The following is a 57,201-nucleotide window of genomic DNA, read 5'->3' as shown; positions in this document are numbered from 1 at the left end:
CCGTCATACAAATTTTATATGTATTGGTATCATTAAAGGAGGCCCGCTCTCATAAGAGAACGGGCCTCCTTTTGAAATTAGGGATTACTTAATCACATTAACGTTTGCCTTTGGATTCGAAAGATCACTTGAATCATCAGAGACTAAAGGAGCTGGATCCAATTTGGCTTCTTCGCGAAGTAGGTAACCGAAAAATAAGATGTAGTAAGACACGATGATGAAGAAGACTCCTGCGGTCAGGGGATCTTTGGTAAATTGAGCTGGATCTACTGGATTCATGTTTGCTGAGTTGGTTGAAAGATTGATAAAGGCCAAGCGATAGACGATCCGGCCAAGAAATAGCACCAGAACCGTAATTTCGACCCATAAGTGAGTGCGATAGTACCATCCGTCTGTACGATGTTCGAAAAGGGTGTGGCGAATCGCGGTGAGTCCGAGTGCAATACCTGCCGCTAGACCGATGATGTAACCAATGAAATGGATGGGGTGGACAAAGCCTAGCAGGAAGATGACGGCTCCGAGGATACTAAAAAGAGTGAGTCGGAATTTAAGTCTGCCTCGGGATAACTTTTGAAAACCAATGGTTCGCTTCGTTCTTCGATAAATAAAAAAGCCGATGAGTAGGAAAGGAATGGCATAGTGCATCCAGGTTTGCATTAGATTTCCTCCAGAGAAACGTAGTTTTTCCTTATTGTAACAAATTTAGGCAGTTTGTCAGAGAAAAAAATATTTCGTTTACAAAAAACTGTCATACACTTAATGATAGGACGATAAACTTACTATTACACACAAAAAGCGCCGCAAGGAGTTGACAGTCAATGGCTCTAATCACCCATGTTAATGTATGTAATACAGAGAATGAAATTTACTGCTGTCTTCGTAATAAAATTGTGAAGCTTGACCAACAACAGAAAGAGCAATTTTGCAAAGGATGTAAAATGTTTGCCGGTGATGCCGATGAACATGGAATTGGTGTATCCTGTGTATGGGAAGATGTGCGCGTCGTTAGTAATCCGCATATCGCAGTGGACCCGCTTGAGGAGTTTATTCATAATCAAATCCGCCAAGTGCCGCCCGAGGGCCCGGCCTTATTTCTATATACAACAGAATGGTAAAACACATCCTCTTTGATTTTGATGGGACACTGGTCGATTCTAGAGCATTGCTTGTTAAGCTTTATAATGAAATGGCCGTGCAGTATCAATTTCGCAGGATTCGAGATCAAGACCTTGCGCTTTTGAGATCACTTTCGATCTCTGAGCGGGTGGATCGCTTAGGTGTTCCGGTACTTCAAATTCCAAAGCTAGTAACGGCCGGAAGACAGCTCTATCAGGAAAATATTCGTACGCTTCACATTGTACCTGGGATGAAGGAGGTTCTTGCCAGAGTGTCCTCACAAGGGATGAGAAGCTCCATACTCTCTTCCAATTCCGAGGTGAATATTCGTCAGATACTTAAAAATAACAAGCTGGATGGCGCGTTCAAGGAAATCATTTCGGCTAAGCATATTTTTGGTAAGCATCATTCGATTCGCAAAGTAATGAAACAATGGGGGACTTCCCCCTCGCGGATGATCTATGTTGGAGATGAATTAAGGGATATTGAGGCATGCAGGAAACTAGGCGTTCCCATAGTTGCCGTTACATGGGGCTATGATTCTCAGCATTTATTGCTCAGTGGAAAGCCAGATTACTTAGTAAACTCTCCCGGAGAGCTGCTAAAAACACTTCTGTCCTTAACCTGATAGGACGGTACAAGATGAAGCAAATAGCTATCACAGACAGTGTCTGAGGTAGTTATTTGTGTTTGCTTTTATAAGAGCTATTGGCAGCATTCGCAGTCGAGTGGTGTCATCATGTAAAATAGAAGCTATGAGGTGATATTTGTGGGAGGAGGCGTCTAATGTTATTTTATCTCATCATATTTGTAGTGACAGCCGTGGATCAAATTTCGAAGGTGTGGATTCGGTCTATCCTAAAAGTAGGTGAATCTATGCCGTTTTATAAAGACATCATTTCGTTTTCGCATTATCAAAATAGTGGAGCAGCAGGCAGTTCGCTGCAGGGCTCAGCGCGTTATTTAGGAATTCTTGCTGTTGTGATTATCGTAGTTATTTTGTACTACCGAAAAAAAGGAAGCATTCAAGGATTCTTCAAAGAGTGTGGTGCCGCACTATTCGTAGGTGGGGCTATTGGTAATGGAATCGAACGATTATTATTTGGCAAAGTGACCGACTTCATTGTTTTTCGATCTGGCAATGGTGTGATGAATTTGGCTGACTTAGCTATTAATTTGGGTGTAGTGTTTTTTGTACTGGATATGTTTCTCTCTTACAGGCATAAGCTGTTACCAAAAGAGAAAAAATTTCAATAAACGTAGGTATATTAAACTATATAGGTAGATCAAAAGTACTATTTGTGATATCCTTCAAATAGACGGGTTTTGAGCGAGAAGACGTTAAACTGGAGGATGGTCACATGAGGCCGGATAAACAGATATTGATCGATGAATTTTTTGCAATGATTCGAAAATTGACGCGTACGGGTGCTGATATTATGTTAGTGAGGGATTTTTTCTGGAAAGCTTCCGAAATCCGTTCATTTATCCCTCCAACGGTAGAATTCATGACGGTTCTTAAAACGTACAACGTAGTCTTGTTTCATGAATTCCGAAAATCACTTGTACCCAATACGAGTATGCATATGCTAGCGAATGTCCCCATGGAAGCGGGAGAAGCGCTCATTAGTTTGGGGATTACGAGTTTGGAGCAGCTTCAACTAGCGGTAAAAGGAACAGTAGCTGTGAGTAGTTAAGAAAGTTAAACCAAGCGATGACGCCAGTCTCGCTTGGTTTTTTCATCGAATAGCGCTCTCACGTTCCGCTAAGAACAATTCTGCACCAAAAGGACCTCCCCGTATTGGCGGAAGTCCTTATGGGCAGCAGCAGGGAGCTTTACGGAATTCATTGCACTGCTTCCCATAAACTATCTGCACAACAGACAGTTGGTTGCACGCTACTCGTCTTTCTTCTGCTGCAGCGCAGCCATCAATTTGTCAGCGAGCGAGTTGCCCAGCTGGGTTTGATCGGAAAACTTCTCAATCAACTGACGGTTAGCTTTGGCAGAAGCGCGCCGGCCGCCGCCGGTCGATTCGTTGTCTATTTTCTCGACAACATTGCAAGGACGGCATTGGAAATACTTGCCGGATTTGCCGGTGTGGATTTCCATTTTTTTGTGACACTGCGGGCAGCGGTGGTTGGTCAGTTGTCCGTCAGCTTCGCGTTTATAGGAGCATTCGCGGCTGGAACAAACGAGGTAACGGCCTCGTTTCCCCTTTACTTCTTGAAGAAACTCCCCGCAATCCGGGCATTTGCTGCCCGTTAAATTATGCGGCTTATAGGCCGCAGAGCTTTTCTTGACCTCATCGACCAGCTCAGCTGCTTTTTTGCGAATGCCGCTTAGGAATTGCTCCATGCTTCCTTTGCCTTTGGAAATACGTTCAAGTTCCAGTTCCCAGCGAGCTGTAAGTTCAGGAGAACGCAGCTCCTCCGAAGCGAGCTCTATGAGCTGCGTACCTTTGCCAGTCGGAATGAGTAAGGAGCCTTGACGTTCAATGGTGTCGGAAGACACAAGCTTCTCAAAAATGTCAGCGCGTGTTGCAGGTGTACCGAGGCCCCATTTTTCCATTTGAGAAAGCAAGGAGGCCTCGTTGTATCTAGCAGGCGGTTTCGTCTGGCGGCTTAATTGACGGGCGTTACGGACGGTTACGGCGTCTTTTTCGGCAGCTTGGGGCAGCAGCTGAGCAGAGTCTTCATCAGACTCGGTTTCTTCCCGTTCTGGATCAGTGAAATCAGTGGCTCCGTACACGTCTTTCCAACCTGCTTGTTTAACCACTTTACCCGATGCATACAGCTTCTCTCCAGCTATTTCCACAGTCAGCTTGGTTTCATCATAGCGGCAAGGACCGCAGAACAAGGCCAGGAATCTCCGCAAAATGAGATCATAAAGTCGGCGTTCGTCAGCGCTTAAGGTGGCGAGCGAAATGGCTTCTCCGGTTGGAATAATCGCATGGTGGTCGCTTACCTTGGTATCGTCGACTATGCGTTTCGTAATCGTTAATGGTTTGCGTATAAAAGGAGCCGCTAACGCTGCGTAGGGGCCAATGGCTGCGCCCTTAAGTCTGCCAAGCAGGGTCGGCACCATGTCCGAGGTCAAGTAACGTGAATCCGTACGCGGATAGGTGACCAACTTGTACTGCTCATACAATCTTTGCAGCACATTCGACGTCTGCTTAGCTGAAAAACCAAATTTGCGGTTGGCATCGCGCTGCAATTCGGTTAGGTCATAAGCAAGAGGATGTGGAATCTGCTTCTCGGTTTTTTGCACGTGCAGGATTTTGCCGCTCTGGCCCTGCAGCTTCGCTTTTAGGGCATCTGCGCGCTCGCGGTCAAAAATGCGCGTATCGCCTGTTTTGGGGTCTCGCCACACCGCGCGGAAAGAGCCCAGATCAGCTTCGATCAACCAATAGTCGACGGACCGGAAATCCCGGATTTCCGCCTCGCGGTTAATCATCATGGCCAGCGTGGGCGTCTGTACACGCCCAGCAGACAAGGACGCGCCGAACTTGCTGGTCAGCGCGCGGGTCACATTCAGGCCGATCAGCCAATCGGCCTCGGAACGGCAGACGGCTGCTTGATACAGCCGGTTGTAGTCCGTGCCCGGCTTCAGCTGCGCGAAGCCTTCGCGAATCGCCTGATCCGTCTGCGACGAGATCCAAAGCCGTTTGAACGGCTTCTTCCAGCGGATCAGCTCCATAATCCAGCGCGCGACGAGCTCGCCTTCGCGCCCCGCATCCGTCGCAATGACCAGCTCTGCAAGGTCACCCCGACGGCTGAGCTGTTCGATCGCACGGTACTGCTGCGATGTTTCTTTCATCACCTTAAGCTTCATGCGCTCAGGAATGATAGGGAGATCTTCCAAGTTCCAGGTTTTGTACTTGGGATCGTAATCATCGGGCTCGGCAAGGGTAACGAGATGGCCAAGTGCCCAAGTGACGACATATTTGGCACCTTCATAATGGTGTTTTTGCTTTTGGTTGCATCCAAGGACACGGGCAATTTCTTTGGCGACGCTTGGTTTTTCGGTGAGTACAAGAATTTTCATAGGGAAAATGACCTCATTTCTGCTTATAAATTAGCATAAGCGAAAAAAGCACGCTTTTCAATGCGCTGCAGCTCGAAACTGAAGCTCAAATCTATTCGGATGAGAGCTTTTTTGTGTTGAAAAAAAAGGAGAAAAATGTCTGTTCTTGTCCTAATATAAGGGTATAATGAGGAAATAAGGGATGAAGAGGAGCCAAAATCTTAATGAGACCCATGTTTTCTTATTTTACTAATCAAACGATAAAAATGAGGTTTCAATTATGGATCGTTGTTGTCATTGTGACATTAGCCTTTTCAATAATTGTCCCTTTTTATTATATAGAGAAGAAAGATCATTTAGATGAAGCAGAAGATCAGTTAAAGCAAGTAATCACCTTGCAAAGTCTGTATATTGAAAGATGGAATCAGGAGAAACTGGATGCGATTAAACGCTTCGCCATATCCGACCATGCAAAATTTCATCAAATAGGCGATTTGAAAAGAGAATTTCAAGATTATTCACGAGTGAACTCTGAATTCTTGTCGATTACTTACGTAGAAAAAGATGGGGTTATTCGTTCGGATGCAGATCCAGCTATTTCGTATTATGTTGGAGATAGGCAGTATTTTAAACAAGCGCTTGAGAAGAAAAGTTTTATCTCCGGCGTTATCATATCCAAAGATTCAGGAAAACCCGTCATAACGTTCTCTGCCCCCGTGCTTGGCGACCATAATGATTTCAAAGGTGCTGTGCTGGGAATAGTAACACTGGAAATGCTGAATAGTTTAATGAAGCAGCTAAGTTTTGGTGAAACTGGGGAAGTTTATGTGTTGGATTCGGAAGGGAATATTGTCACAGCCTCAAATGATACAAGCAAAAGCGAAGAGTTCGTCAATGTCCAGATGAAAACTGAAATTATGCAAAGAGCCAAGACAGGGAGTACTTCGAATGATTCCTACATCGGATTTCACGGTGAAAGGGTATATGGTCAGTATAAATGGTCTACGGGAAAAAGCTGGGTTGTCGTTGGTGAGATTACGCAGAGAGAAGTATTTCAAAAATTAAATCAATTAAGTATAGCGATTATTATCATTTCTCTTATTGCACTTATTTTCAGTATCGGTGCTGCTGTTACGATTGCATCTAGAATTGAGAGACCGATTCGATACTTGCTTCGCGGAACCAAAATCATTCAGAACGGGAACTACGACTACCAGATTGATGCGGATAAAATTCGAATGGCTCCGATTGAATTGCGTATGTTGGTCAATACATTCAACCTAATGTCTGATAAGCTCAAGGCGAATATTTCTCTACTGGAGCATTCTGCATTGGTGGATCAACTGACTGAGATTCCTAATCGCCGTTATATGATGCAAGAAGGAAATAAACAGCTTCAAGCTTGTATTGCTGCTGGGCACATGTGCTCGGTTATGATGTTCGATATTGACCATTTTAAGAAAATCAATGATACCTATGGGCATTTGGTGGGTGATCGCGTTCTTCATCACGTTGCTTCTATACTACAGCGGCTTTCGGGAACAGATACGATTGTTGCACGCTATGGAGGCGAAGAGTTTATACTGCTTGCGATGCGTAAAAATGCACAAGAAAGTGTATCCTTAGCAGAGGATCTGAGACGACATATCATGGAAGAACCATACTCGGATGAGCAGGTTACCGTACAACTGACAGCGAGTATAGGCATAGCTGAATATTCTCCTACACTGGAGTTCGGTACGATGGTGCTTGAAGATATGGTTTCTAGAGCAGACCATGCCCTCTATCGCGCGAAATCCGGTGGACGAAACAGAGTAGAACTAGATCGATGATGGGTATTGATCTAGTTTTTTTGTGTAGAATTTGATGGTCAGAAATTGGAGGGTTTGGTGTATAATAGTCAGAGAGTATTTGAATTACCAACATTTAGGGGGTTTACCATGCAAAACGCATCATTAAGACCAATGGGAATTGGAAGAATATTAGATCGCAGTTTCCAGTTGTACCGTAAGCATTTTGTGACATTGACAATTATCATGCTGATCTTGTATGGTCCATTTTACTTGCTGCAGCATTTGCTTACCTATCAAGAGACGGCAAGTACGTCATCATCCATTCTTGAACAGATCCGCAGTGGAGCATCTATGCAAGATTTATTAGGATCTGGTTCTTTCATGCGAAATAACCCGACGCCGCAAGACATAGGGAAGACACTCATCTTCGTGTTGGTATTATTACCAATCATGATTCTTGGCCTTATGCCAGCTTCGGTGGCTTCTGTCTTACATCTGGTTAAAGCAAGCCTCTTCGGCGAAGAAACACCGGGAGTCGGGGAGCTATTGCGCAAATCGTTCCGTCGATTTTGGCCGTTAGCAGGAAGCACGTTCTTGGATGCTCTTATCATGTTCGGCATATACATAGGTCTCGCTATTATTATTGTCATTTTTGCTGCCGTCTTTGCTATAGGTGGAAACTTATCCAGTTCGGTAGGAGGATTTGGTGGAGGTGCGGTGGCACTAACCATTATCTTCTTCATCATCCTTGGTCTTGGAGCCATCTTCACATTTTTCTATTTTTTCATTCGCTGGTGCTATTATTTGCCATTTGTTGCAATGGGTGAAGAGTCTGTTGGACTAGGCCGCAGTTGGAAGTTGACCCGTAAGAGCTTCTGGCGTTTATTTTTGATGTACTTCGTACTTACGCTCATTTTGTATCTTTTCCTACTCGTCATTCAGTTGATTATTGCTGCAGTCTTGGGTTTAGGACTAGGCGCTCAGTTATTACAAAGTTTAATTTCAATCTTAGTCATGTCTCTATGGTTTCTGCCTTATGCGGTTAGCTTCTTCGATCTCAAGGTTCGTAATGAGGGTCTTGGACTTGAATCGTTGATTGAAAGAACCATACAAACTTCTCCAACGGAACCAGAGGAAGAACTGGAGCCGTTTGATACTTTTGAAGATCTTCGTCCGATAGACTTGGATAAAAAGAATGATTAATGCAGCTTTAGCGACTTCTTTGCAAGAGGATAAAGAGCAATTAAAACAAATCTTAAATCAAAGCGAATATACGGCTTATGAGGTCAAAGAGAGCGACTCGTTCTGGGCATGGTTGAAGCCGCTTTTTCGCAAAATACGGAGCTTGCTGCCAGATTTTCAAGTTTCTGATTCGGTAACGGACTGGCTGACCATTGGTGTTGTCGTTACACTACTTGGTCTTGCTGCATTCGCGATTTATTGGTTCTTGAAACAAATGATTTGGCAAAAGAGGATCCGCTCTGACGCTTACTTGCCTGTAGGAGAAATAAGCCGTTCTTATCGCTTCTATTGGCAGCAAGCAGCGGAGCTGAGGGGAACTGGGTACTTACGAGAGGGTGTACGCGCTGTTTTTCTGTCGCTTCTGTTCTTTATGGAAGCTAAACGTATGATCCGTGTGGAGAAATGGAAGACGAACTGGGAGTATGCGGAGGAGCTAGGAAGTTCAGCTTCTTCCCTAGTCCCTTTGTTCCATGATAGCTCGCTTTTATTTGAGCGTATATGGTATGGCAAAGAAGTTGTAACAGAGGAGCAGTTCACTTCCATGTATGAACAGGTTGCCCGTGTTATCGGCAGGGAGGAGGGCTTTGCACATGAAAGGGCTGAATAAGCTGCATGTGGGACTAGCACTCAGCATCTTGCTTTTTCTCGCATTAGGCTACTGGCTAGTGAAGCCAAAGCTCCCAGACCAACCTCCCTATTTGTCTTTCTCAGCGGATATAGACGGTACGAAAGCTTGGAAAGAGTTGCTGAGTACGAAGCAGAAGGCTGTAAAGGAATGGCGTCTCGACTGGAAAAACCTACCTAATGGTGAAGCAATGATGTTGGTTGCCTTACAGCCGTCTGGCGTGACCAAGGCGGATCGCAAGGAGCTTCTGGACTGGGTTAGGAAGGGTAACGATGTTGTTCTGTTTGATCGGAATCCCGAGGGGTGGGAGCTTTGGGGGACTGAGTTGGCGGGGGGAATTGGGAAGGGAAGTACGGAAAAGGAGACGAAGGACAGTACTGAGGACAGTACAAAGGACAATACGAAGGACAGTACAAAGGACAGTACGAAGGACAGTACAAAGGACAGTACAAAGGACAGTACAAAAGACAGTACAAAGGACAGTACGAATAGTACAAAAGAAAGTGCATCTGTCTCGACGATTAGGGTCTCGCCGGACTATACATCAGCTGAGGGGCTGCTGACGGGACGGGTGGATACACCATACCGGATTAAGCCCGGTGGAAACGGGCGGGTGCTGTTCGAAGATGAACACGGCGTGCTCGCCAGCCGTGTAGAAGAAGGGGCGGGCAGCATTACCGTGGTGCTGACCCCGAACTGGATGCAGAATGGGACGATTGATCAGGAGTCCCATTTCGAATTGATCTGGCCGCTGTTCGCGAAGTCCTGGGATGTCGTATGGGTCGATGAGACCCATCACGGCTTCGGGACGAAGCCCGGACTGCTCGCCGTCTACCCCGCGTGGCTCGTGCTCGCGAGCGTGCAGCTTGGTCTCGCGCTGCTGCTGTGGCTCTGGCTGCGCGGCAAGCGCTTTGGCCCCGTCCACACGCCGCGGGCGTGGACGGTTCGCCGCGGCGACGAAGGCGTGCACGCCGTCGCCGCTTGGTACGAGCGCCTCGGCTACCAGCACGAGGCGCTTGCGCACCAGCAGCTGTTCCTGCGGCAGCTGCTGCATCAGCGCTGGGGGCTCAGCCCCAGCGCAAGTGCTTTCCAGGCCGCGGAAGCTGCGCGCGGCCGTATGTCTGAGGCGCAGGCGGCGCAGCTCGCGCGCCTGCTGGATGAGCCGCCTGCTAGCGGCGGCTCGGAAGGGCCCCGCGCTGCGAAGCAGCGGGGCGTGAGCACCCAAGCGTTCGTGCAGCGAACGCGGGAGATGGGCGAGATGATCGCCTACTTGGAGAAGGAGTGAGCGCAATGAATGAATTAATCCAATCGATGGAGCAGCGCTTGTTCGGCCAAAAGCTGAACATAAGGCTGCTCGTCACCGCCCTATTGGCTGGCGGTCATGTACTGCTTGAAGGTGTGCCGGGTCTCGGAAAGACCAAGATGGCGCGCACCCTTGCGGAATTATCAGGCGGCGACTACCGCCGTATTCAATTTACACCAGACCTGATGCCCGGAGATATTACGGGCAGCGTCATATACCATATGAAGGATCATTCATTTACTACGATTCAAGGTCCTATTTTCACGAATGTTCTATTGGCTGATGAAATTAACCGTTCCGGACCGAAGACACAAGCGGCTCTGCTAGAAGCAATGGAAGAGCGCCAAGTAACGATTCAGGGGAACACATACAAGCTGCCAAATCCTTTTTTTGTCGTAGCTACCCAAAATCCTGTCGAGTACGAAGGTACCTATCCACTTCCGGAAGCACAGCTAGATCGCTTTTTGTTCAAGCTGGTGCTTGATTATCCTAGCGAAGAAGCAGAAGTAGAAATTCTTCGCCGTCATGTATCGTTCGGGCAGCATCAAGAGGAGTCACTCGCGGCCATACTGACCCCAGAACGCATCACGGAGCTGCAGCGCAGGCTTTCCGATGTGGTTGTGGAGGAATCCTTATATTCTTATATTGCCACAATTATTCGCAAAACCCGCGAGTCCAAACGCGTACAGCTGGGAGCCAGTCCTCGGGCGGGAATTGCCGTGCTAATGGCAAGTAAAGCTTGGGCCTTACTGGATGGCCGAACGTATGTGACACCTGACGATATTAAGCTTGTAGCGCGACCTGCACTGCGGCACAGACTGCTGTTAACACCGCAAGCGGAATTGGAGGGCGGAACAAGTGACCACATCATCCAAGAGACGCTCGGCTCTATTCCGGTTCCTCGATAAATTCCTGTTTCAGGATTTTATCTTGCCAACGAACCGATTCATTGTACTCGTAATCGTAGGTGCAGTAGTCACGTTAATAGCCTCTATATTTGGTGCCTCCCTACCTGTATTCTGTAGCTGGAATGCGCTACTCTGCGTGCTAAGTGGCGTTGATCTTTTACTGCTTCCTAAACGCAGCAGTTGGGGAATCCGGCGCAAACTTCCGGAGCAGATGGATGTCAGAAGCAGCTTTGAGGTGGGTCTTGAGCTTGAATCCGAGCAGCAGTCGTCTGTTCACGTTGAGTTAATGGATCATTTGCCCCAAACATTCAGTATGGTCCGCAACCAGATGAGCGGTGTGTTCCGAGGAACCTCAGCTTCTTTCTTTTATACAACGATGGCTCTCGAAAGAGGGGAATACGTCTTCGAACACGTATATTTGCGCTACTCCGGAGGCATGGGTCTTTGGAAGAAGCAAGTGCGATTGAATCAAGTAGATAAGATTGATATTTATCCTGATCTATCTCAGGTACGAGGTGTACTAGGCGCTGTACAGGATGCATTAATATTAGAAGGCCAGCGACTATTCAAAAAACAGCGCAGCGGCTCCGAATTCCACTATATCCGTGATTATGTGCAAGGCGACGATATTAGGCATATCAATTGGAAAGCGTCTGCTCGCACGACGAAGCTGATGACGAATCTTTTTCAGCCGGAAAAAGGGAAGATTGTGACCTTAGTGTTAGACTGTGGTCGGCAAATGGCTATCGAGCTTGAGGGACAAGTGAAGCTTGATCGGACACTGGAAGCTGCATTAACACTTGCTGCCGTAGCACTTAAGCAAGGGGATCAAGTAGCGTTAATTGCTTACGCGAGCCAAGTGAAAGTCTATGTGCCAGCTGGAAAAGGGCTTCCCCATCTTCAGGTGTTAACTAGGGCCGTTTATGATCTGCGTACGGATTTCGTGGAGTCGAACACACAGATCGCCTTCTCTCATGTGCTGCGTTTTCTGAAAAAACGCTCGCTTGTCGTGCTATTTTCCGATATGGAAAGTTATCTGTATGATCAAGAGTTGCTGCCTTATGTGCAGCGATTACGCAGAAGTCACCATATGCTGCTCTTGTCCTTGCAGGATCCGCTTCTTCATCAATGGGTACGTATTCGCGCTGAGGATAGCCGCCAAGCTTATCGGCAAAGTATTGCCCACCAATTTACGACGGATCGTTACGCTTACGTAACCAAAATGGCCGGCCGAGGCATCCCGGTGATGGATGTCCCTGCCGACCAACTGACGCTTAGCGCTGTTAATGCGTATTTGGATTTGAAATCGCGAGATCGTTTATAGCGTTAATTGTTTTTGTTTAGATGATTTGCTAATGCCGTATCCGTAATAGAGTGCGAGTAACAATAAAGTCACTCCAGCTATGAGATATTTAACCTCAAGCGACATCGTAGACGGTGTAATGTAACCTTCAATAATCCCTGCGATGATGAATAAAGGAATTGTGCCGATCAGGAGCTGGGCGGATTCCTTGGCCGACTCCAGAAAGCGCAGCTTACGCGGATAGGGTCCTGGAACGAAGAATCTATACCCCATATATAAGCCGGCGCCGCCTGCAATGAAAATAGCAGTAAGCTCAATAATGCCATGCGGCAATATGTAGGCCCAGAATACATAGCTTTTCCCAGATTGCATGAAGACGGCAGCTAATGCTCCTACAATAAGTCCGTTGCTTATCATTAAATAGATGGTCCCGATCCCAAGCGTTACACCGCTTATGAAGGCGAGAACGGCGACCCGAATGTTATTCGTCATGATGGCTGTGGATACGAGTGGGGAGTGTAGATCTCCGCGTGGATCGGCAGTTTTGGAAGGGTCAATACTATCGGCCATAGCCCCGGGCATGATCATGGATAGATTCAATGGATCGTTCCATACGGACAGGAAGCCGAGCAGTCCACCAAGCAAAAATAAGAAAAGAGCAAAGCCCACAAAAAGACTTCTCACTCGTATAAGTGATGGAAAGTAGTGGAGGAAAAACTCCTTCATTTGCTTACTGCTTTTGTTATTTTCTTTATACATCGCATTATGGGCTTGGGATACGAGATGATTCAAATATAGGGTTGTTTCATCCGTAGGCATGTGAGTTTGTAAGGTAGCAAGATGAGCGGATGCCACTTTGTAAAGCTCAGTGAATCGATTCACATGGCTGGCCTGCAAACTGTTCTTCCGTTTACTAAGCTGAATCAGCAGCTGCTCAAGCTCTGTCCATTGTGATTTATGTTCTCGAATAAAGCGCGAGATATTCATTGGTGGGACCTCCTAAGAGTTTTGCTTTAGCAAAACTTGCATCGTAAGCATGAGCTAAGAGTTTTCGTAGAAAACTTGCAACGTAAGCACAATCTCTGAGTTTTGCTTGTTCATTTTAGCATATCAATGACATTCGTTACCATAATTTTGAAATCATAAGGAGATGCTATGAACGAGTCTCTGGATAAAGAACTAACCATCGTTACACCTGAGCAGGTGCAATTGCAATTTCAAACCGCTGGCATTGGCAGCAGGGCGATAGCGCATCTACTTGATTGTTTGATTTTGCTTGTGATGAATGGCCTTTTATTCCTATTCGCTATTTTGGTGAGCAGATTATATTCGGGTGATTGGCTGCCTGCCCTTGCTGATTATTTGATCGCGATTGCCATCATTCTTTGGATTGTAGTGAACTTAGGCTATTTCGTTTGCACGGAAGCTTTCATGGGAGGGCAAACACCAGGGAAAAGAATCCTAGGACTTCGCGTGCTCCAAAATAATGGGCAGTCTGCAACCTTATTATCAATCTTGATTCGTAACTTGTTTCGTCTGCTGGATATGATGCCAACTTTCTACTTCATAGGTGCAATCAGTATCATCTTTAGTTCAAAAGATAAGCGCATCGGTGATATGGTAGCGGGAACCATTGTTGTGATTGAGGCTCGTTTTGAGCGAATGAAACGTCGTAAACATATCGATAAGGCAATCTCCAAAAAGAATTTCCCCATCCTCACCGTGGAGATAGAGGTAGCCAAAAGACAAGAGATCACTGCTATAGACTGGCAGCTTTTACAAGCCTGGGTCGAGCGAATACCGACTATGCATCATGTAAGATTGCAGGAGTTAGCCGTACCAATTGCTCAACATTTTACTAAGAAGTTAGAACATGACCAAGGGTTTACTCAGGATCCTGCTGCATATTTAGCCCAGCTGTATGAGAAGCTGAGAAACGATTGGGAAGTTTAATTAGGAGGGTTCCTATGGGAATGACGGCCATTGTAGCAGGAGGTTCCGGATTAGTTGGTCGTGAGCTGATTAAGCTGCTTCTAGAAGATCAGGCATACACGAAAGTGATTGCACTGGTTCGTAAAAATATACAAATTAGTCATCTCCGCGGAAATGAGAAATTGGTTCAAATCGTAACTGATTTTAACAATTTAGAGGTAGTTATTGAACAGTCTGACATGGAACATGCTCATGTATTTTGCACACTAGGTACGACGATTAAGAAGGCAGGGTCCCAAGAACAGTTTCGTAAAGTAGACTTGGCGTACCCTATGAAATTGGGGCAATTAGCCAGTAAGGGTAAGGCAGATGCATTTGCCATTGTAACGGCGATGGGGGCAAATCGAAAATCCTCGATTTTCTACAATCAGGTTAAGGGAGAGGTGGAAGAAGGTCTTAAGAAGCTTAAGCTCCTTGCGCTTTACATGCTTCGTCCTTCACTTATTCTAGGTGATCGAGATGAGTTTCGATGGGGTGAGAAAATCGGAAGTGTGGTGTCACGAGCCATTTCTCCACTAATGATCGGTGGACTTCGGACTTATCGGCCCATCCATGCGAAAACGATCGCCACGGGATTAATTAAATCCGCAAAGTCAGGCCAGATAGGCACACATGTGCTGCTGTCAGCTCAGATTGCTGACCTTGCTTCGAAGTAGAGGCTCCATATCGACGTGTACACGTCTACCTGATATGATTAAAGACGTTAATCTTTAAGCAGCACGGAAGCGCGGGAAGGTCTGCTGAGAAGCTGTTTTCCGGCTTCTCAGACTCTACCACGAGCTTCGGCTCGCCGAGCTCTCGCTGAAAGCGCGTTTTCTGCGCCTATTTGTTCGGGGGCGCCCGATTAAGCGCGTTTTCCGCGCTTAATCAGCACGCACGCGCGGGAAGGTCTGCTGAGAAGCTGTTTTCCGGCTTCTCAGACTCTACCGACGAGCTTCGGCTCGCTGAGCTCTCGCTGTAAGCGCGTTTTTCGCGCCTAATTGTTCGTGGGCGCCCGAATAAGCGCGTTTTCCGCGCTTATTCAGCACGCATGCGCGGGAAGGTCTGCTGATAAGCTGTTTTCCGGCTTCTCAGACTCTACCGACGAGCTTCGGCTCGCCAAGCCCTCGCTGAAAGCGCGTTTTCTGCGCCTATTTGCTCGTGGTCGCCCGAATAAGCGCGATTTCCGAGCTTATTTGAACGTTAATCATAAACGTACTAAAACATTTTAGGGAAAGTAGGTTTTATTTCATGATCGATCATATTGTACTTGTTAAATTCGGTGAAACAACGACGCAGGAGCAGCTCCAAGAAGTCGTTGATAGATTTAAAGCGTTAAAAGAGCATCTAACAGGCATCGTAGATATTCAAGCGGGCATTAACTTTTCAGAGAAGAACAAAGGTTATCAGATTGTTTTATCCGTGCGTTTTGATGATAGAGCAGCGCTGGAGGCTTACGGTCCAAATCCGGAGCACCAAGCGGTTGCTGCATATATTAGAGAAGTAGGTAGAGAAGATAGTTTGATTGTTGATATTGAAATTTAATATACGAAAAAACTGCTGATAGGGACCATCCTTATCAGCAGTTTTTTTATGCGGATTTTGTCCAATCTATAAATCTATCCTCTTCATACAAGAAGACCAATTAGACTTTCTGTTCTTTACGATAAACCGAAGGTGCTGATCCACTCCATTTGCGAAATTGTTTGGAAAAATAGAGGGCATCATTGAATCCGACAGAAGCCGCTACTTGGTCAATGGTCATGGACGTCTCTAACAACTGTTTCGCCCGTTCCATGCGAACTTTTAATAGATACTGCATAGGGGCTAAGCCCGTAGATTGTTTGAACATTTTACATAAATACGTACGGTGATAGCCTAGTGTGTGTGCGAGTTCCTCGATAGATACCGGCTGTGTGTATTGTAGTTCTAAATATCGGATGGCTTGTCCGACTTGACGCTCAATATCGGTTTCGGTTGTTGGTATAAAGGCAATCTGGTGGCTGTTCATGCGTCCGAGTTCCCGGATTAAGAGGCGAAGCCAAGCAGCGGATTCCATATCCTCAAGCACAGGAGTGTCAGAATGCTGGAAACTAGAGCGAATATGGCGGTAATAATGACGTATGGAGCGAGGGTTACTCCCCGAAATGACGGCCTGATGGGGGGAAACGCCAATTTGCGAAAGCAAGGTTCCTGCTGCGCGACCTGAAAAGGCAACCCACGTATAGTGCCAGGGATGATGGTTGTCTGCGATATAGCTGAACAGCTCTCCGGGATAAATAACGAAAGTGTCTCCTGCGGAGCATCGGTAAGTGCGGTTATGCATCTCGAAGGTGCCTTCTCCTGCATGCACGGTATGGATAAGGTAATAATCATGCACAGCCGGTCCCGTTTTATGTAAAGGAATAGGCTTGCCTTCTCCACTGAAAAGTACAGATAATTCATTGGTACTATGGAGCGGATTGATCTGAACGGTGTAATAGGAATGGTCCTGACTCATAGAAGCCTCTTTTTAGTTTTTGTATCTAGGGTACATGAATAAACTACAAATGTCCATATAGGAGTTCATTCGATCCATGTTTTTGGGAGTTGTCCTGCGCTATAGTGAAGATAAGAAATAAGACCACACATTGGAGGAGATTCACACATGTCCAAGATTACTTTTCTAGGTGCCGGAAGTACGGTTTTTGCGAAAAATGTACTTGGTGATTGTTTGCTCACACCTGCGCTGCAAGGCTTTGAAATCGCTCTCTTTGATATTGATCACGAACGCCTGCAGGATTCAGCTAACATGCTGAATAACATCAAAAAAACTAGCGGAAGTACGTCAGTTATAAAAGCATATACGGACCGTAAAGAAGCTCTGAGCGGAGCTAAATATGTGGTGAACGCTATCCAAGTAGGTGGCTATGATCCATGTACAATAACGGATTTTGAAATCCCTAAAAAGTATGGCTTGCGTCAAACGATTGCGGACACAGTCGGTATCGGAGGTATTTTCCGAAATCTGCGTACGATCCCTGTGATGCTGGATTTCGCTGCGGATATTCGCGAGGTATGTCCGGATGCCCTGTTCCTCAACTATACGAATCCGATGGCAGTATTAACCAATGTGATGAATACGTATGGCGGTGTTCGTACAGTTGGCTTATGTCACAGTGTACAAGCGTGTATTCCGGAGCTTTTCAAAAGTCTTGGCTTGGAAAAGGAAGGCGTTAAAGCCAAAATCGCCGGTATCAACCATATGGCGTGGCTGCTGGAAGTAACCAAAGATGGCGTTGACCTCTATCCAGAGATTAAGAAGCGGGCTGTCGAGAAGCAAAAGGAAAAGCATAAAGATATGGTTCGTTTTGAAATGATGCTGAAATTCGGTCATTATATCACGGAGTCGTCCGAGCATAACGCGGAGTACCATCCGTATTTCATCAAACGTAATTATCCAGAACTGGTTGACCGCTTTAATATTCCGCTCGACGAGTATCCACGCCGCTGTATCGAGCAAATTAGCAAGTGGAAAAAAATGCGCGAGGATTTGGTGAATGATGCGAATTTGACGCATGTGCGTTCACATGAGTATGCTTCGTACATTTTCGAAGCGATTGAGACAGATGTTCCGTTCAAAATCGGCGGTAACGTGATGAATACCGGTTTAATTACGAACTTGCCACGCGAAGCATGTGTTGAAGTTCCTTGTTTAGTGGACCGTAACGGTGTTACGCCAACCTACGTGGGAGATCTGCCTCCACAGCTAGCGGCGCTTAACCGTACGAATATCAATACGCAGCTGCTGACGATTGAAGCAGCTATCACACGTAAACGCGAGCATATTTATCACGCGGCTATGCTGGATCCACATACATCAGCAGAGCTGTCGATGGACGATATCGTTGCGATGTGTGATGAGTTGATTGAAGCACACGGCAAATGGCTGCCTGAATATCACTAGAATGTTCATATGAAAAAGAAGGTCGTGGCGTATGTCTAACATACCCATGGCCTTCTTTGCTTTAACCACCGAATGCGTCACGAAACGCACGGTTTAATGCTTCAAGCTCCACATTCCAAAGCGGGGCAATTTCTGGCCCTACATTTTCGTCGAACCAGTCGGAAAGCGCTTTGCGGTTGCTGCCGTTCTCCATGATGAATGGAAGATTCAACATCACCTTTTTCACATAGAGCTCCTCAGCAGCCTTAATCTGCTCGGGGGAAATCCATACTTTCAAGCGCTTAACTGTTCGGTATAATTCCTTGCTGCAAGCTCTTCGAATCCCGCGTGCACTGGGGAACTGCTGCTTATGTTTTTCACTCGGCTTGTTATTGATCATGACGGTATCCACACTCCCTCTATGCTATTTGTATGCATGGAGAGGGCGCAGAGCCACTGTGGACAGGAACCTAAGCCGCCCATTTGGGTAGTGGATTAATGTTTTAGAGCCGTATTTTGTTGGAGCTTGGTGTCTGATCCTTTTGGTCCCAGGTATGTCATCAGCGCTGGAAGCAGCATGCCGCGAACGAGGAAGGTGTCGATTAATATCCCGGCCGCCATGGCGAACCCGAACAGCATCAATTCTTGGAGCGGCTGTGTCATCAGCACACTGAAAGTAGCTGCAAGGACAATACCGGCAGAAGAGATGACCCCGCCCGTCAAAGCGACGCCGCGTCCAACAGCTTCCCTCCACGCATAGTTCTGAGCTTCCTCTTTAATCCTTGAGACCAACACAATGTTGTAATCGACTCCTAACGCAATGAGAAAGACGAACGTGTAGACAGGCAGTCGATAGCTAAAAGCATCATAGCCAAATCCGTAATGGAAGACACCCCATACTAGTCCCATAGTCGCCGCATAGGATAACAGCATGGTTGCGATCATCGTGAGAGCCAATCGGATGGATCGGGCCTGCCAAATAAGCATGAGGGTAATAAATAGCGTGATTAACGAAAATATGACGAGAGTATCACGTTTATTCATGGATCGAACATCCAATTGATCAGCCGTTTGGCCTGCAACATGCAGGGAAAACTGAGCAGGATCGAATCCGCTGTCTCGGAGTAATTGTTCACTATCCACACGCATTTGGTTAATCAAATCCAGTGCTTCCTGATCGTATGGGTTTTGCTTTAACGTCATCTGGAGTTTGATAGTATGCTTTTGTTGAGATAGCATCGCTTGGGCAGTTGGGCTATTGGAAGTCAGAAAATCCTTATTGATTTCAGGTGTGATTCCGCTAATCCCGTTTCTGTTTTTCATGGCATTAACTAATAAACTAGTTTTATCGATAAAAGCGGTATCCAAAACGATCTCTTTCTCCGACTTCAAAAGGATCGTAACCGGGGCTAACTGTCCCTGTGGGAAGCGCTGCTGTAGAAGCTCGAAGCCTTGTCGCGACGAAATATCGCTAGGGAAGGACTTCATTAAGTTAAATGAATACTTCATGCTTAACGTAGCAAAAGAGGGAATAATTAATACGATTAATAATAGGATGGCTGTGAAAGCAGACTTTTTTGTTATAAAAGCACTAACTTTTGCCCAGAATCCCTTCTGTTTCACTTCGGAAAGTGTCATCTCCCTCTTTGGAATCAGGGGCCAGAAGGCTTTGCGTCCAACGAGTGCAAACACAGCAGGGATTAAGGTCAACCCACCTAGCAGGATGATGATCATAGCAACCGAAAACACAGGCGCAAAGTGATGGTAAGGCTTGAAAATGGCAGCGAACAAAGTGAGCATGGCGATAAAGACCGTGCCGCCGCTGAATAAGATAGGTTCAGCTACTTTCGAGAAAGCTGTAGTCATCGCATCGTATTTGGAGTCTGTTTTCCTTAATTCAGACCGATAACGAGCAACGATAAATAAGCAATAATCGGTTAGCACCGCGAAAAGCAGAATCATCATGATGGAAAGGGATTGCTTCTCGACGAAGAACCAGCCCATTTTACCTGCTAATCCGAGGATTCGGTCCACAACTTGATACACCATGCCGGCAATAACTAAGGGCAGCAGGGCGAGCAGGGGTGAACGATAGATGATGATCAAAATGACTAAAATCAAAACAACCGTTGCCAGCATTAAGACGAAGTCAGCTTTCTTGAAAAGCATGATCGTATCGGAAGAGATGCCGGCAGGCCCTGTGATTTCAAGTTTGACAGCCCCCATGCCAATCTGATCCGCAGTATGTCGAATTTGCTCAAGGGTGTCATAGACTTGCCCGGATTCCAAATCCTTTTGTAATGAGACGGTTAGCAGGAGTGTTGTTTGATCCTCGGAAAATAAGGAATCCTGCTGAGGTCTGGGTAGTTGATGGAAAGGTATAGCACGCGTGACCAAGGGCGGTTTCTGATCGGAGCTAAGCCATTCGCTAATTTTTTGGATATTTCCGCGTTCTACATCTGTTATTGCGTTCTGTCCATGGAAGACAAGAAGAGCTGTCAAGCCATCTTGAGATGGATAGTCTTCTTTCAGAATTTGCTGAGCTGCCGCGGATAGCGTATCTTCATGGATGCTGCCTTCTCCGCCGCTTTTGGCAACTTCCTTCGAGGAGGGCGCAATAGCGCTTAATAAGATAATGGCTGTTAGCCAACTGATCAGTACGATTTTGGCACCTTTGGAGCTGCTTACGAAACGAGCTAACTGTGGTAAGAAACGATTCATTGTGTTCGTGTCCCCTCTCCTTATACTCGTTAGAATTGTAGGAAAGGAATATGAACGGACGATGAATGTTCGATTACAATCTCGGCAGTCGTACTGTAAACGTAGTGCCTTTATCGACTTCGCTCTGCACATCAATGCTTCCATGATGGAGCTGGGTAATTTTCTGTGCAATCGATAATCCCAAGCCGCTGCCGGAAAGAGCACGGTTTCTGGCCTTATCTGCTTTGTAGAAGCGATCAAAGATATGCGGTAGCTCAGATTCCGGAATCCCAATCCCTGTATCACTGATCTGAATGAGGATTTCCGTCTCCAGCTTCTGAATCTCGATCCGTAATGTATCTCCTGGCCTCGAAAACTTGATGCTGTTCGTGATGAAGTTCAGCCAAACTTGATGGAGCAGCTGGGCGTCTGCGGAGATGTCTGTCTCCGGCAGTTCTAGTTCGATCGCTATCTCTTTCTCAGTCCATTGCCACTCGGTGACAATCAGAATCTGGCGAATTTGCTCATCTAGTCGATAGACGCTGCGCTTAATGACATGGCTTTCTTTGTCTAAAGAGGCTAGCGTTAACAGCTGCTTACTTAGTGAGGACAACCGCTTGCTTTCTTCTAAAATAATATGAAGGTACCGTTCTTTCTCTTCTTCGGAGGTTTCTTTGTCAAGAATCGACTGAGCGAAGCCTTGGATGGATGTTAACGGTGACTGAATTTCATGAGAAACGTTGCCCACGAACTCCTGACGCATGTTATCCAGCTGTTTGAGGGACTGGGCCATGTAGGTGAAGTCTCTGGCCAGCTCTCCAATCTCATCTTGCCGGGAAACGTCCATGGCACTCTCAAAGTTTCCTTTGACGATCCGTTTAGTAGCTTCGGTTAACTTTTTAACAGGCTTAACAATGTATTGCGAGAAAATAATGATAAAGATAATACTAAAAAGAAACGTAAGCCCTAATAGAAAGGCCATAAGGATGCGAACGCCGCCAATTTGCTGCGTTAGATTAGGCCGCACGAATAGCGCATAAGGTTTTCCCTTTACCTGAATAGGGACACCAATGCTATTTTGAAGGCTATTTTCAAAGAATCCGGTCACCATGAGAAAATGACGCTCTTGCAAAACGCCCCGATACGGTTCTCCGGCTAAGACAAGCCTTATCTGCTCGGGATCCATCTGGGTATGTTTGAACGGAGTCCCGTAGAAGGTCCCTTCCATCCGATCGTTAACGACATAAAGTTGAAATCCCATATTGGCGATATGTGTAAAATAGGTTGCCGGCTCCAGATCAGGCACTTGTTCATACAAGGTGCGGATCTCCGTTGTGATTTTCCAAAGCTGATCTTCATTTTCGTCTCTTAATTTGGCCGAATAATAACTGTTCGAGAGGAGCAGGGCGAGCATACTGCTGACCATAGCAATGACAATGAAGGTAACAACGATGCGTGTATAGAGTGTCTTCACCGTTCGGTCACCTCAAGCTTATACCCAAGTCCTCGTACAGTTGTAATGACGAAATCATCGGTCATCTCAGAAAACCGCTCCCGCAAACGCTTAATATGGACATCAATGGTTCGGCTGTCGCCTTCATAATCCGTTCCCCAGAGCATTTGAATCAGCTGCTCTCGCGTGAATATGCGTCCTGGATGACTGGCTAATTGGGCTAACAGTTGAAATTCTTTGAGGGGAAGTAGAAGATTTTGGCCCCTAGCGATCACTTCATAGCTTTTGCGATTGATGATCGTTTGGTTCAAGGTAATCACCTCGGAGGAGACAAGCTGGTAACGGCGCAGTAAAGCTCGCGTTCGGAACAACAATTCCTTGGGCTCAAATGGTTTAACCATATAGTCATCGGTCCCAGATAGATAGCCCTTCTCTTTATCTTCGATTTCTCCTTTGGCTGTTAAAAGAAGGACAGGAATATCATAATGCTCGCGGATTTCGGAACATAGCTCCAGGCCATCGCGAAGAGGCATCATGACATCAACAACCGCCAAATGAATTTGCTCGGTTTCCATCACCTTGGACGCTTGTTCTCCGTCACTTGCTTCAAACACCGCATAGCCTTCCTTTGAAAATAAGAAACGGAGCAATTCCCGAATGTGAGCATCGTCATCGACTACTAGAATATGAGTTTTCAAGACTGGGGCACCTTCTTCATTAAAATCATTGAACTTTGCAACAGTGTAAACGAAAAAAAACCTTATTGCCACTTCTGATGTCAAAACGCCACGAGGGAGTTAAGAGACCAGAGAGCAGATAAGGTTTTCGCCAGAAAAGGGGGCTAATCCACCACGATATAGCCGATCATCGGACCGCTATGGGCAATATCCGTATGCGTCAAGCAAATGATGCGGTAAGTCCCTTCCTGATTGGCTGTAAAATGTACAACGGTTTCTTTCCCTTTCTTGACTTCACCGCTAATATTTAGCCCTTCGATGAGAAAAGGGTGGCTCTGACCGTTCACGCCATAGATGCTAAGCTTGATTCTCTCACCCTTTTGGACAACGACGGTTCCCGGATCCCATCGATAGGCTTCGATTGTTTTACCGTCTGCCGTGGTTGATTTGAACTCTCCGACAACCATGTGAATCGTTCTTTCCGCAGTCGGTTCGGCTGCCGTTGAAACGATGCTTCCACGGTTTATATACAGCAAGCCGGAGAGGAGCAGCAGCAGAGCAGCGGCTGCTAGATAGAGATGTTTACGTTTCACAATCCATACTCGGGACATGGTTGGTCCGCCTCCTGTACAAGGTATCTTGTACATCTTATGCGGAGGCTTGTCAGCGCATGATTATGATCTGATGAACAGTTCAAGCTGCTGTTCAAGTAGGGGTTCTAATTACCACCATGCTGTGGGGTAATGGGTTCTGGTTGCCCGGTGATAAACAAGGGCAACCAGCACGAGCACCGCGGCGCCGAGCAGCACCGGCGTGAGCAGGAAGCCCCAGCCCGCGCCCGTGAGCATCACGAGCAGCGGGTCGGCGCCGGCCGGCGGATGCAGCGTGCGCGTCAGCTGCATGAGCGTGATAGCGGCGCCAACGCCGAGGGCGAGGCTCCACGCGTGGACGCCGAAGGCGGAGAGCGTGCAGAGCCCGACGAGCGTGCTCAGCACGTGGCCGCCGACGAGGCTGCGGGGCTGCGCAAGCGGGCTCTGCGGGAGCGCGAAGGCGATGACGCAGGAAGCGCCGAAGGGCGCCATAAGCAGCGAGACTCGGGTGAAATCGCCGAGTAAGCTGCAAACCAGAATGGCGAGAAACCCGCCGATTCCGGGGATGAGCAGAGCGAATGCTTTAGGGAATGAAGCAGGGCTATTCATTGCTTGTGTACACCTCTTTTCCTTTATTAGTTCTCATGGTATCATGAGACGAATCATTTGAATAACGAATGATTATGATATTAGATATTTGATAATTCGATAGATAGGAGTGGAGTATGATGCTTGAACATATGGACGGGCGCAGCATGAAAACCTTCATCACGGTGATGGAGGAGAAAAGCTTCAGCAAGGCGGCCCTCAAGCTCGGATACGTGCAATCTACGGTTACGATGCATATTCATCAACTTGAGCAAACACTGGGTCAAGCGCTGTTTAAGCGTTTGCCACGAGGTGTAGAATTAACTGACGCGGGTAGAGAAGTTGCTCCCTATGCCTATCGTTACCTACAGCTTGGCGAATCCCTTCAAGATAAATTAACTGGTCTGCATGAACCCAAAGGCGTGGTACGGCTCCGAGCGCTTGAATCATTCTGCGTACCGCATCTCCCGCAGCTGCTGCCTACCATATTTGAACAATATCCTCAGATTCAATTGCAGCTGGAAACCGGATTTCAACGCGATATTATCCAAGAAGTGTCTGCGTACCGCGTTGACCTTGGTATTGTTCCTCGAGACCCGAAGGCTAACAATCTTACTTTTATACCTCTTATCCAGGATGAATTGGTATGGGTAGGGGCTCCTGCATTGGTAAGTCGTATGGAGAACGATGGTTGGGAAGCGATAGCGGATACCAAAGTAATCGGCTTTGGAAGCCGCTGTATTTACCAAACGATGGCCTCTCAGGTCTTAGCAGACAAAGGGTTAGCCACCTTTACAGCAATGGAGTTCGACAGCACGGAAATGATTAAACAGACCATGATGTTTGGAATGGGACTATCCTTAATGCCGTTAACATCGGTTCAGGAAGAGCTTCAAACGGGCAAACTGTTGAGACTGCAACAGGAGAAAACAATTCTGCTAGAGCATGGGCTCATTCATCGCTCAGGCAAAGACTTAAGTGCACCCGTACAAGCTTGCAAGGAGCACATTATATCCTACTTTTTAGCGCAAAAAGAGCGTGAAACTGGTTGATAGGAGCCCCTCTGTGATAGAATGTTTTATAGACTAGAAACGGATATTCTAAGTGGAGAGAGGTTTCATGGATGAGTGAGTTGATTCACAATGTACTGCTTTATTTGGAAGGGCTTGGGTATTGGGGGATTTTCCTCGGATTAATGTTGGAAGTTATCCCTAACGAATTGCTTTTGGCTTACGCAGGCTATTTGGTGTCAAAAGGTGAAATTAATTTTGTTGGTGCTATTATTTGCGCAGTAATCGGCGGTACCTTAGCACAAGTGGTGCTCTATTGGATCGGACGCTATGGAGGCAGACCCTTCCTTGAAAAGTACGGCAAATATTTGCTTATCAGCAAGCATCATATTGATGTAGCCGAGTCTTGGTTTAACCGTTATGGGACTGGCATGATCTTCACAGCTAGATTCATTCCCATTGTCCGTCATGCGATATCCCTTCCCGGCGGTATGGCCAAAATGCCACTAGGTAAGTTTACACTCTACACAGGTCTAGCTTTAATTCCATATTCCATTCTCTATGTCTACTTGGGCATGAAGCTCAAAGATAACTGGGAAACGATTGACGAAATCGCAGGACCTTACATTAAGCCATTAATTATCGCGGCTGTTATCTTGACTCTTTTGTATGTGGGTTATCAATTATATTTGAAAAGAAAAGCAAAGATATAAGCCACAAAGATTTGGAGCTTTCGCTTACATTTGCTACAATAAAAGAAACGAATGACGATTAGAGAGGATGAATAGCGATGAGTACGAATCTTGCAAGCAAGCTGCGCACGGGCTTAAAGCCGCAACAGTTCATTGACAGCATGGAGAAAAATCAAGAGCAATTTTTAGCTTATTACAATGGATTTGAATGGGATAATGAAGAGGATAAAGAGTATTTTGATTCTCTAAACAACCGGGATGATCTACGTTGTCTAATTGTTGCTGCGGATTGGTGCGGCGACGTTGTTCGCAACGTACCTGTCGTATTCAAGGCGCTGGAGAACAGCGGTATTCCTACGGAAGTACTTATTATTGAACAAAATTACGACGTTATTGACCAGTTCCTAACGGGTGGCGGTCGTGCGATTCCAATTGTTATATTTACAGATACAGGCGGTTTTGTTTTGGGACAATGGGGTCCGCGTCCTAAACACGTGCAAGCTGTCATGAATCAATTTAAAAAAGAAAATCCAGATCGTGAAGCGGCAGATTATAACGAAAAAATTCAAGTAGCCAGAGCCGAAATGGGCCGTCAATATGGTGAAGGTAACGGATATCATGCTGTTATTGTGAAGGAACTTCGTGAATTAATCGAGTCGTTCTAAGGTGAATACATATGATTAAAATAGAATCATTTGTTCTAGGCCCGGTAAGTACGAATGCGTATTTGTTATCTGATCCAGAAACGAAAAAAGGCATTATCATAGATCCTGGCATGAATCCTAAATCACTTATCAAAAAGATTGCCGATTTGGATATTGTAGCGATTCTCCTCACGCATGCTCATTTTGACCACATCGGTGGTGTCGATGAGATCCGTAAGCTCAAACGCTGCCCTGTGTATATCCACGATCTAGAAGCCGATTGGCTGACGAATCCGAAGAAAAACGGCTCAGCTCGCTGGCCTGATCTAGGTGCTCCGATTGAAACGGACCCAGCTGAATATGCGCTAGACGAAGGGCAGACGCTCGAGTTTCTTGGCATTAAGCTTAAGGTTTTCCATACCCCTGGTCATTCACCGGGAAGTGTGAGCTTCTTATACGAGAAGCACCTGTTCAGTGGAGATGTTTTGTTCAAACTGTCGGTAGGTCGAACGGATCTTCTCGGTGGGGATAACAACGTGCTGCTGGATTCCATTCAAGATAAGCTGTTTCTACTCGATGATGACGTCATTGTGTATCCCGGACATGGCGCCAAAACAACGATTGGCTTTGAACGAGAAAACAATCCATATGTGTAATATAGAAGGACTGTCCATGATGTATGGGACAGTCCTTTTGCCGTTTCATTAGCAGCATGAATGCTCGTTCGCCCATGACACCTAACCATTTTATTTGGATCTGGGTGTTTACCGTGTTCAAGGTAGGTGCTCCCCCATAGACTGATGTTGTAAGCTATTCACCCAACCTAATCGAAAACAAAGTTTAAGACCATTTAATTCAATGATGAAAGTTTTCCTTAAGGAAAACTTCGAGGAGGTGCTCTTTCATGGAATATGTAAAAGCTCCAACGTACCCGATGGCCCCAATGCCGATGCCAACCCCAATGCCAGCTCCAATGCCGATGCCGATGCCAGCCCCAATGCCGCAAGCTCCTATTATGCAAAGCCCGGTCCACAATGATATCCATTTGCACGCATCCTACCAACAAACACAGTATGTCTTCCCGAAACCGGCTGCTGTACACCACCCTGCTGTACACCACCCTGTAGCAAAAGTCAGCTCTTATAACTCAGTAGGAAGTATTCTCGTTCTGTTCATTTTGCTTGTCATTATTACACGTGGGATTTGTAAATATTAATTAACTGATCGTCAATAAAAAAGTAATCCACCTCGGGGACTTTCGACCGGAGTGGATTACTTTTTTGTTATTATTCAGTTGAACTTAGGAGCCGTAAACCTCGAAATCAAATAACGAATATCCGTATGTTGTTCCTCTGGCTGTACAAAGCACTCTCACATATCTTCCGTTTTTCGCGGTGAACGTATTATCGTCAATCCCGTAACTCCGTGCAGCAGAGAAGGCGTATGAATGCCGGGATGAGGGAGATAAGCATGGATATCAAATGGGGAAGGACAGGAATGTGTGTTCTATGTATAGAAATGCCAAGAAGGTGGCATCATAGATGTTATATGATGTATTGAACGGTGGGTGTTAAGGGGCATGGGAATAGGAATAGTAAATACGGCAATATGCTCTTACTGCGATCAACCAGCGACATTTCGAATCGGAAATGTTAACTATGAACTACATGCTTGTGACAAACATGAGGATGCCGCGTATATCAAGTTTGATAGAGTGACTGGTGAAGATTCGTGGAGGATGATTTCAATGGCCTCACATGGCTTTCCTGAATCTTGAAAATTATTCGTTGTATGTTCAGGTAAATTATTTATATCAAGGCCAGCAGAGTTATTTTGCTGGCTCATTTGTCTTGTCTTTTTGTTAAACGCCTCTAAAACAGCATCGATAAACTTCAATTGATCTTCAGAAATTGTATTCCTATCGGGTATTTTCTTGTCGTAATTAGACTAGTAGAATACAACGACATGAAAGTACCTACAATGAAACCTTGTTAAATCAAGGTTTTTTGTGTTTGTAGGGATATTCTTGTCGTTTTTTTTGCGACAAGAATATCCCTACAAAACATACGAACGACAAGAAAATCCCTGAAATACGTGAAATTGACGTTTAAAACGTGCAAAGCGTGCGTTTTTTTGTTTTGAAAATTATTTTCGGTTTTTTGGAAATACTTACTATGAGGTGGGATCACGTATGCACAAGGACGAGCTGATGATGAATTTTTCAGCCCAATTAAACGAAAATAGCCAGTATTTACAATCGGTAATGGGCGATAGCTCGGACTTTGTTGTGCGCAACTTGACACTACCGGGTAGTTTGCAGATGACCCTCTTTTACTTAGATGGCATGGTTGACAAACAAGCACTTCAGGAAAGCATTATCCAATGCTTACATGAGCGATCGTCACTTCTGGAGAATGAAATCTCGATCCAATCGATTAAAACGAATGTACTGAACGCCCCAGAAGTGCTAAGCACGTCCTCTATCGTGGAGGCATTGGATCTGATGCTTTCAGGTGCCGTGCTACTTGTAATGGACGGTGCTAGTGAAAGTATTGTAGTGCCAATGCAGGGTTGGGAAGAACGCAGCATTTCGGAATCGAAGACACAATCAGTTGTTAGAGGACCGCAGGATTCATTTACGGAAACGTTGCGAACGAATACAACCTTAGTTCGAAGAAGAGTGAAGGATACAAGGGTTCGAGTAACAGCTACCAAGGTTGGAGGCTTAACGAAAACGGATATAGCTTTCATGTATATCGAAGGTTTGGCCAATCAGGAACTCGTCAATACGTTGCAACTCCGTCTAAATAAAGCCAATTCAGAGAATATTCTGGAGGGAGAGTATTTAGAAGAAATTCTATTAGAGGAGAAACAACTCACGTTATTTCCGGTTATTTACAATACAGATCGGCCAGATATTATCGCTTCCGGCCTCTTGGAAGGCAAAATTGCCATTTTCATTGATGGAACGCCATTTGTTCTATTGGCACCAGCTTTGTTCGTGGATTTTTTCAAATCAGTTGAGGATAAGTATCAATCTGTTATTTTTAGTAATCTTATTCGATTATTACGTTACTTTGCATTATCTATTTGTATGCTGGCACCTTCTGTCTATATAACCCTTACGACATTTCATCAGGACATGCTGCCATCACAGCTTTTATTAAGCTTAGCTGCACAACGAGAAGGCGTTCCATTTCCAGCATTTTTCGAGGCTATTCTTATGGAGATTACCTTTGAAATACTACGTGAAGCAGGGATTAGAATGCCTCGTACCGTCGGACAAGCTGTTTCCATTGTTGGCACGATTGTTATCGGACAGGCAGCTGTAGAAGCTACGATTGTTTCAGCGGTTATGGTCATTGTTGTAGCCATAACGGCGATATCCAGTTTTGTCATTCCATCATACAGTATGTCGATTCCCATTCGAATCGTCCGTTTCGGTTTTATGATTCTTGCAGCTTCTTTTGGCATGTATGGTTTAACCATAGGGATCATTCTATTATTGATTCATTTATGCCATTTGAATTCTTTTGGTGTTCCGTACATGAGTCCTCTTGCACCCTTCGATAAAACGGAGCAAAGCGACGGTATTTTACGTTTGCCTTTTCGAAATAGGAAGTAACCATGAACCGAACGGAGAATGTCACCGTGAAACAAGTTGGATATATGACTTTTTTGAGATGCACGGCAGCTTTACTGATCGTATTCCTAATGTCAGGATGTTGGAATCGGAGAGAGTTAAATGAGCTATCGGTTGTACTTGCGATGGGGATTGACTATAAGGACGATCAATATATGGTGACCGTTCAAGTAGTTGATCCATCTCAAATGTCAAGAAATCGCGCGGCAGAACGCTCTCCAACACATGTTTACACAGAAAAAGCTGTAACCATGTTCGAAGCGTTGCGGAAAGTAACATCACAATCTTCAAGGAAATTGTATTTTTCTCAAATGCTTTTACTGCTATTTGATGAAGATGTTGCACGATCAGGTATTAAAGAACCGTTGGATTTTCTATTTCGCGATCACGAAGTTAGACCTGACTTTAATATAGCAGTAGCCAGAGGGAGCAGCGCCAAAGATATCATGTCTTTTGTTACACCGATGGAAGTTCTTCCTGCTATGGATTTATATAAATCGCTTCGTGTTTCCGAAAAGGTTTGGGCACCAACTGCTGCGGTCAATGTGAAAACGATCATGGAGAATTTGACTAAAAAAGGGATTGAACCTGTTCTGACCGGACTGACTTTGGAAGGTGATATCGAGAAAGGGATGCTTGGAGAAAACATCAAACAACCTCAAGCTTATGCCAATTTCAAATTTAAAGGGATAGGAATTTTCCGAGATGATCGCTTAATTGGATGGCTGAATGATTCTGATAGTAAGTCATTTTCTTTCATTACGAATCATGTATCTAATACTGTAGCTCATATTAAGTGTCCTCGTTCGAATGGTTTATTTAATGTTGAGGTTAAACAGGCAAAGGTGAAAGCAGTTCCTACAATGAAAGCTGGCAAGCCATTTGTAAATTTGAATGTGTTTATAGAAGCTAACGTTGCCGAAGTACAATGTAAGTTAGATTTGAAGGATGAGGCTACCTTTCTTACCATGCAAACGAATGCGAGTAAACAATTGAAGCAAGTCATTACGAATGGCATTCATCATGTCCAAGACACTTACGGTGTTGATATTTATGGCTTTGGGGAGTTATTCCATAGGAAGTATCCAACTTATTGGCATCAACAGGTAGAGGATTGGGATCACATATTTAGCAACCTGCCGGTTGAAATTACGATGAACTACAAGCTTCGCAAGTTTGGTAAAATCATCAGTCCCATTGCTAATAATTCTCAGCAAAATAAGGAGTGAATACGGTTGATACTTGTTTTTCTCATGATACTTGCCGTCATATCTTTTCTTATCGAAGGCAGAAGTTTAAAGAAACAAAAGCATAATCGCGATTTGGTTGTAAGTGGAGGATTTCTTATGATAGGCGTAATCTTGTGTGTTTTACATATTTACCATCTGAAAGTTCCTAGCCCAATGTCGATCATTGAGAATGTGTTTCGTCCAGTCAGCAATTATGTTACAGGAATTCTCTCATAAGGAAAGGGGTTTACAAATGACCAAGCAGCTCATTTCGACTCGGCAAGCAACCATGTGGTTTACACTTTATCAATTGGGAAGCGCCTTGCTAATTCTACCAGCTGCTTTGGCTGGCATATCCAAACAGGATGCTTGGATTTCAGTTGTAGTTGCAATCGGATTATTTCTTTCCTTCAGTCCTGTCTATATCAAGTTAGCGTCTCAAATGAAAGGCCATGACGTTATTGTACATCTTACTTACCTAATAGGCAGATTTCCTGCGAAAATTTCACTCTTTTTCTTCTTAATGTGCTTCCCATTTCTGACCTTCACTTTGGTATTGAATGATTTGGGCGCATTTCTAACGACGTCCATTATCCCTGAAACACCCTATGAGACGATCTATTTATTAATGATCATCGCGGTAATTTGTGTTGTTAGAGCTGGAGTCACAGTTGTGGGGAGAGTAGCAGAGCTCTTGTTTTTTTCCTATTTGTTTCTAGTTATCATTGGATATTCGGGTTTACTGCCTGTGTTTAAAATGGAAAATATACTTCCCATGCTTGAATATGGGTTTAAGCCTGTTATTCACGGTTCTCTGCTGCTTCTAGCGTTCCCTTATTTAGAGGGTGTGCTTTTTTTGTTTTTTGCTCCTCATGTTCAAAATCTAACTAAATGGAAGAGTATTATGGTGAAAAGTACCATGATGAGTGGAATAACCTTCTTAGTCATTACTTTTTTGGTGATTGGGACACTTAGTGAGGGTGTGACAGCCAATTTAACTTATCCCAGTTATTTCGTATTGCGTACAGTGAACTTCGCCGATATCTATGAACGATTTGAGCAATTGTTTGCTATGTTATGGTATATTACCATTTTTTTTCGCTTGACATTACTTCTACACGTCGTTTCACATGGGCTGGCTGGGATCTTTCAGTTAAAGAACGCAAAGTCACTACTCATCCCGTTGTCATTCATCGCGCTCACCAGTGCGAAGGATATTTTCCCTAACTATCCTGCTGATATGATCGCTTTTCAAGTGTGGCCCTTTTATATCCTTATATTTGGTATGCTGCTTCCATTAATCCTACTCATTCTGGGGTGGATGAAGAGAAGAGGGGCTCAAGTAAATTGAAACTAATTGTCCATTTGTGGCTTGAACGGTATTATTTTACGACATTTTCGCATATGATTCGTTAGGAAGCGAATATATTAAGGGCCGGAGAGTGGAAGGGCATGTCTTTTTTTGATAAAGTCAAGCAAGGGGCATCAGAGGCAGCGAAGAAAGCGCAACAAACCGTTGAGATTACGAAATTCAAAACTCAAATATCATTGAAAGAAAGAGAAATTGATAAAATCTATAAATTAATTGGGGAATCGGTCTATACTTCGTATCTTTCTGGAGACTATACACAGGTAGAAGCCAATGTTAAGGACTATTGCCAAGGCATAGCTCAAATCAACCAAGAGATCAGCGAAATTGAACAGAAGATTACAGAGGTTCGGAATGAAAAAGAATGCGTATGCGGCAAAGTGGTTGTAGCTGACACCAAGTTCTGTTCGTCATGTGGACATCATTTTGTTTGAGTAGTAGGATGAAGGAGAAAGCAGTTATCGCAGAGAATGCTTCTGTGAGAACTGCTTTTTTGTTGATCCTCAACCTATGCTATGATGTTTTAGAAATAGGTAAGTTAAATGGAGGAATTGAGATGGCTGAGCATATCCAAAATCCTGTTGTCAAAGTAGAAATGCTGATTAGAAAACCTGTTCATGAGGTATTTGAAACTTTTATCAACCCTGAGATTACTTCAAAATTCCTGGTTTACCCAATGTAGTGGAAGATTAGAGGCTGGAACTCGCGTTCATTGGGATTGGGCCATGTACGGAGCATCCGCAGAGGTTGTGGTCAAAGAAATCGAAGTAAACAAGCGAATTCTACTTGATTGGGGTACCTTGGTTGAGTGGACATTCACCACACAAGCAGATAACGAAACATTCGTCACGATCACGAACACGGGTTTCACGTGGGATGTCCGTGTAGCCTAGTAAATAAGCGGCTCTTTTGATCCTCTCCGTTTTGACGATGGAAGGGAAGGACTGTCCCAATTCATCAGAAATCAGACGTGATAGCTGTCGTTCCGATAGATGGAGGCTCTGCGCCACATCACTAAGCGCTATCTTATGAGAAAGGTGATCCTGTATATAAGCTTTGACCTTCTTAAGCGTGCCTTGCATCTCCTTTTATAGTTTAACGACATGAAAATACCTACTAAAGAACCTTGTTAATTCAAGGTTTTTTTTGTACACATTCGAGGGATTTTCATGTCGCATTGTTCGTTTTCGAGGTATTTTATTGTCATGAATTTCTGTGGTTTTAATGTTTGTAGGAGGGATATTACTTGGTTGTAATCTAGCATGTTAAAAAGACGTATTGACAGCTTTTCAGCTCCATTCTATAATTTAAACAAACGTTTAATTTAAACGATCGTTTAACGAAGAGGAGTGGTTAAAATGAACCAAGCACTAGGTGCATTTCTAAAACAAGCAACGACGAAGGTCGGGATTATCACAGCCATTACGTTTCAGTTGTTGTTTAGTTTGATTTGGATGACGGGTTATAAGGGAGTAACCGATAATACGAGCCAATTAAAGATCGCGATCGTCAATGAAGATCAAGGTTTGGGGAGCAAAATTGTTCAAAACCTGCAGGGCAATCTTCCGTTTCAAACGGAGTTAGTGTCTACTAATGAACAAGCACAAAATCTGTTAAATGATAGACAAGTTCAGATGGTTATGCACATCTCGGCTGATTTCTCTAAACAGCTTCAAACACCAGGACAGACGGTACCCATTACATATACAATTAATGAGTCTAATCCTTCAATGACGAAGTCTGTGATGCAAGCGGTAGCTGGGAATGTTACGGCGTCTGTTAACAAAGAGGCAGTAGCAGCTGGGACATCAGCAGTCCTTACACAGATGAATCCGAAGCTGCCAGCCGAGCAAGCAGGGCAAATAGCTCAAGGACTCGCAACTAAGGTGACCTCGGACATTCAAAGCACCAATAAAGTAAAGGATATGCCGAATCAGATGCTTCCTATGATGCTCGTGCTTGCTTCTATTGTGGGTACGATGATCATGGGAATGAACTTTAATGTATCTACGAATATACTCGGTGTATCTGTTAATAAATTGGGTAAAATGACTGCAAGAATCGCTGTGACTGTCATTGCGGTCGTTGTTGTGGGACTGATCAGTGCAACAATGGTCGTTGCCTTGGGCGGGCATGTGGAGAAAGGCTTTTTATCCCTTTGGGCGTTCGAAACCTTATTCTTACTCACCTTTGCGCTCGTCGCTCAAATGTTTTTGACATTGTTTGGGAACGCAGGTATGCTATTTAACATCGCGATGTTGTCCTTGCAATTGGTGTCTTCTGGCGCTATTGTGCCAAGGGAGCTTTTATCGCATTTTTATCATACAATCAGTAATGCTTTCCCAGCTACCTATGCAGTGAATGGGTTAATGAATATCTTGTTTGGTGGACCAGGTGTTGCCAAGGAAGTCAGTTTCTTGTTTCTTATTGCCGCAGTTGCACTAGTCATTGATATTTTGGTTGTGTCTGCGAAAAAGGCAAAAGCAGTGCCTGCTATGGAACAACGTCCACAGACCGCTTAGCTCAAGTACGAGGAGGGCGTTGATAAAATGGCTGAACCAGAATTAGATATGAAAATGAAAATTCTTTTGGCAGCGAAAAAGCTTTTTGCGAAGAATGGTTACGATGCGACAAGTGTTCGTCAAATATGTGAGGAGGCCGGGGCCAATGTGGCTCTGGTTTCCTATTATTTTGGTGGAAAAGAGAGCGTTTTCTATGAGATATTTAATCAGTTTTTTCCGAAGAACAAGTTAATTGATTTTTTTGCCATTGAAGATCCCACTGTAGGTATCCGGACGATTATTCAGGGTGTCATAGAGATCAGAAGTGTTGATCCACAAATGATTACAATTATGCAAATGGAAATTATTACGATCACCCCACGTGTGGAGAAAATGAGAGAGCTCGTGTATCCATTATGGAAAAAGGTAAGGGATTTGCTAGAGAAAGGCAGGCAGGACGGGATTTTTCATTTTGAATCTTTGGATAGCACGCTTATGTTTGTACTGGGCTCCATCTTTTTTTATAAGCAGAGGGAGTTTTTTGAGCTTTTATTTACGGAGGAGCGACCGGATACGCAGACAATAATTGCGCAAACAACAACTTATGTGATGAACGCATTAGGATATCAACGTAAAGGGGATTGATGGAACAATGAGTAAAACGTGTATCGTATGTTTGGGTGAGCTTTTGATTGATTTCGTACCGGAGGTGAACGGGCAAGCATTGGCAGACGTTACGAACTTCCAGCGGGCGGCGGGCGGAGCGCCGGCCAATGTCGCTGCAGCGGTCGCCAAGTTGGGCGGCGACGCAAGGTTTATCGGTAAAATCGGCCGTGACCCATTCGGCGATTTTTTGGTGCGCACGCTAGACGAAGTCGGCGTGCATACGGCAGTTGTGCAGACCGATGAGGCGAAGACCGGTCTTGCGTTTGTTTCACTGCGCGCGGATGGTGAGCGCGATTTCTTGTTTTTCCGCGACCCGGCGGCGGACATGCTGCTGCGCGCAGACGAAGTCCAGGCGCAGTGGCTGGAAGACGCCGCGGTCTATCATTTCGGCTCGGTATCACTGATCGCCGAGCCTTGCCGCACCGCGACGCTGGACGCAGCGCGCCGAGCGAGAGAATTTGGTGCATTGGTGTCGTACGACCCCAATGTTCGCCTGGCATTGTGGCCTAGCGCTGACGCAGCTCGGGCAGAAATTCTTGCGCAGCTTCCGCTTGCGGATGTGGTCAAAGTCAGCGAGGAGGAAGTCGAATTCCTCCTCGGCGTGGACGCGACCACAGGGGCGCAGCAGCTGCTGCAGCGCGGACCTAAAGTGATTATCATCACTTTAGGCCCTGGGGGCTGCCGTGTCGTGACCGCACGGCAGGATGTCGTTATCCCCGGCCAGCCTGTGGCAGCCGTGGATACGACTGGCGCCGGTGATAGTTTTGTCGGCGGAATGCTTTTTCAGCTGGTATCGCTTGGCGCTACGCCAGCAACCATCGTCGACGTGCTCGCTGAAACAGGAGCCGCTGAGCAGGTATTCGCCTTCGCCAACCGCGTAGGCGCAATTACGACGACGCGCAGGGGGGCGATTCCTGCGCTCCCTACGCTAGCGGAAGTGCAAGGCTAGCTTGTGAGAAGCCAAGCCTATACCCACTATCCCCACAGCTCAGTAATAAATGCAAGAAAAGCTTCAACCAATTAACCGAAAGTTAAACGGGATGAAATAGATTCCTGATGTATATGCAATTCTGAGTGAAAGGGATAGTGTTGTGAGACCGAGCTTTAAGAGCTATCAATGCAGAGCGATCGATTCATGGAAACCAAGTCTATGCCCACTATCCCCATAGCTCAGAAATAAATGCAAGAAAAGTTTCATCCAATTAACCTAAAGTTAACGAGATGAAATAGATTCCTGACGTATGTGCAATTCTGAGTGAAAGGGATAGTGATTCTACAGAGGGCCAAGGCACAAACATTATGGTGCAGGTCGTAGCCCACAGTGAATTAGGTATATTTTGCGAAGAACGCAAATTTCGGATGTAGTCCGGAGGTTGCGTTCTTTTTGTTTACATTGAGGTAAAGGCACCCTAACATCTACATTCCTTCCCGGAATTAGACGATAGGGTGTTTTTAGTGTGGAATGACCTTAACCGACAACGTTTATCGAGAATATCTGTCATATGACATTATGGCACTAGCCGATTTTACATCACAAGAACTAGCATAAGAGTTGTAAGGGATTTCTAAAAAGAGAGGAACAGATGGACATGAATCAAAGAATCCGGAAAGACTTGAGAAACGTCTGTTTTTTGTTGCTTACTTTTGTGACAGGGTTGTTTTACTTTTGCTTTTATTTGGTGGGTATTACATTGGGGGTCTCGATGGCGTTCACTTTAGTAGGGCTTCCGATCCTCCATTATGTTTTGCGTTCCACTGGTGCGTTTGTGCAGCACGAACGGATTCAAACCGAAGCCTACACAGATATCTACATTGGCCCTGGTCCAAGCCGAACAAGAACGGAAGGAAGCTTATGGGATCAGGTTAAAGCTGAATTATCCGATACGCGTAATTGGAAAGCGATATTCGTGCTGATGTTGAGATTCGTTATCGAACTTGTCAGTGTGATTTGCGCTGCTCTTTTCTATGTGACACCGCTTACTCTCCTGTTAGCGCCCTTCTTGTCCGTCTTGAATCTGTTAGATTATTTTTCATTCTTAGGGATGGAAATCAGAACGTTTGGCGACTCACTCTACGTCATGCTTGCAGGTGTAATCCTTATATGGTTCGGTCCGTATTTGGGTAATGGCTTGGTAAGGATGATCGGGAGCCATACGCATCGTATGGTTGAAGGTTTATCTGGAAAATAAAACCAGCTGTAGTCTAGCATTAAAGGAATGTGCATATCAAATGAGAGTAGGGGAAGATTATGACAGTGTCACTTATGAAAACATCCTCACAGTCCCTCTGGATGATGTGGGAGCACGTGTTTGACTTCTTAAACAGATTTCGAAGCGAGTCTGTGTGGGTATATGGCATATGTAAATTGGTGGTCAGGCAGCATCGCGGAAATAGTATTACCTGTCAAGACGGGCGTCGGATACTTGCCGGAGATTGGGTGGGCGAACTTCATCTGGATAATCGGCAAGTACTGAGGCTTACACGTACGGTCGGTGCAGATCGAGCCGGGTTGAGTACTGCACGCCAGTTCCGCATTGCAATCAAACAAATAAGTCAGGAGCTGGATAGCAATCCGGAACTGGTGAAAGTCCAGGCCTTAACCGGGATCACGCTGCTTCACCGGGGGATCATTCACGGAATAGGGTTTGAACAGCATCCCATTGAGTCAAAATGGCAGCAACGATTTTATGCGATGTATCTTCGCTTTCTTCTTACTATGCTGCATCCGGAAGGGAAACAGCGAGTCGGGCACAGCATCGAGAAGTTATCTCCCATAATGATAGTGATAAGCAAACAGTCTCTGAAGGAACGTTTTACGGTACGGAAAAAGGATTCGAAACCATCATCTCTTGATGGTAATCAGGATCTGCAGGGTCAAAGGAAGAAAGAGGCGGTCTCATGATACAAAAGCTAATTAATTTATCCATAGATGTGATGATTCTCTATATGATAGTTCCCTTTATTCTTACCCGAATATGTAGGTGGGGCGTTCACTCAAAAGGAAAAGTGGCGAAGGGAATTGCCTTTACTTTCGATGATGGTCCTGACCCTTGCTATACGCCTAAATTGCTGGACTTGTTAAAAGAGCATGAAGTAAAGGCCACCTTCTTCGTACTGGGCAGCAAGGCCGAAAAATATCCGGAGTTGATTCAGCTCATGTACCGGGAGGGGCACCAAATCGGCATTCATAACTATACGCACACTTCCAACTGGATTTTGTCCCCATGGACGAGTAAACGGGAGCAAGCAGATCGCACAGCTGACATTGTCGAGCGAATCACAGGAGAGCGGCCTATCTTTTACCGCCCGCCCTGGGGGCTTCTCAATCTAGGCGATCTCCTTTTGATGAGAAAGTCTTATCGGATCGCACTGTGGTCGGTCATTGTAGGAGATTGGAAACTATCGGTCAGCGCTGAAAAAATGAAGCGTGCCTTGTTGAAAAGGATTAAGCCTGGTTCCATCGTCGTTCTACACGATAGCGGCGATACACTTGGAGCAGATGAAGAAGCACCGCGGCACATGATAGCAGTTCTGAAGGAAGTTTTGGAAGAAATTCAAATGAAGGGTTTGAAATGTCTGCGAACGGATGAGCTGCTGGGTAAGGAAGCGAGGGGGATTGGAGATGTCGTACCGAGAACCAAATCTCCTGGTCAGGTCCATATGTAGGCTCGCTCAGTGAATGAGAAGGTAAGATAGAAAGCCAGGATTTATTTGAGAAATCCGGCTTCCAATGCCTTCTGTATAGCTTCTTCCCGGTTACGAACACCCAATTTCATATAGGCCGTTGAGGCATAATTCCTCACTGTACCGTCAGATAAGTATAATTTCGAGGCGATGGTTTTATAACGTAGACCCTTGGATACAAGCTGTAAAATTTCAATTTCGCGTGGAGTCAGGTCGTAGTTCTCGGTTGTTTTCGGTTTCAACAATTCGATTTCATTCTTGTCCATTTCGAGCTTCTCAAACAATTTATGCGACATCTCCTGATCAATCAGTGTGCCACCGCGATAGACAAGACGAATGTTTTCAGCAAGCTCACGCGGTTCAATAGATTTCAATAAGTAACCGTCTGCTCCGCTTCGCAGAACTTCCAGGGCCTGTTCGGTATCTTGAAACGTGGTCAGAATCAGAATTCGGATGTGAGGCCATGTTTGCTTTATTTTTTTTGATGCTGAAATCCCATCCATGTGGGGCAAGTCCAAATCCATGAGCACCAACTGTGGCTGACACTGCTCGCATAACTCAATGGCTTGTTCGCCATCCTCGGCCAATCCCACCACTTGCAAATCCTTGTGTCCCTCCAGAATGGTTCGAAGGCTTTCTCTGATGAAGGGTTGGTCATCGACGATCAGTAAGCGAATGACCTCATCCGATAATTCCACTTGCCTTGGCAATGTGCAGGTTACGAGCGTTCCTTCACCAAGCTCTGTATAAACAGAGACTTGCCCTTGTAGATTCATGGCTCGCTCTTTCATCGCGTTCAAGCCGAATCCATCCTGCCATTTCTCCATCCCTGTACCGTTGTCCTGTACTTCGAGTCTAGTATGCCGCTGCTCAAATTGCAGTGAAACGGTAATTTCTGTAGACAGTCCATGACGCACAGCGTTAGTTAACGATTCCTGCAAGCAACGAAAGAATGCCATTTTGGCTTGCTTGGGTAACGGGTACTCCTCACCAAAAGTTCGGAAGCGAACGCTCACTTTGGCATATGCTTGAAATTCTTCTCCTAATTGTTGCAACGACTGAAGCAGCGGAAGCGTCTCCTGTGGTGACTCTAATTGATGCAAGTATCCTCTGACTTCGTCTATGCCCTTGCGAGCTAAATGCAACAAAGAATCGAGCTTCTGTCCCCCAGCTTCTGTAGAAAGTTCCGGACGCAATGTTTCTAATCCCATGATAATAGAGGTATAAGAATGTCCAACCGTATCATGAAGATCCTTGGAGAGCCGATTGCGTTCTTCAGCTAGCGTGATGCGTTCGATTTGGGACAAATACTGTTCTAAAACGGTATTCTGTTCACGGATGACCTCACTTTGCCGATGATTGACCACCAGTAAATGAAAGGCAAACCCAATGGCATAAGCGAGTCCGATGTGGCTCATCATGATCCAATAATTGTTTTGATGAGAAAGCAAATTTATGAAAAGAGGTATGAGAAAGATCGTGACGGGCCCTGAACAACGATAGGATTGGTGAGCGCTGTTCACTGCAATCAGAAAAGCATATGTCAGAAATGCGAGATAAGCTTCCGGGAACAAAGAAGTTAAATACAAGATTAGTCCGCCCGAAAAAATGATTTCTGTAAGTAGATAATACTTATAGTTGAGCAACAAACAAAGCCAAGGAACGGAAAAAGCAATAATCTGCCAAAAAATCAAAGCCCACAGCGGCAGCGGTATGTCAGCATGCAAATGTACGGTCGTAACCATGAGAGAACTACTACCAATAAGCCGGAATATGAGCATAATCCAGTCATACCAGAACCACTGTTTTACCGTTTCAAACAAGTCCATCATCCCCTACTAAACTTTCAGATTCTTGCTGTTTCTAACCAGTATAGAACAAATTTTTATCAAACGACACTTTTCTCAGTAGATAAGAAAGTATAAGTTTTATACTTTTGCTTCGCATCTACCTTGACAAACGCGCTCGTCCCATAAGGACGACGGAGTCGTTTATCCTTGGCTAGTCGTGGGATCGGTTTAACATTTTGATCATTTGATGTGTGTAACCGCCGATCAATCGTACCAACCCATTTGCTAACCAAGCGCTCACAAAAGTAAGAAGAATTCCAACGGCCGATAAAAGAAGAGATTTCGTGAATGTACCTATCGTTATACCCATGATGTGTATGTCAAAAAAAAGAAGGAGCAACGGAGCTAGGATAAACAAAAGAGGCGTTACATAGAGCATGGCTGCACTTAGGAGACAAAGAAGTCCAATCAAAAATTTCAACATCAACCAACAGATAGCGATCCAGTTGCGGGGATCTTGAAGCTCCTCTTTGGCTTGCTCCCAGAAAGACGCCTCTAGTCTTATTTTCCGTTCGTAAGGCGGAGTGCTGATATCGGTATAAATCTTCGTTTGTATACGTTCGTATTGTACGAAAGTTGGTGTAGTTCGCAGTACTTGTGTGAGTAATGGAATGCCTACCACTGTAAATGAAAGACCTAAACCTAAGGTAAGGGTAACTAGATAAAAACAAAAATAAAATAATCCTGTAGCAAATGTGAACAGCAAGAAGTAGCCATTTTGGATGAAGCTAATGATCTCCTTTTTCATGATGGATTCATCGTCCCTTCAATGTAATAGCCGTATCCTACTGCTTCCCGTGTCAATTAATCTAGTGCCAAAATGTCATATGACATTAGGGGTAAAGCTTGGTTTTGTAAAAATATGTTGAAAAATGGAAGATCGTATGCTATGTTTTATTTGCGAAGAACGCAAATTTCGGATGAATGTCCGGGTTTGCGTTCTTTTTTGTTTTAGCGAGAAAAAGGGGGTGAGGTTTTGAATCGCAGGAGAAGCCTGCTTATTAGTTTGGTTGCTGCGGTTATGGCGGGGTTGCTTGTGTATGGGGTGTATGTCATGCAGGTGAATCAGGTCGAGCTGCAGCAGACTGTTCAGGTTGCGGTTCCGAAGGATTTTATTCGGGCCGGTGTCTTGATTCGTGAGGATATGGTGGAATTTAGAGCTGTTCAGAAGGGCAGTTACACAGAGGGCATGGTGACGAAGCTGACGGAAGTCGTTGGGCAGGAGACCTTGATACCTCTTGGTAAACAGGAGCCTATTTTGAAATGGAAGGTGAATCGTTATCATTTGCTCCCTAATGAGCAGCAGGCTACTTTTCAAATTCCCAAGGAATATTTGCTGTCGGTTTCCAATGGCATTCGTGCCGGGGATCGGGTCCGTATTTATGTATCTGGTGCAGATGGCAGCTCGCGCAGGCTTTTTGATGAGAAGGAAATTACGGTTGCTTCTGTGAAATCATCGGCGAATGTGGAGGTGGACAATCCGAAGAGTTCTAATCTGCTATCCAAGGTGGAAGGGGATAAGGAAAAGATGTATGCTTCCCGATTGGAAGCGAACGGTGCTATCGACCAGATCAACCTTAATTTAGCGGAGAGTGAGTGGCTTCAGATTGATCAATTATGCAGCTCGAAGAAAGCGAAGTTGGTCATCGCGTTCAGTTCCTCTTCTATTTTGGCAGGAGAATGAAAGGAGGTATGGGATTTGCATATAGGACTGCTATCATCGGATCAACGATTAATTGATGAGATTACGAATGTGGTTTATTCGAAGCCATTAAACTGGATGATCTGTTCGGCTGCTGATGATTTACGTCGTAAATTAACGGAGATGCCTTACTCGCATACGATCATTTCGGATCGGGAGATGGATTTTGGGGATTTTGAAGAGTTCCTTGAGGAATTACAACAGCAGTATGTAGGATTAAAAATTATTGTTCTGCTCTCGAACTATCACGATGCTTCCATTAATGAAAAATATTTGAAAATGTGCAAGCTGATGAAGCTTGATTATGTCCAGCCAGGACGCAGTACCGCTGTTATTGCAGATGATATTCGGGCTTGGGTTGATGGTTCTGGGGTAGATCATGCGAATCAACAATCGTCAGGAAAGTTAATTACATTCATCGGCTCAACACCGAATATAGGTACGACATTAGCTTCATTTGGTGTAGCACACGCGTTAGCCTTAGAGACCTCTATGAAAGTCGGATATTTGTGTCTCAATCTAAAAAGCTCTAAACTTCATCGTTATTTAGGGCGAGACGAGCATGTTTTTACGTTGGATGGTCTGAGAGCGGAGCTGAAGGCACAAAGTCTCACACCGGAAAGGCTGCAGCAGGTATGCGATAAACCGAAAGAGGCACATGGGCTGCATATCCTGTATGGGAATATGCTTCGAGAGCAGGCCGAGTTTTTTACACCATCGGAGATTATTCATTTGTTGCGTGTGGCACGAGGCGCTTTTGATGTATGTATCATAGAAGTGAGCGCTTATTGGGACAATGCGGCGACGGTTTGTGGACTGTTAGAAGCAGATAGCAAAATTGTGGTAACGACAGCGGATATCGCCCATTTTCAAGAGGATTTTTCGAGGTGGATTAGGCAGGTTGGCGCTGTTTTTGGTCTTCAGCCGGATGGTTTTGAGTTAATGGCTGTTCAAACGGATCGACATGCCAAGCATAGCGAGTTCACGATTAAAGATATTCGCAAGGAAACCCAGCTGCATCTGATTGGTCAAGTATCTCGGCATGCTGATGCGCTTTCTCGCTGCAATCAAGGCAAGCTGTTGGACATGTTCGTGCCGACCCACGCCATGCATGAGGAGGTTAGGGCGGTTTCTCGAAAATTCATTGATTACTATAAGCTGCCAAGGAAGGTGAGTTTACGACAAGTAACATGGCTGCAGAAGATCATAACAGGCAGACGAGCTGCAACTTAAATAAGGCTGGGAAGAGGTGAGGGGAGTGAGTGAGGAAAGGTTTTCAATCATTACATACATGCATGAACGTAAAAGCGAGGGCGCAGTGGTTGATTTGACTTCAAGTACTGAGCTGGAAAAGAGAAGAGGATCAGATTATGGCTCGGTGAGATCTGGTTTTGGGGCAGATCAGGGCGGGCGGAGTCAGGGCTCTGTTGGAGAAGACGAGGATGGCGTGGGAAGTCCAAGAGCTGTCGGTGGAGAAAGACCTGAACTGCAAATGCAGGGGGATGTTCTTTTTAACCAATGGGTACAGGATATTCGAAGTGAACTTGTTTCGATGAAAGGCAGGACTGAGGCCGAAAAGCAGCTTTATAACGAGACGTTAAATCGTGCGATTCTTGGTTATGAGGAGGATCGAGGCAAGCTTCTTGCGATTATCCATGATCTGGTTTCAAAAAGAAGACTTTCAGATGTGCCTCCGAGAACGAGTGGTTATACGACTTTGCCGGAAGCCATTTTTGCAGAGATTATTGGGCTGAACGTTCTTGAACTTGTACTTAAGCATAAGGAGGGACTTGAAGAGATTCAGGTTGTGGGGAGACAGATTTTTGAAGTGCGCGGTGGGATGGCAATGCCGTCTGCCTATTCGTTGCCTTCTGTGCGTGAATTAGAGAGGATTCAGCAGAATTTGGTTCTTTTTAACAATGATACTTTGAATCCCAGGAAGCGATGGGCAGAGGTTGTTCTACGGGACGGATCTCGCGTTACGATGACTGGGTTTGGGTTTACGGCTGAACCGACATTAACGATTCGTTTTTACACGATTAAGCGGTTTGATTTGGCGTCCCTTGCTGCTGTGGAACTAGCCACGATGGATAAAAGGATGGAGAAGCTGATTCTAATCTTGATCCGATCTTATTTCAATATGGTGGTTATTGGCCCGACAAACTCGGGAAAGACGAATTTAATCAAAGCGATTATTGCCGAAATGGACGATAATGAACGAATTATTACGATCGAATCGAGATTCGAGTTGAATTTAAAGCGCGATTTTCCGCATAAAAATATCGTCGAATACGAAATTGACGAGGAAGATCCGCGGCATTCTGGGCTGCAAGCTTTTAAATTGGCATTGAGGCAATCGCCAAAGCGCATTTGTCATGCTGAAATTCGGGATGATGACGCGAACCTTTATGTGAGAGCTTGCACGCGGGGTCACGAGGGCAGTATTACTTCGGTTCATGTGAGTGAACTTGAGGATGTGCCTGATGCGATTACAGATATGTGTATGCTGGATGGCAGGGGGATGAATCCACTGCGTCTAACGAAACGGATTACAGAGTTTGTGACACAAATCGGTATGGAGATGGCTGTAGTTGATGGAAAAAGAAAGATTGTGCGAATCGTCGAATATCGTTATGAAAATGAGGAGGTTTGCGTCACGGATCTCGCAGTTTATGACAAGTCGACAGATGAATGGACATTTCCCGGGAAATTGTCGCATCATGCATCGAAGAGAATAGCCAAGGTAGACAATGAGGGCCTTGCTTTGTTGAGGGAACTCGGATTTATTGAGAAAGAAGGCGAGTCGTAGCCATGATTTTCGCCAAATATGTCTTTCTTTTGTTGTTATTTGTTCTAGTTTTTGTGCTTATTCAATCGCTTTTACACGTACTTATCCGACAACGCAAAGCCAGATATAGGCTGCAATATGTCAAAACCTCTACGTTCGTCGCTAGATTCAGCGAATATTTGGGAAATAGGAGCTCTTTATTTAAGCATATAAAGGAAATGATGGAATCCGTCGAATCCAAAATGAGCATGCGTGGCATTATGACAGTTAGTTTCGTTTTGTTTTTAGTAGGATTGTTGGCGGGAACGTTGTATTTTCAGACGTTAAAAGGGGTCATTATCGTTACTTCTATCTGTGTTTCACTTCCTTATATGCTGCTTCGGTTGAAGCTGGTCAGTGTCAGACTGCAAACCCGATTGGAGTTTCTTCCGGCCGTTGAAGTGTTCTATCAGTACTATATGGTGGATCCAAATAAAAATATGAAAATGGCTCTTAAATATTGTTTAGAAGAGAATCGAATTCTTTATCCGATCAAGCCCGTATTTGAGCAATTATATCGTAATCTCATGACGCAGAGGGATACGGAGGAGAGCTTGCGCATTTTCTCACTCACTTTGGGCCATACATGGGCCGATTATTTTGTCGGTGTCATGCGTGTTGCTTTGACGGAAGGGAGCTTTGTCGGTGAAAGCTTAAAGGATTTGATTGTCGATATGCGGAAAGCGCAGCGATTCGATCAGTTGGAAAGAAATCGACTTTTGGAGATACGTATTGCTAATTTTACGCCGATATTGTTTCTTGCCTTATTCATATTTATTAATTTCAAGGTAAACACGGAGAACGCTTATTTGTATTATATTGTTGACCCTGGCGGGCGAAACATGATTCTTGATGCACTTCTCCTCATTTTCGTCTCGTTTCTAATGGGCATGTACTTATCTATGCGAAGAATGTGAGGGATTTGCTTCTGTGATTATTGAAAGCACACAACTAGTTATGCTGCAGATGGTTTCTAATTTGCTGCTCTTTCTTCTTTTCATGACTGTTTTTTATCACTTTTTCATGCATATGCCTGCACGTAAGAAGAGATGGAGATCACTACATGTCAAAAGAGCACTGCAAGAAACAAAACTTCCTTCATGGATGTTCTCATGCTTAGGTATGAGTGCGAAAATCGTGGAGGAAAAGCGTCAACTGCTGCTGGGGTGCGGTATTTGGATGAATGCTAACCTTTATGAAGGTGCGAGAAGGATAGGGATGGGTTGCGCAATTATGCTCTGTGCTGTTGGGTATTTAGCTCTGAAGTATCCGATGCTAGCTTTGTATATGCAGCCGATTTATGTCATGGTGGGGACTGCTTGCTTACTCATTTTTTTGTTTTTTGACAAAGAAGTACTGGCTCAATTAAAGGAAAAACGAGCACATCGAATAGTCCGAGAGATTTACGTGATTAGTCATCATCTTCTCTATTACAACGATTCTGGGTTGAATTTACATGCCAAGCTATCCTTATGTGTTTCACAAACGCGCTCCATCCGGTCTCACTTTCAATTGCTGTTGAATGAATGGTATCAAGGCTCTGAAGAGGCTATTAACCGTTTTAAAATCAGACTAGGGACAGACGAAGCACACAGCTTTGGGGAAACGCTGAATGCTTTGAGGCTGAATGAGCATGGCAGCTATTATGAGTTGTTAAAGCAAAGAATTCAGGACTACAAAGAAAAAATGGAACTGGTTCGAGATAGTAAAAAAGAAACCGTGTCGTATCTTTTGTTTGTATTAGCAGGACTGCCGATTTTGAACACATTTCGGGTATTCATGTACCCGTGGATTGCTGAAGGCCAGCGATTATTTAATGCAATTAACTAATGAAAGAGGGAAGTTATGAGGAATATATTGATCACAGTTATGATGCTAATTGTTGTGGCATTTCTTTTTACATCGATTATTAATGATGGGTCGACAGGGATGAGGCGGAATATTTCGACGCACGGAACGCAGGCAAATACGGATATTACGGCATTAAGGCCGTAGTGATGGAAGATTTGTTGTGAGATCGATCCTCGTTACGGTGATGTTAATTATGGTGGTGATTGTCATATATAACGGTGTGGTTGGTGGCAGCACAGGCACTCGGAAGCAAGTAAGCAACAGCGGAGCAAGGATCAATGGGACGATTGAGCGGATTAACCCATGAAGCAGATTTTGGTGTTTATCCTATTTGCGACTTTGCTTTGTTGGTTTATGTTTGCTCCTGTTTATAAGCATGTCATTATTGTTCGGCAGGCTGTTTTGCAAAAAGAAGTCGATTATTTGCTAGAAATCGGTGCTAATGGCAGGCACGGTTATATTAATAGCACCATGATCCAGGATTCTAGGGATCGGATGGCGGAAAGAGGCTTCATTCCAGGAGATCTCATTTACACGGTAAATACGACTTCGGGGGTCGGGGGAATGGATCCAGGAATGCCCGTTTGGCGAGGAACGGGATTGAGTTTGAAAATGACGTATCCGTATCATCGACTTTTTGTAATTGATCAGCTTGTCGGAATCACGGTCCCTTCCGGATCAGATCGTATGGGGGCAACAGGCATGAAGATGAGTGAGTATGTGCCTTAAGGGCCCGAGGTGATTTCTTGTATAAATTGCTTTTAATCGTCTTGATGAGCGTCGTCTTTATGTCGCTATATGGGCTGCAAACGGATGAAGAATTGGCGATGCATACGCTTTTTCACGGGAAGCATGCATTGAATAACTCGGTGCATGCGGCGGCTCAGCAAAGTGATCAAGTAAAGCTGGCAAGCGGTATTCACAGTATTGATGAGACGAAGGCTAGAGCTGTGGCTATGCAATATTTGCAAGCTAATTTAAGATTAAATGGGGTGAACGATCCGCTGCCGAATACGTTTTTGCGCAGCAGGGTTGTCGTGGAATTATTTAAGATTATTAATGATAATGAGGTATTTCCTTATACGTATGTGAATGCGGGAAATGGATATTCAGTAACGTTGGATCGGCCTGGTGTGATTATGTTCATCCGGTTGGAGTTTCCGCGGACTTATACGGTTTTGCAGCCGATAACTTGGACGATTAAGTCTTCTGCGGAGATGGTGTTTTGACCACATACGAAAGTATAATGAGAGGGTGAAGTGTGAATTCAGGGTTATAAGGAGAGATACATATGACTATTTTCCAGCAACGGCAGCAGGCGCTGCAGCGTGAGATGATTAAGCGGGGTTGGTCCGGCTTCTTGGTCACGAACAACGTCGATATATATTACTACTGCGGATCGATGCAGACGGGGTATTTGTTTATTCCGGCGGAGGGAGACGCGCTTTACCTCGTACGCCGAAGTTTGGTCCGAGCGGAGGAGGAAGCGTCAGCGGCCGTGGAAGCGCTGGGGTCTTTGAAGACGCTGGGTGAGCGTCTTCGCGCGCGCTGCGCGGATGGATCCGCGGCTGCGGGAGTGCTGCGGATCGGGACTGAACTGGACGTGTTACCCGTCCAGCTGTATGTAAGGCTGCAGGCTGCGCTGCCCGGCGCGGCCTGGGAGGACGGCTCGCTGCTCGTGCGCGAGCAGCGGATGATCAAATCGCCGGACGAAGTCACGGCGATTCGAGCGGCTGCGCACGTCGTCGACGCAGCGCTGGAAGCAGTCATCCCCCACATTCGTGAGGGGATGGCGGAGTTTGAGCTGATGGCGCTCATCGAGCATCAGCTCCGGCTGCGCGGGCACCAAGGGCTGATGCGCATGCGCGCGTACAATTCCGAGTTGATAACCGGAATGGTAGCGGCAGGCGCGGCGGCAGCGGTGCCCACCTATTTTGACGGGCCGGCCGGGGGCACGGGGCTTCACCCGTCCAGCCCGCAAAGCTCAGGCCGCGCGCTGATTGGGCGCGGCGAACCGATTCTTGTCGATATCGGCTGCTCGATCGACGGCTATCTGATCGATCAGACGCGCACGCTCGTGATCGGCGATCTAGACCCTGAGCTGCAGCGGGCCTATGACGTGGCGGAGCAGGTGCTCCGCGCCACGGAAGCTAGGCTGCAGCCTGGCGTTATCGCCGAGCATCTGTATCTGCTCGCGCTGGATCAAGTGCAGGAAGCGGGGCTAAGCGCCCATTTTATGGGGTACGGCGCCGACCAAGTGAAATTCCTTGGTCATGGCATTGGGCTCGAAATCGACGAACTGCCCGTTCTCGCCAAAGGCTTCAAATACCCGCTGGCGCCTGGCATGGTCATCGCGATCGAACCCAAATTCACCTTCCCTGGTCGCGGGGTGGTTGGTATTGAGGATACGTATTTGATTACCGAAAATGGTTATGAAAAGCTGACAATTTCGAGGGACGGTATTCGCCGAGTATAACTAATTTTCCATAAAAGAGAGACTGGCGGAAATTCATGCCAGTCTCTTTGTTTTTAATTAACAAGCAAGTATACTTGACCCATATGAAAATCATAAGGGGACAATGGACAATGGAATTGAGGCATTTCATACCACAAACGTTAAAGTACAAGCTGTTCTTAGCTTTTCTACTTGTTATTCTGCTGCCCATCATCATCTTAAATATGACGCACGTTCAAAAGTTTGAGACGTTAATGAGAGAACAAGTTAGCAGTCAAAATCTCGAACAAATGACAACGATTACATCCTCACTTGGAAGTTTATTAAGTGTTTCAGAGAAGACCTTTACCCTGATTGAACAGGATTCTTTCGTAACTGCGATTTTGAAAAACCCCGAAACGGGGGGCTCTTATGCCTCCTTCCAACAAAGACAGAAAATCGAAGAGAAGTTTAATGCCATTAATAATAGTGTTTTTATTGCTAATTCCTACGTCTACTATACCGTTCTTGATGCGGAAGATCATGTTTACACATCATATGGACCTACTCATATATTAAGCCACGCTGCTCTTTCGACAATGCCAGTGATACAGGATGCTTTCCTTGGAAAGTCCCTTTCCAAATGGCAGCTAGAAGAAGGAGGGCTAACCTCAGCTTTTGGTATTCAACCCTCTTTATTGACCATGTATAAAGGATTGCGAGACGAAAATAATCGGGTATATGCCGTCGTAAGAATTGGCGTAGACTATCAAAGCTGGCTTCGAAGCGCTATTCCAAGCCCGATGAATGATGAATTATATGTATTGGCTTCCGCAGAAGGAGAAATCTATGGGCGCAGCAACACATCCAATGCTCTTGCGCTGCCAAATCCATTGAATACGCTAGGTTGGGAGCCGACGGGAAGCAAGGTCGAGAATGACCATATCATTAGTTATTCTAAAATTCCGAGCTTGAATTGGTATCTGATTAAAAGTATCCCGACCAAGTATCTGTTTCATAAAGTAAATCAGCTTCAGCAATCCTACTTTTTGACAACGCTGATTATTGCCGTTCTCTTTATTGTCATGACCTTTCTGATCTCGACCACCATCACCAGACCCCTGCAGCTTTTGCAGAGAAAAATGTCAGATGTCGTGAAGCGAAATCTGAAGATTCAATTGCCTGAGGAAAGCTATAAGGGTGAAATTCTAACCTTTATTCAGGCTTTTAATAAGATGGTCAGAGATGTGGAGAGTCTTCTTAACCGGTTAAAAGAGGAAGAACGCCACAAAGAGGCTATGCGTTTCCAAATGCTTTTGTCACAGATGAACCCGCACTTTCTGCTAAACACGTTAAATACGGTGAAATGGCTTGCCATTGAACTCGGTAATCATCAAATTCCTGAAGTATGCGAGTCGCTCGGCAAGTTATTGGAAGCAGGAATGCGATTGGATGTGGATTTAATTCACCTGGAGCATGAGATTGAACTTGCCCAGAGATACATCCGTATTCAGCAGCTTCGCTATGACCGCGAATTCGATGTTCATATCACATTTGACCCTGAGCTCCGCCATGCGCTTATTCCTAAGTTGAGTTTGCAGCCGTTAATTGAGAATAGTATCTATCATGGGTTTGCGAATATCGAGAGGTCAGGCAGCATCCAAATTAGAGTTCAAAAACAAGAAAATAAGCTTGTTATAGAAGTGGAGGATAATGGCGTTGGAGTAGGTAACACAGGGTCAACATCCGGTAAAGGTAATGGCATTGCCTTGAAAAATCTCGAAGAGAGACTCGTGCTCCTGTTTCGAAAAGAAGGAACTTTGGCGATAGAATCCATCCCAATTGGGACATTAGTTCGCATTCGCATTCCGTTCTTGTTGTCTCCACCCTATTCGAAAGGAGAAAGCTTACATGTGGACAGTTCTCTTGGTAGAAGATGAAGCCTTCGTGAGACGAAGTATCCGAAAGGGAATGCCTTGGGAGGAAAATGGCTTCAAGGTGATAGAGGAATGCGGAAATGGCCAAGAAGCCATGGAATTCATCAGGAATAAACAGCCGGATTTAGTTATTTGCGATATTATGATGCCTGTTATGAATGGTGTAGAGCTTCTTGCGCAGGTTCGCCGGGAGAATTTAGGAACAGCCTTCGTCATGCTCACTGTCATGAATGAGTTTGAGTTTATCCAACAAGCGATGGAGCTAGGGGCATCGGGTTATGTGCTTAAGCTTTATTTGACTCCGGAGAAAATGACTGAAGCGCTGACAAAGGTAAAACGGGAGTTAGAAAGAAACTTGCGTCTTATTTCTCAAGAAATAGACGATTACTGTGAGATTTTATATAACGAACCTAACGATCAGGTACGGACGACTGAAAGCCCGGCTTTTATTCGGGATTCTTTTAACCCCAATCTACTTATCCTTGTTTTGCATGGACAAACCATTTTCGATAAGCAAGATTTGCTGCAACTGCCTTTATTCGATACGGAAATGAATGCAAGGATGCATCTTTTTACCAAGATGGGGCTGACTACGGTCCTATGCGCTGTTCCAGAGGAAACAAAGATTAGAATAAGGGACTCCGAGCAGCGTAGTGGTTTCGTTGTTTTAATCTCAGAGCTGTTGTCGGATGAGGATATTCACACGGTTTGGAAAACCATGGTTTCTCGATTGACTGAACTATGGTATGCAGATAGAGCGGGCATTTTCTTCCACCAGTCCAAAACCTTGAAGGCTAATGCTTATTCCAACTTGCCTTGGTCGCTGGAGAAGAACTTAATCCAAGCTTTTGAGCAGATGAACCAAGGATTACTGGATCTTTCATGGCAGGAAATCTGGTCGTGGATGAGGGATGTAGAACTGTCTTTGCTTCGTGTAAAAGAAATAATGCTGCGTTTGGATCGCAAATTTGCAGAGCTCGCATTCACTACATTTGACTCGCCAAATACCTTTTTAGAGGCTCTTTCTCATAGGGAGGCGGGGACTCTTTTTAAACAGAGAATCGATATGTACATGGCACATTGGAAGGCAACGAACTATGAGGTTACGGATCATTCTGAAATAAATAAAGTCATTGCCTATATGAATCAGCATTTTGAAGAAGAGATGCCGTTGTCCTTGCTTGCTGGTATTGCAACGATGGATGATAAATATTTGAGTGTCCTTTTTAAGAAAAAAATCGGTAAAACCATAACGGAATATATCATAGGGCTGCGCATTGAAAAGGCTTGTCACCTGCTGCTGCACACGGATCAACCTGTTGCTCAAATCGGGGCCAATGTTGGTTTTGCTAATGAGAATTACTTCGCTCGCATATTTCGGAGAGAAGTCGGCATGCCGCCGAGTATTTTCAGACAACAAAATGCGAAGTTATGAAGAATCAAATCAAACTTTTGTGCTAAAAGAACAATACATTGTTCCTTCGAACCCTAAAAAGCTGGTGATATAGTTGATTTGTAACCAGTAAGGATATGAAATACAGGAGGGTCAAAGTTATGAATATGAAGAAAACAACGCTAAGTCTACTCTCTGCGGCTATCGTGTTGGGAGTTACAGCAGGCTGCGGTTCATCGGGTGAGAATGCCGCTAAGAACAATCCCGCTGCTTCTTCAGAAGCTAAGAAAGCAGTCACGCTTACGATGTGGGGTGGCGTACCAGCTGAAGCCGGTCCGCAGTTGGTTGTTGATAATTGGAACGCAAAGAACCCCGATATTCAGGTGAAATATGAGCGTTTTGTCAATGATGATGCCGGAAATCTGAAGCTAGATACGGCTCTTACGACAAATCAAGGTATTGATTTATATGTGAACTATACCTTATCGGGTTTATCGAAACGTGTTGATGCCGGAACTGCACTCGATCTTACTGAATTTAAAGACTACAATATTGACGATAAAATGGGCACCGATGCAAAGGACTGGAAAGTAAAAGATAAGTACTACGGTCTTCCAACCAAAAAGAATGTATCTTTCGTTTGGTTGAACAAAAATGCACTCGATGAAGCGGGGCTGGCCGTTCCTACGTTAGATTGGACGATGGCTGATTTGCAGCAATATGCGACGAAGCTTAAAAAAGGCACACGTTGGGGCTTTACAGAACATATTTCTGGTTACACCAACTTCTTTGATGGAGCCAGTGCGGGAGCGGGATTCACGAAAGCGGATGGGACATCCAACCTCGACGAACCGACTGTTCGTAAGGCATACGAAGTTATGTTCGACATGATGCATAATGATAAATCAATGCCTCTTCTAGGCGAACAAATGACGAGTAAAATGCCGACCGATTCGATGTTTTTAAAAGGCGAAACAGCCATGCTGGGCGCGGGCGAGTTTATATTCCGCAGTTCAAACAACATGAAAGATTTCCCGCGCGACTTCAAGATTGCTTTTGCCACGGTTCCTAAAGTGACGAAAGAACAGTCATCATTTAAATATCCGGGAGGACTTGGCGACGTTATTTCCATTAATCCAAACTCGAAGAATAAAGAGCAAGCTTGGAAGTTTTTGAAATGGTATGCAGATGGCGGAATGATGCCGCTTGCTACCGGTGGTCGCATTCCTTCTTCTAAGGATTCGAATGTGGAAGAAGCCATTAAACTGCTCCTTGGAGACAATGAAAAAACATATGATGTAGATTCGCTCAAAAAGGTTGTATTCGGCAAATTCCCTACGTATACAGCAACGCTTCCGCAACAGGTTGTGGATGCGCGAAGAGAAGAATATGAAAAGTATTTCTTGAAGGCACAATCCTTAGATGACACCCTTAAGAATTCGGTCAAGCGCCATAACGACTACTTATCCAAAAATAAGAAATAGCAAGGAAGATGGGGGGATGCATCAAGAAAGAGGCAACTCCCTTTTTTGTTCAAAAAAGGAGTGATTTATGGAATGAACTGGGCAAAAAAACAACGTAGATTAGGGTATTTGTTCATCTTACCTAATATGCTAGGCGTCATCTTATTCTTTGTCATCCCTGCTATATTTTCGCTGGGGATTATGTTTACGAATTATAAATACACATCGCCGGATATCGAATGGATCGGCCTCGATAATTTCAATAGATTATTCCATGACCCTGTATTCTATGTTTCGCTGAAGAAAACAGCTTTATTTCTTGCTGCTGTCCCTGTTTCAATCGGATTGGCCTTTCTTGTAGCCCTTGTATTGAATCGCAGTGTGTATGTAAAGAGTCTGTTACGGGCTATGTTTTTCATGCCTTACATTACGAGCGGTGTAGCTGTTGCTTTTGTATGGATGCTTTTGTTTCAGCCGTCGCAGGGACCTATTAACAGCTTTCTTCGTTCCATTGGCATTGATAATCCGCCAGGATGGCTGTCTACGACGACCTCTTCGATGTACGCCATAGACATTATTTGGATTTGGTTTCTTCTTGGTTATAATATGATCATTTATTTGGCAGCCTTTCAAGAAATACCGCAAGAACAACTGGAAGCCGCAAAAATCGATGGAGCAAGCTCATTGACAACGGTTTGGAAAATCATCTTTCCTCTTGTTAGTCCCTCCACATTTTTATTAATGATTACGGGCTTAATTACGTCGATGAAGACGTTCGGCATGATTCAAGCTGTTACGCAAGGCGGACCTGGCGGCAGTACAACGATTTTATCCTTATTTATTTATCACAATGCGTTTCGTTACTACGAAATGGGCTATGCTTCAGCAATCTCATGGGTCTTATTCGCTATCATCTTCTTGATCACGATGATTCAATGGGTCGGTCAGAAGCGATGGGTTCACTATTAAGTAAAAACCGGAGTTGAGACATATGGAGATAAAATCGACGAAATTACTATATACGATTGCCATGCTGGTACTGGGTCTTTTTATGATTTTGCCGTTTCTTTGGATGATAAGCACATCTTTTAAAACACCCAATGAAGTGTTCCAGTACCCGATCCAGTGGATACCTCAGAAGGTGACGTTTGAACATCATCTTAAAGTGTGGACAGGCAAAGAAAGCTTTCTTATTTATTATATGAATTCGTTGAAAATAGCTCTGATTTGCATGGTTGGAGCTACATTCTTGTCCTCCTTAGCGGCTTATGGATTTTCGCGAATTGAGTTTAAGGGAAGAAACCTGCTCTTCATGTTTTACTTATCTATGATGATGGTTCCACCACAAGTGTTATTTGTTCCTAAATTTATTTTGTTTGATAAAATAGGGATTTATAATACGCACTGGGCACTTATTCTTCCTGGTTTGTTTACCATTTTCGGGGTATTTCTGATGAGACAATTTTTTATGTCGATCCCGCAGGAGATTACTGAATCTGCTTTTGTAGACGGGGCTGGTCACTTCCGCATTTTCTTTCAGCTCATGCTGCCTCTGGCCAAACCGGCATTGGCTACCTTAGCGATTATTGATTTCTCCTGGCACTGGAATGACTATGAGAATGCCCTCGTTTTCCTACTTGACCGTGATCTGTATACTGTCCCGCTGGGCATGCAGAATTTCATACTAGAATTCAATATTGACTATAACGGGATGATGGCGGCTACATCTGCTGGCATTGTTCCCATGCTGCTTGTATTTCTTATTGGACAAAAATATATCATACAAGGGATTACGGGGTCCGCGGTAAAAGGTTAAGGTTGATAGGATGCTTATGCAGGTGCGGTGAGCGGTATATACTCAAAGGTTGGAAGTGATGCTACCTTTTACAGCCAGAAAGGGAACGAGGATTCGCTATTTTATGAATATACGCTAAAAATGGCGCTGGGCGGAACGAGTAGGCGCTATGTGTTAGGAAATGATGTTAGACTTTTCAGTAGACACACACTAGGGGACGGCCTTTATAATAATAGATATAAATTCAAGGTCGAGGTGTGGCATGGGAAACCAACGTGAAAGTTATGATGAGG

General features: G+C 45.0%; 59 protein-coding genes. 46 read left to right on the top strand and 13 right to left on the bottom strand.

Going from position 1 to position 57,201, the window contains the following annotated elements; all coding sequences use genetic code 11:
- Nucleotides 1–84 precede the first annotated feature (84 nt).
- Nucleotides 85–657, bottom strand: coding sequence for a CcdC protein domain-containing protein (locus AC58UU_RS33015; RefSeq protein ID WP_497321778.1), 573 nt, complete (start codon nucleotides 655–657; stop codon nucleotides 85–87).
- Between the two features lie 161 nt (nucleotides 658–818).
- On the opposite strand from AC58UU_RS33015, the gene AC58UU_RS33010 reads away from it, so the two are divergent.
- The 4 genes from AC58UU_RS33010 to AC58UU_RS32995 all read left to right on the top strand — a co-directional run bounded on the left by AC58UU_RS33010 (nucleotide 819) and on the right by AC58UU_RS32995 (nucleotide 2,813).
- Nucleotides 819–1,115, top strand: coding sequence for a hypothetical protein (locus AC58UU_RS33010; RefSeq protein ID WP_497321777.1), 297 nt, complete (start codon nucleotides 819–821; stop codon nucleotides 1,113–1,115).
- Nucleotides 1,109–1,744 carry an HAD-IA family hydrolase gene (locus AC58UU_RS33005; protein WP_497321776.1) on the top strand — a complete coding sequence of 212 codons (636 nt, stop codon included), beginning with the start codon at nucleotides 1,109–1,111 and terminating at the stop codon, nucleotides 1,742–1,744. Before AC58UU_RS33010 ends, AC58UU_RS33005 begins: the two co-directional genes overlap by 7 nt.
- Nucleotides 1,745–1,902: 158 nt before the next feature.
- A complete protein-coding gene (gene lspA, locus AC58UU_RS33000) occupies nucleotides 1,903–2,373 on the top strand; it encodes a signal peptidase II (RefSeq protein WP_497321775.1) in 471 nt (156 codons plus the stop codon).
- A gap of 104 nt (nucleotides 2,374–2,477) precedes the next feature.
- The gene (locus AC58UU_RS32995; RefSeq protein WP_497321774.1) at nucleotides 2,478–2,813 is read left to right on the top strand and encodes a hypothetical protein; all 336 of its coding nucleotides are present in this window, start codon (nucleotides 2,478–2,480) and stop codon (nucleotides 2,811–2,813) included.
- Between the two features lie 200 nt (nucleotides 2,814–3,013).
- Here the strand turns inward: AC58UU_RS32995 and AC58UU_RS32990 are convergent, their stop codons facing one another.
- Nucleotides 3,014–5,161, bottom strand: a complete 2,148-nt coding sequence (locus AC58UU_RS32990) for a DNA topoisomerase III (protein WP_497321773.1) — start codon at nucleotides 5,159–5,161, stop codon at nucleotides 3,014–3,016.
- 203 nt (nucleotides 5,162–5,364) lie between these two features.
- On the opposite strand from AC58UU_RS32990, the gene AC58UU_RS32985 reads away from it, so the two are divergent.
- The 6 genes from AC58UU_RS32985 (at nucleotide 5,365) to AC58UU_RS32960 (ending at nucleotide 12,335) form a co-directional block, all read left to right on the top strand.
- Nucleotides 5,365–6,972, top strand: a complete 1,608-nt coding sequence (locus AC58UU_RS32985) for a sensor domain-containing diguanylate cyclase (protein WP_497321772.1) — start codon at nucleotides 5,365–5,367, stop codon at nucleotides 6,970–6,972.
- Between the two features lie 108 nt (nucleotides 6,973–7,080).
- Nucleotides 7,081–8,136, top strand: coding sequence for a DUF7847 domain-containing protein (locus tag AC58UU_RS32980; RefSeq protein WP_497321771.1), 1,056 nt, complete (start codon nucleotides 7,081–7,083; stop codon nucleotides 8,134–8,136).
- Nucleotides 8,129–8,782 carry a DUF4129 domain-containing protein gene (locus tag AC58UU_RS32975; protein ID WP_497321770.1) on the top strand — a complete coding sequence of 218 codons (654 nt, stop codon included), beginning with the start codon at nucleotides 8,129–8,131 and terminating at the stop codon, nucleotides 8,780–8,782. The genes AC58UU_RS32980 and AC58UU_RS32975 overlap by 8 nt, the downstream gene beginning before the upstream one ends.
- Nucleotides 8,766–10,085 (top strand): DUF4350 domain-containing protein, encoded by a 1,320-nt coding sequence (locus AC58UU_RS32970; protein ID WP_497321769.1) that lies wholly within the window; start codon nucleotides 8,766–8,768, stop codon nucleotides 10,083–10,085. Before AC58UU_RS32975 ends, AC58UU_RS32970 begins: the two co-directional genes overlap by 17 nt.
- A gap of 5 nt (nucleotides 10,086–10,090) precedes the next feature.
- Nucleotides 10,091–11,011 (top strand): AAA family ATPase, encoded by a 921-nt coding sequence (locus AC58UU_RS32965; RefSeq protein ID WP_497321768.1) that lies wholly within the window; start codon nucleotides 10,091–10,093, stop codon nucleotides 11,009–11,011.
- Nucleotides 10,962–12,335 carry a DUF58 domain-containing protein gene (locus AC58UU_RS32960; RefSeq protein WP_497321767.1) on the top strand — a complete coding sequence of 458 codons (1,374 nt, stop codon included), beginning with the start codon at nucleotides 10,962–10,964 and terminating at the stop codon, nucleotides 12,333–12,335. Before AC58UU_RS32965 ends, AC58UU_RS32960 begins: the two co-directional genes overlap by 50 nt.
- Here AC58UU_RS32960 and AC58UU_RS32955 read toward each other — a convergent pair.
- Nucleotides 12,330–13,301: a stage II sporulation protein M gene (locus AC58UU_RS32955; protein WP_497321766.1), complete on the bottom strand. Its 972-nt coding sequence runs from the start codon at nucleotides 13,299–13,301 to the stop codon at nucleotides 12,330–12,332. The two genes, AC58UU_RS32960 and AC58UU_RS32955, sit on opposite strands and share 6 nt — an antisense overlap.
- Nucleotides 13,302–13,469: 168 nt before the next feature.
- Here AC58UU_RS32955 and AC58UU_RS32950 point away from each other — a divergent pair, with 168 nt between their 5' ends.
- The 3 genes from AC58UU_RS32950 (at nucleotide 13,470) to AC58UU_RS32940 (ending at nucleotide 15,830) form a co-directional block, all read left to right on the top strand.
- Nucleotides 13,470–14,267 (top strand): RDD family protein, encoded by a 798-nt coding sequence (locus tag AC58UU_RS32950; RefSeq protein ID WP_497321765.1) that lies wholly within the window; start codon nucleotides 13,470–13,472, stop codon nucleotides 14,265–14,267.
- 14 nt (nucleotides 14,268–14,281) lie between these two features.
- Nucleotides 14,282–14,962 (top strand): NAD(P)H-binding protein, encoded by a 681-nt coding sequence (locus AC58UU_RS32945; protein WP_497321764.1) that lies wholly within the window; start codon nucleotides 14,282–14,284, stop codon nucleotides 14,960–14,962.
- A 574-nt stretch (nucleotides 14,963–15,536) separates the two neighbouring features.
- Complete coding sequence (locus tag AC58UU_RS32940; protein ID WP_497321763.1) at nucleotides 15,537–15,830, top strand: Dabb family protein; 294 nt, start codon at nucleotides 15,537–15,539, stop codon at nucleotides 15,828–15,830.
- Between the two features lie 100 nt (nucleotides 15,831–15,930).
- Here AC58UU_RS32940 and AC58UU_RS32935 read toward each other — a convergent pair whose 3' ends face one another.
- A complete protein-coding gene (locus AC58UU_RS32935) occupies nucleotides 15,931–16,785 on the bottom strand; it encodes a helix-turn-helix transcriptional regulator (RefSeq protein ID WP_497321762.1) in 855 nt (284 codons plus the stop codon).
- 147 nt (nucleotides 16,786–16,932) lie between these two features.
- Between AC58UU_RS32935 and AC58UU_RS32930 the strand changes: the two genes are divergently transcribed.
- Nucleotides 16,933–18,231, top strand: a complete 1,299-nt coding sequence (locus tag AC58UU_RS32930) for an alpha-glucosidase/alpha-galactosidase (RefSeq protein WP_497321761.1) — start codon at nucleotides 16,933–16,935, stop codon at nucleotides 18,229–18,231.
- Nucleotides 18,232–18,292: 61 nt separating this feature from the next.
- On the opposite strand, the gene AC58UU_RS32925 is transcribed toward AC58UU_RS32930, so the two are convergent.
- The 6 genes from AC58UU_RS32925 to AC58UU_RS32900 form a co-directional block, all read right to left on the bottom strand.
- On the bottom strand, nucleotides 18,293–18,610 hold the full coding sequence (locus AC58UU_RS32925) for a dehydrogenase (RefSeq protein ID WP_497321760.1): 318 nt from the start codon (nucleotides 18,608–18,610) through the stop codon (nucleotides 18,293–18,295).
- Nucleotides 18,611–18,705: 95 nt separating this feature from the next.
- Nucleotides 18,706–20,931, bottom strand: coding sequence for an MMPL family transporter (locus AC58UU_RS32920; protein ID WP_497321759.1), 2,226 nt, complete (start codon nucleotides 20,929–20,931; stop codon nucleotides 18,706–18,708).
- 73 nt (nucleotides 20,932–21,004) lie between these two features.
- Entirely contained in the window at nucleotides 21,005–22,384 is a 1,380-nt protein-coding gene (locus tag AC58UU_RS32915) for a sensor histidine kinase (RefSeq protein WP_497321758.1), read from the bottom strand.
- Nucleotides 22,381–23,061 carry a response regulator transcription factor gene (locus AC58UU_RS32910; RefSeq protein ID WP_497321757.1) on the bottom strand — a complete coding sequence of 227 codons (681 nt, stop codon included), beginning with the start codon at nucleotides 23,059–23,061 and terminating at the stop codon, nucleotides 22,381–22,383. The genes AC58UU_RS32915 and AC58UU_RS32910 overlap by 4 nt, the downstream gene beginning before the upstream one ends.
- Before the next feature lie 143 nt (nucleotides 23,062–23,204).
- Nucleotides 23,205–23,651: a cupredoxin domain-containing protein gene (locus AC58UU_RS32905; RefSeq protein WP_497321756.1), complete on the bottom strand. Its 447-nt coding sequence runs from the start codon at nucleotides 23,649–23,651 to the stop codon at nucleotides 23,205–23,207.
- A gap of 111 nt (nucleotides 23,652–23,762) precedes the next feature.
- Complete coding sequence (locus AC58UU_RS32900) at nucleotides 23,763–24,239, bottom strand: HPP family protein (protein WP_497321755.1); 477 nt, start codon at nucleotides 24,237–24,239, stop codon at nucleotides 23,763–23,765.
- 116 nt (nucleotides 24,240–24,355) lie between these two features.
- On the opposite strand from AC58UU_RS32900, the gene AC58UU_RS32895 reads away from it, so the two are divergent.
- The 5 genes from AC58UU_RS32895 to AC58UU_RS32875 all read left to right on the top strand — a co-directional run bounded on the left by AC58UU_RS32895 (nucleotide 24,356) and on the right by AC58UU_RS32875 (nucleotide 27,780).
- On the top strand, nucleotides 24,356–25,270 hold the full coding sequence (locus AC58UU_RS32895; RefSeq protein WP_497321754.1) for a LysR family transcriptional regulator: 915 nt from the start codon (nucleotides 24,356–24,358) through the stop codon (nucleotides 25,268–25,270).
- 71 nt (nucleotides 25,271–25,341) lie between these two features.
- The gene (gene uptA / locus AC58UU_RS32890) at nucleotides 25,342–25,941 is read left to right on the top strand and encodes an undecaprenyl phosphate transporter UptA (RefSeq protein ID WP_497321753.1); all 600 of its coding nucleotides are present in this window, start codon (nucleotides 25,342–25,344) and stop codon (nucleotides 25,939–25,941) included.
- Between the two features lie 77 nt (nucleotides 25,942–26,018).
- Entirely contained in the window at nucleotides 26,019–26,585 is a 567-nt protein-coding gene (locus AC58UU_RS32885; RefSeq protein WP_307434440.1) for a thioredoxin family protein, read from the top strand.
- Between the two features lie 11 nt (nucleotides 26,586–26,596).
- Nucleotides 26,597–27,220, top strand: a complete 624-nt coding sequence (locus tag AC58UU_RS32880; RefSeq protein ID WP_307434437.1) for an MBL fold metallo-hydrolase — start codon at nucleotides 26,597–26,599, stop codon at nucleotides 27,218–27,220.
- Nucleotides 27,221–27,468: 248 nt separating this feature from the next.
- The gene (locus AC58UU_RS32875) at nucleotides 27,469–27,780 is read left to right on the top strand and encodes a hypothetical protein (protein ID WP_497321752.1); all 312 of its coding nucleotides are present in this window, start codon (nucleotides 27,469–27,471) and stop codon (nucleotides 27,778–27,780) included.
- Nucleotides 27,781–28,220: 440 nt separating this feature from the next.
- Here the strand turns inward: AC58UU_RS32875 and AC58UU_RS32870 are convergent, their stop codons facing one another.
- Entirely contained in the window at nucleotides 28,221–28,460 is a 240-nt protein-coding gene (locus tag AC58UU_RS32870) for a hypothetical protein (RefSeq protein ID WP_497321751.1), read from the bottom strand.
- A 295-nt stretch (nucleotides 28,461–28,755) separates the two neighbouring features.
- Here AC58UU_RS32870 and AC58UU_RS32865 point away from each other — a divergent pair, with 295 nt between their 5' ends.
- The 12 genes from AC58UU_RS32865 (at nucleotide 28,756) to AC58UU_RS32810 (ending at nucleotide 39,638) form a co-directional block, all read left to right on the top strand.
- Nucleotides 28,756–30,189 (top strand): spore germination protein, encoded by a 1,434-nt coding sequence (locus AC58UU_RS32865; RefSeq protein ID WP_497321750.1) that lies wholly within the window; start codon nucleotides 28,756–28,758, stop codon nucleotides 30,187–30,189.
- A gap of 2 nt (nucleotides 30,190–30,191) precedes the next feature.
- Nucleotides 30,192–31,436, top strand: a complete 1,245-nt coding sequence (locus tag AC58UU_RS32860) for a Ger(x)C family spore germination protein (RefSeq protein WP_497321749.1) — start codon at nucleotides 30,192–30,194, stop codon at nucleotides 31,434–31,436.
- Nucleotides 31,437–31,689: 253 nt separating this feature from the next.
- Nucleotides 31,690–32,787, top strand: a complete 1,098-nt coding sequence (locus AC58UU_RS32855) for a GerAB/ArcD/ProY family transporter (protein ID WP_497321748.1) — start codon at nucleotides 31,690–31,692, stop codon at nucleotides 32,785–32,787.
- Between the two features lie 101 nt (nucleotides 32,788–32,888).
- The gene (locus AC58UU_RS32850) at nucleotides 32,889–33,239 is read left to right on the top strand and encodes a zinc ribbon domain-containing protein (protein ID WP_497321747.1); all 351 of its coding nucleotides are present in this window, start codon (nucleotides 32,889–32,891) and stop codon (nucleotides 33,237–33,239) included.
- Between the two features lie 8 nt (nucleotides 33,240–33,247).
- Nucleotides 33,248–33,487, top strand: a complete 240-nt coding sequence (locus AC58UU_RS32845) for a hypothetical protein (RefSeq protein ID WP_497321746.1) — start codon at nucleotides 33,248–33,250, stop codon at nucleotides 33,485–33,487.
- Complete coding sequence (locus AC58UU_RS32840; RefSeq protein WP_497321745.1) at nucleotides 33,423–33,698, top strand: SRPBCC domain-containing protein; 276 nt, start codon at nucleotides 33,423–33,425, stop codon at nucleotides 33,696–33,698. Before AC58UU_RS32845 ends, AC58UU_RS32840 begins: the two co-directional genes overlap by 65 nt.
- Before the next feature lie 465 nt (nucleotides 33,699–34,163).
- The gene (locus AC58UU_RS32835; protein WP_497321744.1) at nucleotides 34,164–35,327 is read left to right on the top strand and encodes a YhgE/Pip domain-containing protein; all 1,164 of its coding nucleotides are present in this window, start codon (nucleotides 34,164–34,166) and stop codon (nucleotides 35,325–35,327) included.
- A gap of 27 nt (nucleotides 35,328–35,354) precedes the next feature.
- On the top strand, nucleotides 35,355–35,951 hold the full coding sequence (locus AC58UU_RS32830) for a TetR/AcrR family transcriptional regulator (RefSeq protein WP_497321743.1): 597 nt from the start codon (nucleotides 35,355–35,357) through the stop codon (nucleotides 35,949–35,951).
- Between the two features lie 7 nt (nucleotides 35,952–35,958).
- Nucleotides 35,959–36,921, top strand: a complete 963-nt coding sequence (locus tag AC58UU_RS32825) for a PfkB family carbohydrate kinase (protein ID WP_497321742.1) — start codon at nucleotides 35,959–35,961, stop codon at nucleotides 36,919–36,921.
- Nucleotides 36,922–37,555: 634 nt separating this feature from the next.
- Nucleotides 37,556–38,161 carry a sensor domain-containing protein gene (locus tag AC58UU_RS32820; protein WP_497321741.1) on the top strand — a complete coding sequence of 202 codons (606 nt, stop codon included), beginning with the start codon at nucleotides 37,556–37,558 and terminating at the stop codon, nucleotides 38,159–38,161.
- A gap of 74 nt (nucleotides 38,162–38,235) precedes the next feature.
- A complete protein-coding gene (locus AC58UU_RS32815; RefSeq protein ID WP_497321740.1) occupies nucleotides 38,236–38,874 on the top strand; it encodes a YkoP family protein in 639 nt (212 codons plus the stop codon).
- Nucleotides 38,871–39,638: a polysaccharide deacetylase family protein gene (locus tag AC58UU_RS32810; RefSeq protein WP_497321739.1), complete on the top strand. Its 768-nt coding sequence runs from the start codon at nucleotides 38,871–38,873 to the stop codon at nucleotides 39,636–39,638. Before AC58UU_RS32815 ends, AC58UU_RS32810 begins: the two co-directional genes overlap by 4 nt.
- A 41-nt stretch (nucleotides 39,639–39,679) precedes the next feature.
- On the opposite strand, the gene AC58UU_RS32805 is transcribed toward AC58UU_RS32810, so the two are convergent.
- Nucleotides 39,680–41,479, bottom strand: a complete 1,800-nt coding sequence (locus AC58UU_RS32805; RefSeq protein ID WP_497321738.1) for a response regulator — start codon at nucleotides 41,477–41,479, stop codon at nucleotides 39,680–39,682.
- Between the two features lie 178 nt (nucleotides 41,480–41,657).
- Nucleotides 41,658–42,254, bottom strand: a complete 597-nt coding sequence (locus AC58UU_RS32800) for a sensor domain-containing protein (RefSeq protein ID WP_497321737.1) — start codon at nucleotides 42,252–42,254, stop codon at nucleotides 41,658–41,660.
- Nucleotides 42,255–42,482: 228 nt separating this feature from the next.
- Here AC58UU_RS32800 and AC58UU_RS32795 point away from each other — a divergent pair, with 228 nt between their 5' ends.
- From AC58UU_RS32795 to AC58UU_RS32725, 15 genes are all read left to right on the top strand, one after another.
- A complete protein-coding gene (locus AC58UU_RS32795; protein WP_497321736.1) occupies nucleotides 42,483–43,190 on the top strand; it encodes a CpaB family protein in 708 nt (235 codons plus the stop codon).
- Between the two features lie 15 nt (nucleotides 43,191–43,205).
- Nucleotides 43,206–44,441, top strand: coding sequence for a CpaE/TadZ family protein (locus AC58UU_RS32790; protein ID WP_497321735.1), 1,236 nt, complete (start codon nucleotides 43,206–43,208; stop codon nucleotides 44,439–44,441).
- Nucleotides 44,442–44,499: 58 nt separating this feature from the next.
- Nucleotides 44,500–46,017, top strand: a complete 1,518-nt coding sequence (locus tag AC58UU_RS32785) for an ATPase, T2SS/T4P/T4SS family (RefSeq protein ID WP_497321734.1) — start codon at nucleotides 44,500–44,502, stop codon at nucleotides 46,015–46,017.
- A 2-nt stretch (nucleotides 46,018–46,019) separates the two neighbouring features.
- Nucleotides 46,020–46,952 (top strand): hypothetical protein, encoded by a 933-nt coding sequence (locus tag AC58UU_RS32780; RefSeq protein WP_497321733.1) that lies wholly within the window; start codon nucleotides 46,020–46,022, stop codon nucleotides 46,950–46,952.
- Nucleotides 46,953–46,965: 13 nt separating this feature from the next.
- The gene (locus AC58UU_RS32775; protein ID WP_497321732.1) at nucleotides 46,966–47,865 is read left to right on the top strand and encodes a hypothetical protein; all 900 of its coding nucleotides are present in this window, start codon (nucleotides 46,966–46,968) and stop codon (nucleotides 47,863–47,865) included.
- 15 nt (nucleotides 47,866–47,880) lie between these two features.
- The gene (locus AC58UU_RS32770; protein ID WP_171644954.1) at nucleotides 47,881–48,030 is read left to right on the top strand and encodes a hypothetical protein; all 150 of its coding nucleotides are present in this window, start codon (nucleotides 47,881–47,883) and stop codon (nucleotides 48,028–48,030) included.
- A gap of 16 nt (nucleotides 48,031–48,046) precedes the next feature.
- A complete protein-coding gene (locus tag AC58UU_RS32765; protein WP_261304179.1) occupies nucleotides 48,047–48,193 on the top strand; it encodes a hypothetical protein in 147 nt (48 codons plus the stop codon).
- Nucleotides 48,190–48,615 carry a hypothetical protein gene (locus AC58UU_RS32760; RefSeq protein ID WP_497321731.1) on the top strand — a complete coding sequence of 142 codons (426 nt, stop codon included), beginning with the start codon at nucleotides 48,190–48,192 and terminating at the stop codon, nucleotides 48,613–48,615. The genes AC58UU_RS32765 and AC58UU_RS32760 overlap by 4 nt, the downstream gene beginning before the upstream one ends.
- 17 nt (nucleotides 48,616–48,632) lie before the next feature.
- Complete coding sequence (locus tag AC58UU_RS32755) at nucleotides 48,633–49,115, top strand: hypothetical protein (RefSeq protein ID WP_497321730.1); 483 nt, start codon at nucleotides 48,633–48,635, stop codon at nucleotides 49,113–49,115.
- Nucleotides 49,116–49,177: 62 nt separating this feature from the next.
- Nucleotides 49,178–50,362 (top strand): M24 family metallopeptidase, encoded by a 1,185-nt coding sequence (locus tag AC58UU_RS32750; protein ID WP_497321729.1) that lies wholly within the window; start codon nucleotides 49,178–49,180, stop codon nucleotides 50,360–50,362.
- A 110-nt stretch (nucleotides 50,363–50,472) separates the two neighbouring features.
- The gene (locus AC58UU_RS32745; RefSeq protein WP_497321728.1) at nucleotides 50,473–52,260 is read left to right on the top strand and encodes a cache domain-containing sensor histidine kinase; all 1,788 of its coding nucleotides are present in this window, start codon (nucleotides 50,473–50,475) and stop codon (nucleotides 52,258–52,260) included.
- Complete coding sequence (locus tag AC58UU_RS32740) at nucleotides 52,232–53,692, top strand: response regulator (RefSeq protein WP_497321727.1); 1,461 nt, start codon at nucleotides 52,232–52,234, stop codon at nucleotides 53,690–53,692. The genes AC58UU_RS32745 and AC58UU_RS32740 overlap by 29 nt, the downstream gene beginning before the upstream one ends.
- A gap of 119 nt (nucleotides 53,693–53,811) precedes the next feature.
- On the top strand, nucleotides 53,812–55,134 hold the full coding sequence (locus AC58UU_RS32735; RefSeq protein ID WP_497321726.1) for an ABC transporter substrate-binding protein: 1,323 nt from the start codon (nucleotides 53,812–53,814) through the stop codon (nucleotides 55,132–55,134).
- Nucleotides 55,135–55,206: 72 nt separating this feature from the next.
- On the top strand, nucleotides 55,207–56,082 hold the full coding sequence (locus AC58UU_RS32730) for a carbohydrate ABC transporter permease (protein ID WP_497321725.1): 876 nt from the start codon (nucleotides 55,207–55,209) through the stop codon (nucleotides 56,080–56,082).
- A 22-nt stretch (nucleotides 56,083–56,104) separates the two neighbouring features.
- The gene (locus AC58UU_RS32725) at nucleotides 56,105–56,929 is read left to right on the top strand and encodes a carbohydrate ABC transporter permease (protein ID WP_171644947.1); all 825 of its coding nucleotides are present in this window, start codon (nucleotides 56,105–56,107) and stop codon (nucleotides 56,927–56,929) included.
- Nucleotides 56,930–57,201 lie beyond the last annotated feature (272 nt).

The organism is Paenibacillus sp. JT22N1 (genome assembly GCF_059692155.1).
This window is presented reverse-complemented; position numbering and strand designations above follow the sequence as displayed.

Bases quoted from the DNA above. Each gene is read 5' to 3' on its own strand.
- AC58UU_RS32835 (WP_497321744.1), top strand. From the start codon at position 34,164: ATGAACCAAGCACTAGGTGCATTTCTAAAACAAGCAACGACGAAGGTC.
- AC58UU_RS32885 (WP_307434440.1), top strand. From the start codon at position 26,019: ATGAGTACGAATCTTGCAAGCAAGCTGCGCACGGGCTTAAAGCCGCAA.
- AC58UU_RS32845 (WP_497321746.1), top strand. From the start codon at position 33,248: ATGAAGGAGAAAGCAGTTATCGCAGAGAATGCTTCTGTGAGAACTGCT.
- AC58UU_RS32935 (WP_497321762.1), bottom strand. From the start codon at position 16,785: ATGAGTCAGGACCATTCCTATTACACCGTTCAGATCAATCCGCTCCAT.
- AC58UU_RS32900 (WP_497321755.1), bottom strand. From the start codon at position 24,239: ATGAATAGCCCTGCTTCATTCCCTAAAGCATTCGCTCTGCTCATCCCC.
- AC58UU_RS32940 (WP_497321763.1), top strand. From the start codon at position 15,537: ATGATCGATCATATTGTACTTGTTAAATTCGGTGAAACAACGACGCAG.
- AC58UU_RS32865 (WP_497321750.1), top strand. From the start codon at position 28,756: ATGCACAAGGACGAGCTGATGATGAATTTTTCAGCCCAATTAAACGAA.
- AC58UU_RS32760 (WP_497321731.1), top strand. From the start codon at position 48,190: ATGAAGCAGATTTTGGTGTTTATCCTATTTGCGACTTTGCTTTGTTGG.
- AC58UU_RS32955 (WP_497321766.1), bottom strand. From the start codon at position 13,301: ATGAATATCTCGCGCTTTATTCGAGAACATAAATCACAATGGACAGAG.
- AC58UU_RS32830 (WP_497321743.1), top strand. From the start codon at position 35,355: ATGGCTGAACCAGAATTAGATATGAAAATGAAAATTCTTTTGGCAGCG.
- AC58UU_RS32745 (WP_497321728.1), top strand. From the start codon at position 50,473: ATGGAATTGAGGCATTTCATACCACAAACGTTAAAGTACAAGCTGTTC.
- AC58UU_RS32860 (WP_497321749.1), top strand. From the start codon at position 30,192: ATGAACCGAACGGAGAATGTCACCGTGAAACAAGTTGGATATATGACT.
- AC58UU_RS32930 (WP_497321761.1), top strand. From the start codon at position 16,933: ATGTCCAAGATTACTTTTCTAGGTGCCGGAAGTACGGTTTTTGCGAAA.
- AC58UU_RS32825 (WP_497321742.1), top strand. From the start codon at position 35,959: ATGAGTAAAACGTGTATCGTATGTTTGGGTGAGCTTTTGATTGATTTC.
- AC58UU_RS32970 (WP_497321769.1), top strand. From the start codon at position 8,766: ATGAAAGGGCTGAATAAGCTGCATGTGGGACTAGCACTCAGCATCTTG.
- AC58UU_RS32750 (WP_497321729.1), top strand. From the start codon at position 49,178: ATGACTATTTTCCAGCAACGGCAGCAGGCGCTGCAGCGTGAGATGATT.
- AC58UU_RS32980 (WP_497321771.1), top strand. From the start codon at position 7,081: ATGCAAAACGCATCATTAAGACCAATGGGAATTGGAAGAATATTAGAT.
- lspA (WP_497321775.1), top strand. From the start codon at position 1,903: ATGTTATTTTATCTCATCATATTTGTAGTGACAGCCGTGGATCAAATT.
- AC58UU_RS32945 (WP_497321764.1), top strand. From the start codon at position 14,282: ATGGGAATGACGGCCATTGTAGCAGGAGGTTCCGGATTAGTTGGTCGT.
- AC58UU_RS32985 (WP_497321772.1), top strand. From the start codon at position 5,365: ATGAGACCCATGTTTTCTTATTTTACTAATCAAACGATAAAAATGAGG.
- AC58UU_RS32725 (WP_171644947.1), top strand. From the start codon at position 56,105: ATGGAGATAAAATCGACGAAATTACTATATACGATTGCCATGCTGGTA.
- AC58UU_RS32810 (WP_497321739.1), top strand. From the start codon at position 38,871: ATGATACAAAAGCTAATTAATTTATCCATAGATGTGATGATTCTCTAT.
- AC58UU_RS32800 (WP_497321737.1), bottom strand. From the start codon at position 42,254: ATGAAAAAGGAGATCATTAGCTTCATCCAAAATGGCTACTTCTTGCTG.
- AC58UU_RS32735 (WP_497321726.1), top strand. From the start codon at position 53,812: ATGAATATGAAGAAAACAACGCTAAGTCTACTCTCTGCGGCTATCGTG.
- AC58UU_RS32905 (WP_497321756.1), bottom strand. From the start codon at position 23,651: ATGTCCCGAGTATGGATTGTGAAACGTAAACATCTCTATCTAGCAGCC.
- AC58UU_RS32855 (WP_497321748.1), top strand. From the start codon at position 31,690: ATGACCAAGCAGCTCATTTCGACTCGGCAAGCAACCATGTGGTTTACA.
- AC58UU_RS32950 (WP_497321765.1), top strand. From the start codon at position 13,470: ATGAACGAGTCTCTGGATAAAGAACTAACCATCGTTACACCTGAGCAG.
- AC58UU_RS32965 (WP_497321768.1), top strand. From the start codon at position 10,091: ATGAATGAATTAATCCAATCGATGGAGCAGCGCTTGTTCGGCCAAAAG.
- AC58UU_RS32995 (WP_497321774.1), top strand. From the start codon at position 2,478: ATGAGGCCGGATAAACAGATATTGATCGATGAATTTTTTGCAATGATT.
- AC58UU_RS33015 (WP_497321778.1), bottom strand. From the start codon at position 657: ATGCAAACCTGGATGCACTATGCCATTCCTTTCCTACTCATCGGCTTT.
- AC58UU_RS32990 (WP_497321773.1), bottom strand. From the start codon at position 5,161: ATGAAAATTCTTGTACTCACCGAAAAACCAAGCGTCGCCAAAGAAATT.
- AC58UU_RS32815 (WP_497321740.1), top strand. From the start codon at position 38,236: ATGAAAACATCCTCACAGTCCCTCTGGATGATGTGGGAGCACGTGTTT.
- AC58UU_RS32850 (WP_497321747.1), top strand. From the start codon at position 32,889: ATGTCTTTTTTTGATAAAGTCAAGCAAGGGGCATCAGAGGCAGCGAAG.
- AC58UU_RS32740 (WP_497321727.1), top strand. From the start codon at position 52,232: ATGTGGACAGTTCTCTTGGTAGAAGATGAAGCCTTCGTGAGACGAAGT.
- AC58UU_RS32975 (WP_497321770.1), top strand. From the start codon at position 8,129: ATGATTAATGCAGCTTTAGCGACTTCTTTGCAAGAGGATAAAGAGCAA.
- AC58UU_RS32780 (WP_497321733.1), top strand. From the start codon at position 46,020: ATGATTTTCGCCAAATATGTCTTTCTTTTGTTGTTATTTGTTCTAGTT.
- AC58UU_RS33010 (WP_497321777.1), top strand. From the start codon at position 819: ATGGCTCTAATCACCCATGTTAATGTATGTAATACAGAGAATGAAATT.
- AC58UU_RS32770 (WP_171644954.1), top strand. From the start codon at position 47,881: ATGAGGAATATATTGATCACAGTTATGATGCTAATTGTTGTGGCATTT.
- AC58UU_RS32925 (WP_497321760.1), bottom strand. From the start codon at position 18,610: ATGATCAATAACAAGCCGAGTGAAAAACATAAGCAGCAGTTCCCCAGT.
- AC58UU_RS33005 (WP_497321776.1), top strand. From the start codon at position 1,109: ATGGTAAAACACATCCTCTTTGATTTTGATGGGACACTGGTCGATTCT.
- AC58UU_RS32840 (WP_497321745.1), top strand. From the start codon at position 33,423: ATGAGGTATTTGAAACTTTTATCAACCCTGAGATTACTTCAAAATTCC.
- AC58UU_RS32875 (WP_497321752.1), top strand. From the start codon at position 27,469: ATGGAATATGTAAAAGCTCCAACGTACCCGATGGCCCCAATGCCGATG.
- AC58UU_RS32895 (WP_497321754.1), top strand. From the start codon at position 24,356: ATGATGCTTGAACATATGGACGGGCGCAGCATGAAAACCTTCATCACG.
- AC58UU_RS32920 (WP_497321759.1), bottom strand. From the start codon at position 20,931: ATGAATCGTTTCTTACCACAGTTAGCTCGTTTCGTAAGCAGCTCCAAA.
- AC58UU_RS32785 (WP_497321734.1), top strand. From the start codon at position 44,500: ATGCATGAACGTAAAAGCGAGGGCGCAGTGGTTGATTTGACTTCAAGT.
- AC58UU_RS32880 (WP_307434437.1), top strand. From the start codon at position 26,597: ATGATTAAAATAGAATCATTTGTTCTAGGCCCGGTAAGTACGAATGCG.
- AC58UU_RS32730 (WP_497321725.1), top strand. From the start codon at position 55,207: ATGAACTGGGCAAAAAAACAACGTAGATTAGGGTATTTGTTCATCTTA.
- AC58UU_RS32820 (WP_497321741.1), top strand. From the start codon at position 37,556: ATGGACATGAATCAAAGAATCCGGAAAGACTTGAGAAACGTCTGTTTT.
- uptA (WP_497321753.1), top strand. From the start codon at position 25,342: ATGAGTGAGTTGATTCACAATGTACTGCTTTATTTGGAAGGGCTTGGG.